Source organism: Fibrella aquatica, from assembly GCF_041321135.1.
In the GTDB taxonomy this organism is placed as follows: domain Bacteria; phylum Bacteroidota; class Bacteroidia; order Cytophagales; family Spirosomataceae; genus Fibrella; species Fibrella aquatica.
Map to the genome: position 1 here is coordinate 634,387 of NZ_JBGGWF010000003.1, position 57,671 is coordinate 692,057.

The following is a 57,671-nucleotide window of genomic DNA, read 5'->3' on the forward strand; positions in this document are numbered from 1 at the left end:
TTAAAAATTGGCCCGACGCTTGGCGTCAGCGGCCACACTTTTGGTCTTATCTGCCGCCGTTTCGACGTACTCACTGTACTGTTTACGGATACTTTCCAGGCCATCCTGTAATTGATCCTGCAAATCGCTGAAAAAATTATCGGTATCAGAGGCAAGACCCTCACGGGTTTCTTTACCACTCTTGGGTGCCAGAAGCACACCAACAATAACCCCTGCTGCAATGCCAAGTAATATTCCGGGTAGTGATTTCATGAGTATATGTGTTAAGTGAAATGGGTCATGTAGACGGTATGCTTATTGAAAAAAGCGTACCAACATAGGTGTCGATAGCGATAATATAATACTAAGATGCTGTATAACAACTGGTTGTGTCGTGCCAATAAGTATATACTCAAACTGTTGATTATCTTGTCGGCGGGGAACAAGTTCCACAAAGTGGTTACTGCATCCCCCAATCACCTTCTCGAAAACTATTGATCATGCTCAAAACATGCCTCTCCTGGCTGCTACTGGCTGGTGGCCTGACCAGTTGTTCGCCAACGGCTACCGTTTACGTGGTTCGTCATGCCGAACGGGCCAACGATTCAGATACAACAAGCCTGTCGGCCGAAGGATTACGACGGGCCGATAAGTTGGCCCGACGCCTGGCCAAGGTAAAGCTCGATACCATCTATGTGACGCCCTACACACGTACCCAGCAAACGGCCCGGCCAACCGCACAGTCAAAGGGACTACCGTTAACACAATACCCAACAAGCCCCGTTACAAAACTGACTCAGCGTATACGTACTTTTCAGCATCGGTCAGCGCTGGTAGTGGGTCATAGCAACACCATTCTGGAGATTACCCGTGACCTAGGGGCGACCCCAAAAAGGCAGAAGATTGAACACGGCGATTTCTCTGATCTGTTTATCGTTACCCTGCGCCGGTCTGGTGCTGGTTGGCGGGCCACCATCCGCGAAGAGATGTACTAAACCCAACGCGTAGGACATTGGATGGTGGACGCTGGATATTGAATAAAAAGCAGGCCTATGCAAGGGCTTTTTTATCCAACATCCAGTGTCCGCTATCCAATACTCCTTACTAATCCATTTTCACCCACCGTCCACTCTATGCGACTTCGTTTTCTTACCCTTGTTCTGTTCAGTACCCTGCCCGCTGCCGTGCTGGCTCAGGCACCTACGGTGGCCGATCCCAATTCGCTGACGAAGAAACCGGCTACAAAAACCGATAAAACGCCCGCTCTGGTTATGCGGGCTAAGAAAACATCGGCTTCCCGCGAAATTCCCGATACCTACAAAGGCCGAGTGCTGACGGTAGGCTCGGGCGGTGGCGTAACCGGTAAAGAAAAGAGTTACTCGCTCCTCGACGATGGGCGCTTGTTCAGCCGGAAAGCGGGGCAGAAAACATACACGTTTGTGGGTAAACAGACCGCAGCCAATACCAAAAAGGTATTCTGGTCGGTAGAAGATCGATGTGCTATTCGGAAAACCACCTACAACAAGCCGGGCAACATCTACCGGTTTGTGAGCTGGCGCAAAGGCACCGAACTCCGCAAAGTGGCCTGGGCACCGGGCGATAAACAGCTACCCGCCAACTACGAGCAGGTGTATACAGGCTTTATAGGCATGATTCCACCCGCTTATCAGTAACCATGCACTCCTAAACCTCCCCACCATGAAACTACTCTACGCTTGCTTATTCCTGTCGATCAGTGCGCTGGCTCAGCCTGTTGTTCCCGATAACCGGTCATTGCTCGGTGGTCGGACGTCGGGTGGCGGCCGGGGATTCTCGGTGAAGCAGAAAACCGGCCGCGCCGACCTGGATCTGGCCCGCCGCCTCAACGCTACCGAAGCCGCTTTACCGACCGACCAACGTGCCCGGCAAACGTTGCTGGCGACCGGCACCGCACCACTTTCGATGCCTCCACTCACGCTGAAAATCGTTCGTGATCCATCCACGGGTTTGCCGGTCTATATTGAAAATCAGTCGGCTGGTCGTCAGCTAAGTAGCGGTCGGCTTCGGCGGTCGGCGCAGGCAACGACTTTCCTGTTTCTGAGTCAGGTACGTAGTGTGTTGACCCTTACGGATACCGATCAGTCCTTTGCGATTAAGCAAACCACGACTGATGAACTGGGCCAAACCCATCATCGGCTCCGGCAAAAGCACCGGGGCGTACCGGTCTATGGCGCTGAACTGACGGTTCACCAGGCCAACGGTGAGGTGATGCTTATGACCGGACACTACCGGGTTATTCCGGCTACGCTGGCTGTTCAGCCTACTCTGTCGCTGGCGCAGGCTGGTAAAGCAGCCCTTCAGCATGTGGGCCGATCAGCTCCGGTGCAGATGTTTGGGCAGGGACTGTTGAAGCTGGAGCCGATATCGGGCGAGCTGTGCGTATATGCGGGTGGTGTGGATGAACAGGCTACTCCTCGGCTGGCCTACGACCTCACCATTCGGCCCAACCTGCTCGAACGATGGCAGTTTGTTATCGATGCTGAAACGGGGAATGTGCTGCGTAAATTCAATAATACCTGTAGTATAGACGGCCCCAGAGATGCATCGGCCCGTGACCTGAACGGCGTATCGCGTTCCTTTAAAACGTATCAGCTGGGAAATTCCTTTGTGTTGATGGATGCTACCCGCGCTATGTACAGCGCCACCAAATCGAAGCTGCCCGATAGCCCGATTGGCGCTTTGTGGACAATTGATGCGGGCAATACCTACGGCGATAAGTTGTCGGTGAAGCAGGTAACCTCAACAACTAATGCCAACTGGACGCCCTCGGCGGCATCGGCTCAGTATAATGGCGGACTGGCTTACGAGTATTTTCTAAAAACATTCAAACGCAATTCTATCAACGGTAGCGGCGGCACGGTGGTCTCGATCATCAACGTAAACGATCCGGAAACCGGTAAGGGTATGGACAATGCGTACTGGAACGGCGAGTACATGTTTTACGGAAACGGAGATGTGGGGTTCAAACCACTGGCGGGTTCGCTCGACGTGGCGGGGCATGAAATGAGCCACGGCGTGATTCAGAACTCAGCCAATCTGATCTATGAAGGGCAGGCCGGGGCCATCAACGAATCATATGCCGACGTATTCGGTGTGCTTATCGACCGCGACGACTGGACAATTGGCGAAGAGGTCGTACTGGCGCGGTATTTTCCGTCGGGTGCGTTGCGGAGCATGGCGAATCCTAATCAGGGTGGCAAGTCAGATAACGGTTATCAGCCCAAAACCATGGCGCAGTATGTGAGTACCACCGAAGACAATGGCGGTGTGCATATCAACAGCGGCATTCCCAACTTCGCTTTTTATCAGGTGGCCACCACAACGGGAAAAGACAAGGCTGAGCAGATTTATTACCGCGCCCTGACCACGTACCTGACCCGTTCGTCGAAATTTCTGGATCTGCGGCTGGCGCTCATCAGAGCCGCTACTGATTTACACGGAGCGGGGAGTGCCGAAGTAACGGCCGTGAAAACAGCTTTCGACAATGTGGGTATTCTGGAAAGCAGCGCCCCCACCGACCAGAAAACGCCCATTCCCACCTCGACCGGGCAGGATTTTATTGCGCTGGTTGGTACTGATGGTAATAAGTTGTTCAGCACGCCTTACCCCAATGCCGCCTTCACCGCGCGTAGTTTGTCGGCCCTGAAACGTCGCCCCAGCCTTACCGACGATGGGAGCGTGGCCGTATTCGTAGGCGACGACGGCCGGATTCGCGCCTCGAGCATGACCCGTCCGGCGTCTGAAACCGTCATTTCGCAGGAAGCGGGCTGGGCTAACGTAGTTGTGTCGAAAGACGGGACAAAACTGGCTGCGCTGACGGATAAACAGGACGGAAAAATGTGGGTGTATAGCTTCGACCTGGCCCAATGGAAAACGTTTACCCTCTATAATCCAACGTCGGCGCAGGGTGTAAAAACGGGTGAAGTTGCCTATGCCGATTCGTTTGAGTGGGATTATTCGGGCGAAAACATCATCTACGACGCTTATAATAAACTCACCAATGCCAGCGGACAGGCGGTCGATTATTGGGATGTGGGCATCATCAACGTGTGGAATGGGTCGACGAAACGGTTTTCTGATGTAGGCCGAATCGATAAGCTATTTACCGATCTCGATGAAGGAATAAGCATTGGTAACCCCTCGTTTTCAAAGACCTCACCCGACCTGATTGCCTTTGATTATTTCGATGAAACCGACGATACATACTATGTACTGGCGGCCAATATCGAGCGGGGCGACGTAGAGATCGTCTACGAAAACAACGACCTTGGTTTCCCCAGCTATTCGCGCACCGATAACGCTGTTGTTTTTGGTACCATCGATAAGGCGGGGAAAGAAAGTGTGGCCCTGATGAGCCTGAATGCTGACAAATTGACGCCGAGAGGAGCCGTTGTAGCCCTATACACCGGTGCCAAATGGCCCGTCTGGTACACCAACGTAGCGCGGGTTATTCCCACGAAAGTGAACCAGACCATCACCTTCAATGCCATTGCCGAACAGCTACAGACGGCCGGAAGCGTAGCCCTTCAGGCAACCTCATCGGCGGGATTGGCGGTTGCTTTTTCCGTACAGGCTGGCCCCGCCGAACTGGTAGGTAATCAGCTCCGATTTACCGGCGTAGGCTCGGTAACGGTACGCGCTTTCCAGGAAGGCAACAGTCAGACCTACGCCGCCACACCCGTTGACCGTACGTTTTTGATCAAAGCCGCCCCGGTTGTGCTGGCGGTCGAACCTACCTGGGCGGCCGAGGTGCGGGTATACCCCAACCCCAGCCGGAGCCGGGTCACCGTTGAGTTGCCCACCGGCATTACCTGGCAATCGGCTGATCTGGTGAGTGCAGCGGGTGCTGTTGTGCAACAACGCCGAAACCTGGGTACGTTGACAAGCTCATTATCGGTTGAGCTGGGTACGTTGCCGTCGGGACTGTATGTGGTCAGTATTGAAACCAATCAGGGACGGGTACAACGCAAAGTGCTGCGCGAGTGACCGTCTGCTTTAGCGCATGGAAAACGAAAAGCAACGGAAGCGAGTTAGTTGTCTATGGCAAAAACGTCGTTTGTTGCATTACTGGCCCGTGTTGGGCTCGATTGGTTTATTCTGGCTCTACTGGGCATGATTGGGCTGGCCAAACTTTGGCCCGAACCCGGTTTGCAGGAAGGTCCACTGTCGCTGTCGGCGCTGACCAACTACGGCGTATCGTTGATCTTCTTCTTCTATGGGCTAAAGCTGAACATCGATCAGCTGAAGACTGGCCTGCGCAATTACCGGCTGCACCTGCTGATTCACCTTACCACGTTTGTGGTTTTTCCAGCGTTGGTGCTGGGCGCGCGGGCTCTGCTGATGTCGCAGGAGACGATGTTGCTCTGGACGGGTATTTTCTACGTAGCTGCGTTACCGTCTACCGTTTCATCGTCGGTGGTGATGGTATCTATTGCGAATGGGAACATGCCCGCCGCCATTTTCAACGCCAGCATCTCCAGCCTGATCGGTGTCTTCATTACGCCCATATGGATGAGTGTTCTGCTTTCATCCAGCAGCGGGCAGTTCGATTTGCAGGGCATTATTCTGAAACTGTCGTTGCAGGTTATCGTTCCGGTCATTTTGGGCTTGTTGCTGAACAAAAAGCTGGGCTGGTTCTCCGAAAAGAACAAAACGGCTCTCCGTTATTTCGATCAGATCACCATTCTGCTGATTGTCTACACCGCCTTCTGCGAATCATTCGAGCTGAACCTGTTCCGCGACTATTCTGCCCTCGATCTGCTGTTGCTGGCCGCGGGAATGCTGGCGCTCTTTTTTGCGGTGTTTGGCTTTGTGATGCTGGTCAGCCGGTGGTTGCACTTCAGTCGCGAAGACCGGATTACGGCCCTGTTCTGCGGCTCTAAAAAGTCGCTGGTGCAGGGAAGTGTTATGGTTAAGGTACTGTTTCCGCCCACGGCCGTTGGGGTGGTTTTACTGCCCATCATGATCTATCACGCACTGCAATTGATCGTGGCTAGTATATTGGCAAAAGCCATGGTGAACTGGCAACCTGCGCCAGTACCGGTGAAGACGAAGCGTACTGAATTGAGGCAATAACGCACCCAGCTATTGAATTGGCTCAATGTTAGTTGCAGGCTTCTTCGTAGTGATAAAAATGACTCCGTTTTTAGCCAGATCACCATACTTTTTAATCCATTTTTCATCACGCGACGCCTCTATATTCTCAATGGTAGATGGGTTTAATGAGCGTGCCCCTTTTAGAGTAGATTGTTTGCCATCTACCAGGACAATCGGCTGATCTTCAGGCTTGGTGGGGCCACACCCGCAACTAAGATGTATGTCGGTTGGTGGTGCCTGCACTGTCACAGGGATGGCCACACGAGTTTTTATGCGTTCCTGTAGCAGATCGGGCGGGGTGTAGGTAGCTTGCGCCTGTACTGCCGTTGAGATGAACAGATAACAAGAACCGAGAAGCGGGGCGATCTTTAGCATGGTTTTTTTGAGTAAGAAGGGAAGACGAATCAATCAAGGTTACCATCCAGCCTGAACTTAATAATTTGGTTACATCGTACTGCAACAGGGGCTCCACTTTGCGAACCGGGGGTAAACTTGGGCATCGCTTTTACCAGCCGGATCGCTTCTTCGTCACAACCCGCTCCAATGCCCTTTATAACGATTGGCTGCACAATAGAGCCATCTTTTCTAACGATGTAATTCACAAAGACATCGCCTTCCACTTTCTGCTTTCTGGCTTCTTCTGGGTAACGGATATTCTTCGCCAGAAAAGCGTTGAGGTTCTTGTCTCCACCTGGAAATTCAGGCGCTTGCTCAGCAACCGTGTACACTTCGTCTGACTCGGCAGCCTTTGCATTACCAACCAGTCTGAACTTGATCCTCTGATTCCAAGCTACTGCAACGGGGTCTCCCTGCTGAGCGCCGGGCTTATACTTTGGCAGGGCTTTTACAAGCCGAATGGCTTCTTCATCACAACCCGCGCCAAGGCCTTTTAAAATCTCAGGATTTGCAATAGAGCCGTTTTTCCTGATAATGTACTTTACATATACATCGCCAGCAATCCCTTTCTTTTTCGCCTCTTCCGGGTAGCGGAGATTATTCGCTATGAACGCGTTGAACGCCTGCTCGCCACCCGGAAACTCAGGATTTTTCTCTACAATGGTAAACACCTCTCCTATGTAGTCTGAGCTGGGCTCTGCACCGCCGTTTAGGTAGAATGCAATTTTCTGGTTCACTTTTACGGCTACCGGGGTTTCCCCCTGATAGCCAGGCTTGAACTTAGGCATGGTTTTGACCATTCGAATCACTTCTTCATCGCAACCCGCACCGATGCCTTTTAAAATTTCAGGGTTTGCAATGGAACCGTTGCTTCTGATGATGTAGGCAACGTAGACGTCACCTTCTACTTTCTGTTGATAAGCCTTTTCCGGAAAGCGAAGGTTGGCCGCTAAAAAGGCTTTCATACCCGCTTCGCCGCCCGGAAACTCAGGGTTTTTCTCCACAACGGTGTAAACTTCTCCTATATACTCAGAGGCTGGCTCCGTCGCAGAGGTAGGCGCGCTGATTGCCGCAAGGGTAGATTGCGCAACTACTGAATTGAGCGTTGATGTAGCCCTTGTCGACATGGCCATCAAGGTGGTTGCGCTGAGCAACAGAAGGACGTAGGTACTGGTTTGTCGGCTGAACATCTCTACATCATTGACGTAGTTTATCTGTCACATCAATGAGGTAGACAATATATGCTATTTTGTTGATGCAATCCAACCACCAACGGTTCGTTGAGTAGGTTTGTCTAAACAAGGCTTACTGGTAGAAACACAGATCATTACCAGAGAAATCTGTTATGAACAGAAAACGTACACCCTTGTTGCTGGTTATCATTTTTGCGATTTTATCCGTATTGCAAATCGGTAGCCTCACCGCTTTTGCGCAGGGGCCAGGTCCTGGTCAGCGGCTACCGCTCCCGCCCATACCTATAAAAGGCGATACAACGCACACGCTTTCCAGGCACTTTACGCCGGCTGCTGCCGGTAAAAAACGACCGGATGCCAAGGGCTTTATTCAGCGTTGGCTTGTGCTGGAACCTGTAAAAAAAGACATTACCAGGAATAATATATTCACTGACAACTACCTCAGAACCACTTTTTCGGCCGATAATTTTTCCACCGATTATACCGCCGTTCCCCGCAATGGCGAAACGGTAAACGTGGGAAACCAGGCACTGAAGTGGCATGCGTTGGACAGCAAGGCATTCAACGTCAATCTGTACCATTTCACCTACGCTATCAATAAACCAAAATACGGCATACTGGTCTGGCTTGTTACGGTCGTTGATTGTCCTGAAGAAGTTCAGAACGTCAGGCTGGCGGCTGGTTGCAATTCTGGAAGTATGTGGTGGTTGAATGGTCAGGAGGCTTTAATGCTTTCCGGCGACAGGGATATGATTGCCGATAATGGCACCTCCGCTCGTTTAACGCTCAGGAAGGGGAGAAACATTATCCGTGGGGCAGTCATAAACGGACCCGGTATGGCTAATTTCTGCGTTCGTTTTTTAGATGAAAACGGAATGCCTGTAAACAACCTCAGTATCAGTTATGAATAATGGGTAGTAGGCTATTTGAGCTACTTAACACGACTTAGTACATGAAACGAATGAACGTACCCGGCCTGATAACCTTGTTCGCCTTTTTAGTAACCCAAACCGCAGTAGCCCAAATTGGAAGACCCTTTATCCATGATCCTTCAACGATCGCTGAATGTGAGGGTAAGTATTACACATTTGGCACAGGCGGTGGCGGGTTAATTTCCGAAGATGGCTGGACATGGTATGGGGGCGGGGTGCGACCGGGTGGTGGAGCGGCACCTGACGTGCTCAAAATTGGGGATCGTTACCTTGTTGCCTATGGAGCAACCGGCGGTTCACCCAGCCACAAAGGAGCCATCCTGACCATGTGGAACAAGACTCTGGACCCCAAATCACCTGATTTTAAGTATTCTGAACCAGTTGTTGTGGCTACGTCAGATGGCTATGAAGAAAACGATGCCATCGACCCCGGTCTGATGCTGGACCCCACTACCGGACGCCTTTGGCTCACCTATGGCACCTATTTTGGATTCACCCGCCTGATCGAATTAGACCCTAAAACAGGGAAACTCAAGGCAGGTAATAAACCCGTAGACGTAGCCATCGTTTGTGAAGCTAGCACGTTAGTCTATCGCGATGGTTGGTACTACCTGTTGGCTACGCATGGCAGTTGTTGCGATGGTGCCAACTCTACCTACAATGTGGTGGTGGGGCGTTCAAAGAAAATAACAGGCCCTTACCTCGACAACGTAGGCAGAAGTATGTTGGAAGGGGGTGGGAAACTGGTGATGGCTACCCGCGGAGGGCTAATAGGACCCGGACATTTTGGACACCTCATTCTTGAAAAAGGCGTTGAAAAGATGTCTATTCACTATGAAGCCGATTTAGAGCAGGGTGGGCGAAGTGTGTTAGGCATCCTTCCGGTGGTTTGGAAAGATGGCTGGCCCGTTGCCGGCGAAAAGTTTAAAGAAGGTACGTATGAAATTGAGTCTGTACGAAGAGGATATGGGTTAGAGTTGGCCGTGGATTTTACAAGAATGCCCATTAGCCCACGGGGCCAACCCAACAATGACCCAATAAAGCCCGTAGCGGCTCAGCAACTGGCCGATGTAATGAAAAACTGGCCAACAGGGACCATTCCTGTGCGAATAGGCGACTACATGTCTCGGCCCCATCAAAAATGGACGATTACCGACGCGCCTGATACGACTGGCTATCTAGGCGGTCCCTATTACAAAATTGTGTTGGCAGGAACAGATCGGGCCTTAGCCGCAACTACGGATGCAGAAGTAATAACGGTACCGGCATTTACCGGTGCGCCCGAACAGTTATGGCGCATTGATCAATTGACCGATGGCACTTTCCGAATAATGCCTAAGGTTGTTCCCAATTCAGGAAAGAAGTTAGCGCTGGTGTCTTCAGGAGATAGCACGCCGACATTAGCAGAATTTAAGTTTAACAGCGATGATTCTAAATGGAATTTCAGAACTCACTGAGGAAATCACCACTCCTACGTAGGCACTCACAGGTACGTTCGGTTTGACTTGCTAGACGAACGTACCTGTGGGAACCGACTAATTCTTTTTCTTCGCGGCTTCGGCGGCTTTTCTAGTCGTAATTCGTATCACGCCATTTTTCCCTTTCAACCCATAAGTGGCTGTAGCAGAAGCATCTTTCAAAACTTCCATTGATTGAATGACATTTGGGTCCAGAACATCCTTCAAGTCTTCCTGTGATGTCTCCTCGCCATCTACCAAATATAGCGGTGCATTGTCTTTGCTTAAAAAACGAACCATATCAACTGCCACTATCGGTTTGTTGTGATAAACCTTCGGGCTGTTTTTGACTAAAACATCGATCCGTGAATCAGGTAACTTCATAACTGGTTGTTGCCTAGAACCGACCTTGTCGACCTTCTTTGTTTTGATAAGGATGACGCCGTTCTTGCCCTTCAAGCCGTAGATTGATGTCGCAGAAACATCTTTGAGCACATCAATTGACTGAATTTTATTGAGGTCTATCGCCTCCATAACATCCTGCGAGATCTCTGCACCGTCCAGGAAAATAAGAGGAGGATTGGCTCGACTGTTTACTCTGGTCGGCAACTTGGTAGGCGCATAAAGCGTTACTGAGCCGCCTTTGTGAACGTCTATACTGTCTTTCGCTGCATAGCCGAAACGTTTGTCAGGTTCTGTCGTTTGGTTCATTCCCACTTTCTTTTCCCCCAGCGAAAACGAAATTGGCAGGTTATACATCACCGCCACCGGGCGGCCACTCTGCGTGCCGGGTTTCCACTTTGGCATGATCGATACCACCCGAACAGCTTCCTCGTCACACCCTCTGCCAATTCCTTTCAAAATCTGAATTCGGTCGATAGAACCATCGGTGTTAACGACAAAACTGACAAATACTTTTCCCTGTATTTTCTGTTCCTGTGCCTGCTTAGGATAGCGAATATTCGCACTTAAAAACTGATACATCGCTTTTGTCCCTCCCGGAAAAGTGGGTTGTTTCTCAACTACAGAGAAGACTTCGTTAGTTGCTTTTGCCGGAACGGTTTGCGATGCTGTTGGAGCCGTTGTCGGCAGAGTGGCTACATCAACGCCCTGTTGCTTCAATTTGAATGAAAGCACGATGTTTTCGCCCTTAGCAGGCACAACCACCGACTCTGTGCTAAACCCAACAAAACTGGCTACTAATTCGGTACCCCTGGCTACATCGATTGAAAACGTTCCATTCATATCGGTTGTTGTGCCTTGATTACCCTTACGCACCACTATAGTTGCGCCCGGTAGTGGGCCTGACTGGTTAGATACCCTGCCCGTCACGCGAATTGTCGTTGTTGAATCGGCAACTGGTGGCTCAGCCGCTAACTCGGTTTCAGGCTCGGTTGTCATGGCCAACAAGATTGTGGCCAGGGGTAAAACCAGCGCGTATTTCCAGAGGGCGCGGCGGCGGGTGTGTTGTTGGTAGAGCATCTGAATACGTTGTTTAAGGGTAGGCGAATCGGGCCGATCGGGGCCGAAGGAATGAACCAAACTGTCGTGGACTGACGTGTCGGCTGGGAGATGAAAGGCGTAGCTGACCAGAAAGCGGGCGTAAGCGTCGCGGTCATCTGTTGTTTGGGGCGTGGCGTCGCGGTCGGCGAGGTATTCGTGTACTTGCCGGATGGCCTGTCGGTAGCCGAACAGCACCGGGTTTAGCCAGCACAGGGCGTGAATCACTTCCAGCAAGAGCACATCAAGGCTGTGTTTCTGACGGATATGAACCAACTCATGCTGCCGAACGGCGTCGGCCTGTGCGTCGTCGGGATTCAATACCAGATAGCGAAAAAACGAAAAGGTCGGCGTTTGCGCTTTGTCGGGCAGTACCAGCGTGTGGTCTTCCAGCGGTTGGGCGGGCCACTGCCGAATGAGCCGAAGCAACGAGGTTGTGCGCCAAACCGTCCTGATGAGCAAGCCCGTTGCCATCAGCGCGAAAGCCCATAAGGCCAGCGTTGGCCAATCGGGCAGGAGGGGAGCTTCTGCTTCGGTAGCTACACCAGCAACACTGAACGACTCAACCGAAATAGCTGTGTATTCAGGTACGTTGGTTGTTTCCCAGGGCCAGGGAAAAGCAAGGCCTGGAATATGCACAAGGGGTAACACGAACGCCAGCATCAGCGAGCCCATCAGGTACGTTCGATTGAGCGTCAGAAACGTATGTCGACGCAGGAGCAGGGCGTAGCACCCGTAGAAGAGTACCAGAAAGAGGTTGGCTTTCAGCCAGTAATCGACAAGCGGTGTCATGGCTTCTCGCGGTTTAACAGTTGTATAATTTCGTCGGCTTCATTCAGGCTTACATTTCGCTCTTTCACGAAGAACGAGACCAGCTTTTGTAACGACCCATCGAAGTAGTTGGTCATCAGTTGCTCGGTCTGGAAACGGCGGTAGGCATCTTCCGAAATGAGGGGATAGTACTCGTGCGTTTTACCATAAGCCGTGTAGCCCACCACACCTTTTTTCTCCAGAATCCGAATAATGGTCGATACGGTGTTGTAAGCTGGTTTTTCGCCAGTTGAATCAAGCGGAGGTAACTCAGCCAGAATGTCTTTGACAAACGCTTTTTCGAGCCGCCACAGAACTCGCATCACGTCTTCTTCGGCATTGGTTAATTCTCTCATCATGGTGGTTCGTAATTGATGTGTAGGTTGTGGTACGTCAAACGTAACACTAATTATTTAGTTTCACAACTAGATTATTAGTTATAAGGTTCAATAAAAAAGACCTCACCCCCAGCCCCTCTCCGTCAGAGAGGGGAGCCGCTTTGGCGTAGCTCTGCACAATAGCGAAGCTGCGGTAGTGCGGCTCCCCTCTCTGACGGAGAGGGGCTGGGGGTGAGGTCTTTTTTTCTAGATCAGATACTTCAACTTCACCACTTCTTTAGGTTCCAGGAAGCGCCATTTGCCGCGTGGCAATTCTTTCTTGGTTAGGCCGGCAAAAACGGTGCGGTCAAGTTTCGTTACTTCATAACCCAGTGATTCGAACATGCGACGAACGATGCGGTTACGGCCTGAGTGAATTTCCACGCCAACTACCTGAGCATCAGGTGTGACAATGGCAAGGTCATCGGGCTTGATATGGCCGTCTTCCAGATCCATACCATTGCGAATCTGTTCGAAGTGCTCTTCCGAAATCGGCTTATCCAGTTCAACCTGATACACCTTTTTCACGTTGTTGGACGGGTGCGTGAGCTTTCCGGCCAATTCGCCATCATTTGTGAGCAGGAGCAAACCGGTAGTGTTGCGGTCGAGGCGGCCAACGGGGTACAGGCGGAACGGACCTGCATCGGCCACGAGGTCGAGCACAGTAGCGCGCTCTTCGGGATCTTCGGTCGTCGTGATAATGTCGCGGGGTTTGTTCAGCAACACGTACACCATTTTCTCGGGGTTCAGCACCTTGTTGCCGTATTTCACTACGTCATTAGGCTTCACGCGGTAACCCATTTCGGTCACTACGTTACCGTTCACCTGCACATCGCCTTTGGCAATGAGTTCGTCGGCCTCGCGGCGTGAACAAACACCAGCGTTGGCGATGTAGCGGTTCAACCGGATTGAGTTCGGGTCGGTTTCGCGTTCGCGGTCGAGGTTCTTGGCTACTTTCCGTGAGCGAGGCAGGTTATCCCGCATGGCACCCAGGTTGTAGTTCGGCGCTTTTTCGTAGCGACCCGTGCGACGGTCGATCGCTTTCTCGTCACCGTCATCGGTATCCTTACTGTAGGGCTTACGGTCGCCGGTAGTCCGTGGACGGGGTGGTCCATTAGGGTCACGTCGATCGAACTGCTTGCGCTCGGGCCGTTCGGTAGGGGCATCGCTTCCTTCCTGCCGACGGTCGAAGCGGGGGCGATCATCACCCTGATTCTCTTCCCGATCACGCGTGAATGGCTTACGCTCAAACGGACGTTCTTCGGCTCCCTCGGCGCGGTCGCGGCGATCGAAACGAGCGCTGTCTCCTTCACGTGGTCCTGAAGGGCGCTCATCCCGGCGGTCACCACCATCCCGGTTGAATGGTTTGCGTTCCGGACGGTCGCCATAGACTGGCCGATCACCATCGCGCTTAAACGGCTTACGCGGTCCGTCGTTACGGTCGCCGTATGCCGGACGGTCTGATCCGCCGTCCCGGTTAAATGGCTTGCGTTCTGGACGATCACCGTATGCCGGGCGATCGCCACCTTCGCGATTAAATGGCTTACGTGGTTCGGCATTCCGATCTCCGTAGGCTGGCCGGTCTGATCCACCATCCCGGTTGAATGGTTTGCGCGGTCCGTCGTTACGGTCGCCGTAGGCTGGGCGATCGCCACCTTCGCGACGGTCTCCGCCTGAAAAAGGCTTGCGGTCTCCATAAGCCGGACGGTCACCGCCTTCGCGATTGAATGGTTTCTTGTCTCCGTAGGCTGGACGATCTGATCCACCTTCTCGATTGAATGGTTTGCGCGGTCCGTCGTTACGATCTCCGTAGGCTGGACGATCCGATCCGCCATCACGGCTGAATGGCTTCTTATCGCCATAGGCTGGACGATCACCATCGCGCTTAAACGGTTTTTTATCGCCGTAAGCTGGGCGGTCACCACCTTCGCGATTGAATGGCTTGCGCGGTCCGTCGTTACGGTCACCGTAAGCTGGGCGGTCACCGCCTTCTCTGCGTTCACCGCCAGCAAATGGCTTCCGATCTCCGTAGGCCGGACGATCACCGCCCTCTCGATTGAATGGTTTTTTGTCACCGTAGGCTGGGCGGTCTGATCCGCCGGCACGTGGGCCACCAAATGATGGGCGGCTGCCCCCTTTATTAAATCCACCCCGGGCGTCATCCCGACGGCCTTCTGGACGACCTTTACCATCCCGGCGGTCGTTACTATCTTTATCTCGTTTCATTGAAAAGTGCAGTCCGTATCGACTGCCTGTTTGTGCTTAATCCCGCTGAGCATCAGCATATAAATTGGCGCCTGCCTTTTTGCGGGGACGCAAAGATACAGGTTTTTGTCCAATCTACCGGTATTCCGACTCTCTTCGATTTATAGTACTGGACATTGGATAGTGGACGCTGGATATTGGATAAGAAACAAGCCTGTACGGAAGACTTCTCTTATCCAATATTTAGCGTCCACTATCCAATGTCCACTATGCCGCCTTTCTACACACTGGTGAATTTGCTATTTAGTGAAACGAATGACCATATAATCAATGGTTGCCAGATATGCCGTTGAATTAAAGTAAGTTGACCCACCAAGGGAAGTGCTCATTTGTTTCACCTTTGGTCTATCTGCAAAACCATGAAAACATTGCTGCTTATGGCGCTCCTGATGGGGCTAGCACGTTTTTTGCCTTTGTCTGTTGTGGAACCTGCTGCGCCAATAAACTGCCTGATGAGCAACGGACAACCGCGCCCGTACCCTTGCGAATTCAGGATAGTAGCTATCAACCTGATGGGCAAGAATAACGAAGTGCTGGGTACGCTTACTCCCGGTAACACTACGCTGAAGCTTCCCAAAAGCAAGGCCGTCAGCTACACGACGTCGATCAGCGGACAGAGTTTTGCGTACAACGCCTCACTTGATTTTCGGCGCATAAACACGGCTAGTTTTCCAGCTAAACCGGTGCCAAAGAGCTTTCCCAATCTGGGCTTTTACCAGATCAGTACGTCATGGGTAACGAGCCCGATTACGCCCAGCGAACTGACGCTCATCAAGCGGGTAGACGTGGCCCCGAACGTACCTGGACCTCTTATCCGGCCGAACCGGGTTGCGTTCACCCTTCAACTGAACTACTCAACCGGAAGTAACGCCACCATTGTTGCGCCTGTCCGCTACATTCAGATTGCTAATCCAATCACGTTTAAGAAACCATTTCCGGCCCCCATCAATCAGTTTCGCGACAAAGCCGAAGCGTTTATGGAATTTTTGGTGACGGTTGATATGACAAAGTAGACGCTGTTTTCGAGTAGAACCTGAGCGAGAACGTCTACTAATCAGACAGAACAATCAAGCTGTTTCTATGCTTCCTTACCCGAATTACGCCCGCACCACCTGGTTTTTTAAGTGCTTTACATGCGCGTTGGCTGGCGTTGCAGTGCTTAACATACTCATGATGACGCTGGAGTTGCTACCCCGGCTGGTTCTGGAGCAGTATGGTCAATATCTTCAGTATATCTTTTCAGGTATTGTGGTCATACCAGTAATGGTGGCCGTGGGATATAGCTGGATCTGGCATCGACGCGAGCGAGCGGGGCAGGCAAACAGCGCCGGTCTGCATGCCTGGATGCAGGGTATTATTCGTTATTGGCTGGCTATGTCAATTGCTACCTATGGCTTTGCTAAAATTCTGAAGACACAGTTTCAAACACCTGATTATCGGTTAGATACGCCATTGGGTGAGATCAACGGCTTTGGCCTGACGTGGTACTACTTTGGATACTCCTATACGCTGGCCGTAATTATTGGGCTCATTCAGGTGGGTGGCGCCATATTGCTGCTATACCGGCGAACCACGCTGCTCGGCGTCATGATTCTACTGCCGGTCATGGTCAACATTGTGCTTATTAACCTTTTTTATCAGATTGCTCCAGGTGCTTTTCTTAACTCGGTCCTATTCACTATTGGTCTGATATTTCTGCTGTTGCTTGATATTGACAAGTTGAAAGCAGCATTCTGGGATCTGGTCGATTATCTGCCAACTGTAACACTGGGTCGTCATTGGGTAAAGCATGTACTTCGAATTGTTCCTATTGTTCTTGCTTTCGCGTTTATCGCCCAGTTTTGGGTCAACGATAAAAGCGACACGCTGCTGAAAGGAACCTGGAAAGTCGACAGAATGACCCGTAACGGACAATTGGTGCCTGCCTCGGCCTGGTTAACGGATACTACAGCCTGGAACCGACTTTATTTTGCGGGCTGGCAGGGCTGTGCGTTTAGTCCGAATCCATTTCGCTACAAGGCCGACGAAAGCTTGCGAGGCACGTATGAGTTCGATAGCCTGACGAATAAGCTGAACGTGATAAAGTATAAGAAGAGCGCTTCAACTGCTACATCCGATGATACGCTCAAGGTCACTGTGAGCGAGCGTACATCCAAATCGATGCGGTTGGCGGGTATTATCGCGGGTGATACGGTTAACATCAAGCTAAGCCGATTGAGGTAAGGCTTCACGTTTAATAAATAATGAAACATTTTTTAGGCTTTATTACTTAAAAATATACTCAACTGAAAAGTAAGTAACTACCTTTCAGCATGAAAATGAGCTTGTTACTGCCCATGCTTCTCAGCGGGGCTTTTTTTGTGCCAGCCTTGGCGCAAAAGGCGTCGCCTTCACCGTCGGGCGCGTTGCTCGATGTGGGTATCCGGCTTCAGAAATCCATTAATCTGTATGCAGAGAATGGAATCACGGCGCAATACACGAACGACAAACTGGCGCATCAACGGCTGTATTTCGGGCTAAGCTACGTGACCTCCCGGCTTGGTACTGCCCTCAATTCCAACGCTATTAAACAGGACAATGTGTTGCTATCGGCATCGTATTATTTCTGGATGAAGCGGAAAATCCGTCCGGTCATCAAAGCCAATATTGGCTACTTCGCCGCCGATTATGGCAGCGAACTCTTCGCCGACCTGCCCAAAACATCGCCGCTGGCTGCGCCCGAACTTGGCTTTTCCTACTGCCCCAATTTTCCGCTGAAGATCAACGCGTCGATTGGCTTTAACCTGCTGACCGGCGATGGCGTAACGGGGCCAGGTACGTTATACCCGGTTTTTGTGCAGACAAGTGTTACCTGGAATGTGCTTAACAAACGCTAGACCCGCTATGAAATCCATGCTCGCCTTTCTGGTCATTGCGGCCATGACCGTTGCCTGTTCGTCAGAACCCGCTATCACGACTGATATGCTTGATGGAGGCACGATTTTTGATCCATCTGTTTATAAACCAGAACGTTATCTGGTGTCGAAGGCTGTTCCTGCACCCACAACTGCACAGATGCAGCGACCGGTCATTATTGCCTGTCACGGGTATTCGGCCACGACCTTTGAGTGGGACGAACTACGTACCTGGGCCAACGGGCGAACCGATTTCGCGCTCTCGCAGGTGCTACTTGGCGGGCATGGGCGGAGTTATGAAGACTTTAAAAAATCGACCTGGCACGACTGGCAGTCGGTTATCATAGCCGAATACGACGCGTTGCAAAAGGCTGGTTATACCAATATCAGTCTGCTTGGCTCATCGACGAGTGGGCCATTGCTACTGGAATTGGTAGCCTCGGGTTACTTTGCCAGCCGCCCGGCCCCGCGCAATATTCTACTGGTTGACCCGATCGTGATTCCGTCCGACAAAACGCTGTCATTGATTGGCATAGTTGGGCCTATGCTGGGCTATATCGATTCTGGGCAACCCGCGGTAGAAGACAAGGTGTATTACCATTTCCGGCCTCAGGAAACCCTGCAACAGTTACAGAGCCTGCTGACCGTAGTACGTAAAGACCTGGAAAAAGGGATAACCCTGCCCGCCAACTGTACGCTGAAGGTGTATAAGTCGAAGAAAGACCCAACTGCCGACCCCGTCAGCGCGGTGCTGATTTACCAGGGTACTAAAACCGCCGACGGAAAACCAGTTACGGTTGACCTGATCGACTCGGAACTGCACGTCTACACGCGGCTAGCCCTGCGCGATAAGGTATCGGCCACCGACAAAGCCAATCAAACAGCCACCTTCACCGATATTGTGACACAGGTGCGGCGATGAGTACCTGAAGTTGTACAGAATGCACGAGTCTTTAAAGACGGACGTCAACGAGCTGCCGCCGTTGGTAGGCGAGGATCAATGGGGTACGACTGAATAGACAGCACACGGCATTGATTGTGTTGGCTATGTAGCGGATCTATCAACACATTGTGCGAGGGCGAAAGCGGAACTACGGCTGAAGGTAAGGCAAGACACAGTGTCTTATGCTGCTCAAACTGGCGGGCTGCAAAATCGGGCAGACTGGCTGGTGTAGTATAAGGATTATCCCAGCCATCGGGTAGTTCATCCCGGGTCAGAAACGTGATGGAGTTGTCAGGTACACTAATCGCACACAGAATGAGGGGCGGTAATTCGGATAAGGGAGTCCCTTCCAAATGAACCATGTATTCCAGAAAACACAACTCGGGAGTAGTAGCCGCATAGACCATTGGTCGTCCTTTTGCATTCCAGCGACCGCCGTGCCGTTGTGCGCCAATTCCCTCCAGAATTGTGTCTCGGTGACTGTCGGTTTGAATACGGTAGAGGGTAATGGCCATTAGCTGAAAACGCCGTAATCAATACGCCCCAGGACGTCTTCTACTAATTGAACACCAGTTGGGCTATCCAGAAGGGCCAGGGGTGTTTGCTCACCGAGCAGGCGTAGGGGGCGGCGTAGCCAGCGGGTAAACTTACCCTGATCCTGAAAGACGGTGGTGCCGTAATTGGCTAGTTGCGCTAGCAGTAAGAGCCTTTCTGAGGTGGCGGCATCAAGCCGGTCGGTTTTAGCCTGTCTGTGAAATGTAGCGATGGATTGATTGAGCAGCGGGGCCATCTCCTTATCCGACACGCCCAGTAATCCGGCAATCCGGCCCGCTTCGCTACCAACCAGCCCCTGACGAGACCTGCCGATGAGCTGAAGAGGTGTAAGAGGGGGCGAAAAAAGGAGTGTCTCTGTGGTCATTGCCTGTCGGGAATCAATGGTAGTTACCATCACAATTGATGAGAAGCCAAGCTATCAAAAGAATCAATTGATTGTATGTAAACGATCTAATGATTCTTTTGGTTCGCCAGATTTACTGTTCGTCAAAAGCTACTCAATGTCAATGTTATATTTTACCAGTAAACCGGCCACGCCCGACAGCGAGAATTTGGCGTGGCTAAGCCGGTTCAGTTCAGGGTCGAGCGAATAATTATAGGCGGTTCTTAAGTCGGCTTTTTCCAGAATCGTGTTCTCGAAGGCAGCTCGGCGCAGGTCACTTTCGTCGAAATCGGCTCCGGTGAGGTCGGCACCCATAAAATCAACTTCGTGCAGAATTGACTTTTTGAAGCTCGTGTTTTTGATCTTCTGCTTATAGAACGACGACTTGGTCAGTACACAACTGTCGAAGCTGACGGCAAACAGAAAGTCGTTGCAATGCTCGAAATGAAGCCCTTCAGCTTTGCAATCCCGAAAGCGAACGTCCCGGAACGCCGTTTTTGTCAGCTTAACGCCACTGAGTTGACAGTCAATGAATTCGCAGTCGTAAAAAACGCTTCCCGCGAGGCTGGATTTTGTGAAATCACAACCGATAAAGCGGCAAAGTTCGTATTCGCCCGTTGGTAGTGGGATTTTGGTGTAATTGATCTGTTCGAACTGTTCATTAATCAAAAATACGTCGGCCATTAATTGGAATTGGTTGTGGTAAGTTATTTTGTTTGCAAGTAGTGAATCCATTAACGTTAAAGTAGAGCTATCAACGCGTTTCCACGAACGTACCCAATGCCATTATTCTGCGATAAATAAATAAACGTGTCTTTGTCTAAAATTTCAATTTTAGAGACGTTCATTGGTGAACCCACGGCATCGGGTTGGCCCGATTGCCAATCTAGTTCTGGCTTTATAACTAACTCCCAGTTTTTTATGTCGGAAAGGTCTTTTGATTTATTTCCGCGAAAGAAACCGTTTTGAGAGTAAAAATAGATGGAGTTCGTAAAAGAGTTATAGGTAGCGGGACCAATGTATTCTCCGGCTACCATTTGCTGCCCTTTTTTACCTGATATAGGATTGATTTCCGGCTCTCCCCAATGTGATTGGCTATTTAGTAAACGCCTGGCATCGAACTTGTTGAATTTGCTGATCGAACCACCGGTCAGTATATGCTGAGTACTGGAGGTGAAATAGACAGAGGCAGAATCTTCAAAAAACGATTTAATCCCTTGTAGATAAGCGAATTGATTGGTCGAGTCTGCATAGAACGTAGGGATGACAAACGCTTTGTTTTTTGTATCGAAAATGAAGATGTCGCCGCCCCATTCGCCATAGCCGAAGCCTACCCATAGGTTGTTTTGCCGGTCCATATAGTGGCAAGAGGGTAACCGCCATTTATCAGGATGTTTGACCTGATTATTTACGCTTTTTTCCAGGTAATAAAACGTATGTGACTGTACATCTTCAATACCTTTTTCTGTTATGGCAAAGCATTTATTTGTATTTGTAAAAGCCAATCCGAAGACAGCGGCCTTATACGTGGCGATACGTTTCCACGTATTTTTTTTCTCATCATACTCTTTAATAGCTTTATCGCTATCGGCAATGACTACCCTGCCTGTTTTGTCTTTTGTAATGGCTACAATCGGTGAGGAATTAGCTACCTCTTTTTTAGCCGGACTCCCATCTGTTTTATCAAATAATTTAAGGGTGCCATCTTTGGCTAATACCCAGATAAAATTGCCCGATACAACAAAGTCTTTGTACTGAGCTGTTGCGTTGCTTTGGATGCTGGCGATCAGGACGCAGATAAATAGTATGATCAGTTTATTCATGATCTAGTTTGCTCGAGGTAAGTTTCAGTATGGTTGAGAGTAAGTCAATGAAGCAACTAAGATACGTATCTACATGAGCTACCAATGCTTGTTTAATAAGAATATAGCCGGTTACGAAATAGGTTGAATCTTGCTTTGGAAATCAAGGGTATGTTTGATCTCCACACAGTTAAACCGGTCATTGCCATGTCTTTAGTAAGTCCTTCGCTTGACGTAGTTAGTCCCGACAGAGGACTTTTTCGCTTTAGCGCAAAGCCCTATTTTTTATGGTTTTTTACACTACTGCTGATCGTTGGTGGCATCGTTCGGTCCAATTGGGCCACGCGCCTCGATAGCTATACGTTCGACGAGGCTTACCACATTATGGCGGGGGCTTCTTATGTGAAAACAGATTCGTTTCGCATCAATCCCGAACACCCGCCGCTGACCAAACTATGGGTCGGAAAAGTGGTGCTGATGAATGGCTACAAGGTATCGCCGTTCCGGCCATTGCAGGACAAGATCGATGAGCGCAAGTTTGCCGAAGAAGATGTGTACCTGAAGAACAATCCTGATCTGGTTCAGCAACATGCTCGCTTGGCCATGTTTGCGCTTAACGGGTTGTTGCTATTGGCGTTCGCCCTCATGGCTCGCCGGGTGCTTGGCCCCACGGTCGCGCTGTTTTCGCTGGCGTATCTGGTCATCGACCCAACGGTGGCGGCTCATCTGCCGGTGGTGATGACTGATCTGCCGGTGGCGCTTTTGTCAGGTACGTCGATGTTGGCCGCCGCGGCCGCGTTTCGATCGTGGCGGGCGCTCGATCTCATTGTGGTTGCGGTCTTTCTCGGGCTCACGCTGGCGGCCAAGCATTCGGCAATTATCACGGTGATGGCCGTTGGTTTGTTTGGCGTGGTCATGGCCTTTGTTAACTCAAGAGCATCCACTCCGGGAGCCTCCACTCCGGGAGTCTCCACTCGGGGTACGTTGCCAGGCCGGTTACGTCGGCTTGGGTTGGTAACGCTGGTGCTGCTGGGGGCACTGGTTGTGCTCTGGAACTTTTACGGATTTCGTTACCAGGATAGCGTAGAGGCCGGCGAGTTTTTCAACCGTCCGCTGCTGGCTAAGATCGATGATATACGGTCGCCGCTGTTTAAAACGCTGTTACATGGCATGGTCGACTGGCACCTGGCTCCGGCCTCGTATGTATGGGGACTTGCCGACACGATCAGGGCTGGGGTCGAGGGGCGTGTTGGGTCTGCCTTTGCCTTTGGTCAACTGGGGTTCAATCGGGCACCGTTCTATTACGCGCCGGGCATCTGGGGAGCTAAACTCCCCCTTGGCCTACTGGTGCTGACACTAGCTGGTATGGTCTTGGTTTGTCTGCGTCGGTTACCCAACTCTACCCGACTGCCGCTGGCGGCATTGGCGTTGCTGGCCGGGTTATTCTGGTTGGCCCTGGCCCGAGGGTCTACCTACGGGGGCGTCAGGCACGCCTTGTCTATGCTGCCCCTGCTAGCCGTCCTGGGCGCACTGGTCATTAAGTATGCTATTGACAATCAGTCGCTGCTTTTACGAGGCGGGGTGCTTGTTGCCGGTTTGGCTGCTTTGGTGTCGGCTTTGCCTGTGGTTCGTCCCTGGGAATACTTTAACGAGTTGGCGGGCGGGTCGGCCAACAGTTACCGCTATTTCAATGATGAAGGGGTAGACCTGTTCCAGCGGTCGAAAGAGTTGACGCAGTATTACAAAAAACACATTCAGCCAACGACCGAAACGCCGTTTATCTGGTATAGTATCTCCCGCGCCGAAAAGCAACGGTACCACATGCGTTGGATTGGCGAAAAGCCGAATCAGGATAGTATCATTTTCCAGTCAGACCGAATTACGGGTACAATTTTCACGTCGACGCAATCGCTGGCACCAAGCCTCTACCACGACGATCATCTGGTTTTTCAGAAGGCTAAGCCAATTGCCCGGATGGGGAATCTGCTCGTGTTTCGGGGTACGTTCCGGTTACCTAACCTCCGCGCGTCGTGGCTGTCGGGAGAAGGATATAAAGCGCTGTTTGTCGAGAGCAAACCCGATACCGCCAAAGCGATTCGGTATATAGATGAAGCTGTTGCGTTGAATCCGAAGGTCTTCTTCATCGATTGGGAACTGGGCAATCTGTATGCCAGTCGTGGCGACAGAGCAAAGGCGTTGAAGGCATATCGATTGGCTCACCAATTTTGCCCCGACGATGCGCTGAAGGCCCAACTGGCAGACCATCTAAACACGCTGTCGACAACAACGGCCCGCCGGTTGCCCACGTTGCGAAACCCGGCGCTGGAGTAATAAGTTGGTAACCGTACATACTGGATACTGAACCCGGTTCGCCGATTTTGCGGTTAGTCAATAGGGTATTCGTACTTTTGCCTAACCGATTTTATACAACCTATGCAACGCGTTTATCTCGACAATGCCGCTACCACCCGGCTCGATCCTGCTGTTCTGGAGGCTATGCTTCCGCTAATGCAGGACAATTTTGGGAACCCTTCGTCTATTCACGGGCATGGCCGCGTAGTGCGTTCTGCCATTGAAAAAGCACGTAAAACGGTGGCGTCATTGCTCAACGCAGCGCCCGCCGAAATCTTCTTCACGTCGGGCGGCACCGAAGCTGATAACACCGCTATTTGTGGTAGCATCGATACCTACGGCATTACCCACGCCATTACCTCGCCGCTGGAACACCATGCTGTGTTACATACCCTGGAATATCTGGCCAAAACGGGAAAGATTAAGCTGAGTATGCTGTCGGTCGATGAGCGCGGTCGGCTGGATTATGATCAGTTGGGTACGTTGCTGAAAGCCAATCCGAATTCGCTCGTGTCGTTGATGCAGGGAAATAATGAGATTGGGAACCTGCTGGATATGAATTTAGTAGGGGAGTTGTGTCAGGAGTACGGCGCGGTCTGGCACTCTGATACGGTACAGACCATGGGCCATTATCAGCATGATGTACAATCATTAAAGCCCGATTTCCTGGTTGGCGCGGCGCATAAATTCCACGGCCCCAAAGGCGTTGGTTTTTTGTATGCCCGCCCAACAGAACGTCCGTCTATTCACCCGTTCATTCACGGTGGTTCGCAGGAGCGCAACCGGCGCGGCGGCACTGAAAACGTATACGGCATTGTGGGTCTGGCCAAAGCGCTGGAGATTGCCTACGCCGAAATGGCGGCCCATCGCCAGCATATCGAGTTCCTGAAACAGCGGATGATCGATCAACTTCGCGCCTCTATTGAAGATGTTCGTTTCAACGGAGACTCTGCCGATCTGGATAAGAGTTTGTACACGGTGCTGAGTGTCAGCCTGCCCGCTACGGATATGAGCGATATGCTGTTGTTCAACCTCGACATTGCCGGTATTTCGGTGTCGGGTGGTTCGGCCTGTTCCAGCGGTTCTGACGTTGGCTCTCACGTATTGGGGGCTTTACCCGGCCTTGATCCCAACCGGGGCAACATTCGTTTCTCGTTTGGTAAATACAACACCGCCGACGAAATCGATTTCGCCGTGGTGAAGGTGGCGGAAACAGTTCGTGGTTTGTAGTCTGTGGTTTGTCGTTGCGCTGCTAGTTCACGTTTTGGTGACTAGCAGCGCAACGACAAACCACAGACTACAAACCACAAATTATAAAACCTCCTCAGCTACGCCGTGCCACCGTTGGGCGACGGTCAGCGTGTAGTCGACGAAGGCGCGGGCGGTGCGGTCATAGACTTCGTTTCCGATAAATTGACCGTCGGCGTCCAGATTCTTATCCGTTTCGTGCGATTCGTACAGCTTCGGCGAGATGATCGAAAAGTTGTTGGTGAAACTGATGACTTTGTTCAGCACCGTAGTCATATCCAGGGCGGGCTGACGACCGCCGCGACCATTGGAGATACCCGCCATGGCAAACACTTTATTGTCGAACAACGGTTTGAAAGCCGGTCCTCCCAGCGCGTGAAACGCATTTAGGATTTGCGGGGTGGCTGTCCAGTTATATTCGGGAGACGCGAAGAAGACAAGATCGGCTTCACCCCAGGCCGTAAGAAATTCCTGCTGGAAGGGCGAAAGAACGTCGGGTTTCATCCAGACAGTACCTACGAAAGGCAGGTCGTAAGCGGCAAAGTCGATTATAGTTATTTCGTGTTGACTATTCTCCTGCAGTACTTGCTGAACGAATTTGCAAAAACGAAGGGTATTGCTGTTGGCACGCGGAGAAGTGGAAATTATCGCAATTTTCATGGTTGACTGATGTTCGAAAGGCCCCCGGAAAAGCCGGGTGCTACGGTTTGAAAACCACGGCGTCATACAGATAGTTTACCTGATTACACGTCAACACGATATTCATTATGGCTGCATCACGCCTCTGCGTTATTACCGGAGCAAACTCGGGAATTGGTAAAATCACGGCGCAGGAACTGGCCCGCAAAGGATTCGATATCCTGATGCTATGCCGTAATCTCGACAAGGCCCGCCCGGTTCAACTAGCTATTCAGGCTGCTAATCCAACGGCCAAAATAGATTTGATCCAGTGCGATGTGGCCAGCATTATGTCGGTACGCGCTGCCGCTAAACAGATACACGACCAATACGACCACATCGATGTACTGCTCAATAATGCCGGTTTGTACATTGCCAAGGAACAGTATTCGCCCGATGGCTATGAACTTACGTTTGCCACCAATCACCTCGGCGCGTTTTTACTCACCAACCTGCTACTCGATCTGCTGCGTAAGGGAACGGATGCCCGCGTAGTTACGGTGTCATCGGAAGCACATCGCTTCGGTGGTACGTTCATGTTGAATGAACTGGCCCGGCCAAAATCGTACAGTGCCATAAAGGCTTACGGCAAATCGAAACTCTGCAATATCCTGTTTGCCAAAGAGTTGTCTAACCGGCTCATGGACGATGGTATAACGTCGAACAGCCTGCATCCCGGAACGGTTAGTACTAACTTCGGAGCAGATACCGGCCCTGTTTTTGGCGCTATCCTGAATCTGGCCCGACCCTTTCTGAAGACACCCGAACAGGGAGCGGCTACCAGTATTTTCCTGGCCTCATCACCGCAGGTCGACCACGTGACCGGCTTATATTTCGACGATAGTAAGCCAAAGACACCCACCAAAGAGGCGCAGAATAGTTTCTACGCCAAACGATTGTGGGACATGAGCGCTGAACTGGTTGCCTTATAACACCACGCAAAGGGTAGAAAAAGGCTGGTAAAAGTCACTGGTACAGGACGGGCCTGATCGGTAAAATCCGTATATTGAGATTCCTGTTGGGAGCGTCCAACGTCCAGTGCTTTGAGCCCCTTTATTGATTTTACTTTTTGAAACGAATGGCCTGTTCAGCGCAACGAATAACGAGTCTATGCCTTCTGTTTATCAGTTTGTTGGCCCATGTTGCCATTGCGCAAGTTGTAGCTGGTAAAACAGATTTTTCGTCGATAGAATACAAAGATTACGGTAAATACTACGAGCGGATCACCTACATCGGCAAGCGGAAAAATCATTTCATCGTCGATACCTATCTGAAAGATAGCACCCTGTATCGCACCGATAATTACCGGGTGATCGATCAGGGAAATAACATCGGCATTTTCGCGCTCAGGCATGGCCCGAGTAAAGTATTGTACGACGATGGACGGCTCTACTTTACGTGCGATTATAACATGAACGAGCTGAACGGGCCGTTCATCGTGTATTACAACGACGGGTCAATCAAGCGGAAAGAACTGTACCGGAGCGGCCGACTGAAAAAGAGTACCTGTTACGATACCGAAGGCCACGAACAACCCTGCGACGCTTTTTTTCAGCAGGTTCAATTCATGGGGGATCCGGCAGAACTGAAGACGTACCTGGAAAAAAATCTGAAAACCCTCCTCGCTGACAACCAAACAATGGGCGTTAGTTTCAGGCTGATCATTAACGAAATTGGTCAGATCATCGATGTGAAAGTAGACGCGGGACGAAGCAACGCCCGGATGCTCTATGAGTTGAGAAAACTGGTAATGGATATGCCCCGCTGGCGGGAAAACGAATCGAACTGGCGCCCCGCTTCTATAGATGGTATTGCCATTCCAAGCAGTTGGAGCATGCAGGCCTACCGCGACCGAACAATCTGGCGCGTCTCGCTGCCTTGATGTAGATGGTTTGTTTAGCGGGAACGTACCTATGCAGGTACGTTCCCGCTAATTGATCTACGATTCCAACTCAAACATAGCTTCAATTTCTACCGAAATATTGCCGGGAAGTGATCCCATGCCAACGGCACTGCGTACACCAACGCCGTTTTCCTCACCCCATATTTGGGCAAACAATTCACTACAGCCATTAATGACTTTGGGGTGTTCTTCAAAACTATCCACGGCGTTTACCATACCGAGCACTTTAATCACGCGTTTCACCCGATTTAAACTGCCGAGTGCAGCCTTCAGCGTTGATAAAATGGCAAGGCCGGTCTGTTGCGCAGCAGCCTTCGCAAAGTCCATATCTACTTCCGAACCCACGCGCCCTGTCATCAGCGTATCGTCGGGGCAGTAAGGGCCGTGGCCCGAAACGTAGATGAAATTGCCAACAATCAACGCGGGTTTATACACACCTTTGGGTGCAGGGGCGGGGGGGAGTTCAAGGTGAAGCGCAGCAAAGTTTTCGTCAGGAGTTGTCATGTTGTAAGAAAAATAAGAGGGATGAATGCACTAAAAAAATGAAGACGCTGTGCGTAGTTTCGTACGCTTAACGTCGGCGTTAAGGTAATACCTTTCAGCTAAACTGCTTTTCTTCTCTTTTTAACCCTATATGTCAACTTCCCCCGATCCTGCGCCCATTACCCGTCAACTACGGGCTATGTTTGGTTCTCGTTTGCTACTGGCTGCTGTTCATCACCTCAATGTCTTCGAGGAACTCACTGACGGACCGCTCCCGGTTACCGAACTGAGTCATCGACTTGCCCTCGCTGAACGCCCTGCCATGGTTCTTTTTCCGGCCCTTTGCGCGATGGAATTGCTCCAGTATGATGAGCAGGGTCGGTTGTCTATCACGGCGTTGGGGCGTTTCCTGACTCAGCATCAGCAGCCAAATTTAACAGGGTATACCGGTCTGGAAAAAGACGATCCGGGCGTAATTGATATGGCGCAGCGGCTTCGCCATGATGGCCCGGTCGAATCGCCGCAGGGCATCTCGTTTGTGAAAGAAGGCGATGAACCGTCGCCCATGGACGATCCTGAATTAGCGCGCAAATTTACCCTGGGTCTGGCTGGTCGCGCCCGTTATCTGTCGCCCATAGTAGCGGTTAACCTGCCGAAGCACGAAGGGCATTTGCTCGATGTGGCGGGAGGTACGGGATTTTACACCTACGAATGGCTGCTCAGTAACCCCAACGCAACGGCTACCCTCTTCGACCGACCCGCCGTGTTGGCGGTAGCGGCTGAACTGCTCGACGAGTTTAAACAAAGCGGCCGACCGGGCACTGACACGCTGAAAGACCGGGTAACGTTGATGCCCGGTGATATGCTGACCGACGATCTGCCGCGAACGGATCTGTTGCTGGCTGCCAGCCTTTTCCACGACTGGCCTACGCCGACCTGTCGGCAACTGGCTCATCGTTTTTCCGATGCCCTTCGTCCCGGTGGCGAAATCTGGGTACATGATACCTTTCTGGACGATACGCTGGATGGTCCACTGGCCGCCACCGATTATTCTGCTCAGCTTTTTTGGGCCACCAAAGGCCGATGCTACAGTCGCGCCGAGTACCAAAGTTGGTTTGCCGATGCGGGACTTGTTCCCATGCCCGACCGTATTCCCACCCAAATGGACTACAGATTGATCTACGCCCGCAAGCGCTGACAGGTTACAGGATAGGGCTTTCTAACCGTTGGCCTGTTAATCAGGTTACGCAGCTATGAAAAACGCTCCCGATTATTCTATTCTGCCCTTGACCGCCCGTGTTGCCAACCGCTACACGCTGGCGTTGCTATCCTGTCTGTTGACTTTATCAGCTGCCTGCACCCGCAATGGCGCTACCGGCGGTCAAAAACTTCGGCTTATGGTAGGCGATATTAAGGAAGTGAGTGTGCCGACGCGTTCAGACACCACCTGGCAATTAAACGCCACGTCTGATAATCAGGAAGTGGTGGACGTATCGCGTAAACAAACGATCGCTACCGTTGGGAGTGCAGCGAGTTCATCCCCGGCAGCGGAAGTCGTTTTCCTGATCAAAGGCGTTACTGCGGGCACGGCAAGCATAGTCTTTTCAGAGAAGCAGCCAGGAGCAGACGGGGCCGGAACAGTTAAGAAGAGGTATCGGGTTACGGTAGTTAATCAATGAACAGTGTAGAGAGCTTTATTATATAGGAGCGTGATTAAGCGAATAATGCTTATTCAAATTAGAGCGTTACATAATCTGATAATTGTATACTTTTGAAAAGTTCTACAATGATATTTTCGTTAAATATGGCGATACTTGGTACCTTTGTGTATTAAGTCTTCTCCTATGCTTGAAAAACTGTTAGACATAGCCCAAGTTCAGTTTGGGTACTATGATACGCCCTCTGAGCATGGCGAAGTGTATTATTTGCAGGCAAAGCATTTTGATGATTCCGGCGAATTTAACCGCTTTGATGACTCATTCATTCCGCTGGATGAAAAAAGCCAAAAGCATATTTTACAACCCGGTGATATTCTATTAGCTGGCAAAGGATATCGCCTCTTTGCCTGGCAGTATGAGGGCCAACCCAGCCCAGCTGTTGCGTCGACGCTTTTCTTCGTCATCAATGTGAAAAACGAAAATCAGGTGTTACCAACGTACCTGACTACGTTTTTGAACCTGCCCAAAACACAAGCCTATCTGAAGCAATTGGGAGCAGGAACCAGCATTCCTTCCATTCGGAAAAATGAACTCGGCGACCTGTCTGTACCTGTTCCGAGTCTACCCATGCAGCAGAACGTGGTGCATGTTCAGGTACTTCATCAACGCCAGATCAAACTACTCACTAGCCTTATCAGTGAAAAACAACTTCTTGTCGAAAACCTTATCAATCAATTAATTCATGCTCCCTCTGAAGAGACTACTTAGCCGCGAAGAAATCGCCGCCGTTGTTTGGCGCGGTTGCGATACCCTGCGTGGTGCCGTAGACCCAACTCAATATAAAGATTACGTCCTGACGATGCTGTTCGTGAAGTATCTCTCCGATGTCTGGAAAGACAAGGTGCAGCAGTATCAGGAAAAGTATGCCGGTGATGTCGAGCGGATTGAACGGGCGCTTCGTCGCGAACGGTTCTACGTGCCTGATGAATGTACCTTCGACTACCTCTACCAAAACCGGGGACATGATGATATTGGTGGATTGATCGATGTGGCACTGATGGCCCTTGAAGAGGCAAACCGGGCTAAGTTGGAAAATGTATTCCGGGCGGTGTCGTTCAATTCGGAGGCGCAGTTGGGGCAAACCGTTGAGCGTAACCGGCGCTTGAAAAACCTGCTGGTCGATTTTTCAGCCCTTGACCTGCAACCTTCGCACCTGCTCAATACCGATGTTATTGGTGATGCCTACGAATACCTGATCGGTGAATTTGCGGGCAAGGCAGGCAAGAAAGCCGGTGAGTTTTACACCCCCGCAGAGGTATCGTCGCTGCTCGCCAAATTGGTAGACCCTCGCCCCGGTGATCGGATCTGTGACCCTACCTGTGGGTCGGGCTCGCTGTTGATCAAAGTGGCAAAGGAAGTAGGCACCGATAATTTTTCGCTCTACGGGCAGGAAAACAACGGCAGTACCTGGGCGCTGTGCCGCATGAACATGTTTCTGCACAGCATGGACCGCGCCCGCATTGAATGGGGCGATACGCTCAACAACCCGAAGCTGATCGAGAACGACGAATTGATGCGCTTCAACGTGGTGGTAGCTAATCCGCCGTTTTCGCTCGATAAATGGGGAAGCGAAAAAGCCCTGGGCGATCCGTATAACCGCTATCATCGTGGCGTGCCGCCCAAATCGAAAGCCGATTTTGCGTTTATCAGCCACATGATCGAAACGACCTACGAAACCGACGGGCGGGTAGGCGTGATCGTGCCCAACGGCGTTTTGTTTCGCGGTAGTTCGGAGGGTACGATCCGGCAACGGCTGGTGGAGGAAAACCTGCTGGAGGCGGTCATTGGCCTGCCTGCCAACCTGTTTTTCGGAACCGGTATTCCGGCGGCTATTCTGCTGTTTAACCGCGCCAAAGCCGCCAATACCGACGTTTTGTTTATCGACATGAGCCGCGAATTCGATAACGGGAAGAACCAGAATCGCCTGCGCGAGAGCCATATGACCCACGCGCTCGAAACGGTGCGGCAATTCAGGGCCAGTTTGGCGAGCAACGTACCCAGCCCAGACGGCGCGGGACAGGTTTTGGAAGCCAAATATGCTTACCGCGCTACGCTCGACGAAATCAGGGCCAACGACTTTAACCTGAACCTGCCGCGCTACGTAGATACCTTCGAGGAAGAAGAAACGATTGATATTGCCGCCACGAAACTGAAGATCGAACAACTCCGTACCGATCTGGCTGAGACCGAGCGGCAAATGGCAACGTACCTGGCCGAATTAGGTTTCTAACTCGTTTCCATATTCCATTGCTTTCTGACCCGCCGATGACCCCTATACCTGATTTTTCGGAAGTAGTAACGCTTATTCAGCAAGCCCGACAGCGGGCTATTGCCAGCGTAAATCGCGAACTGATTGACCTCTACTGGAACGTGGGGGCCTACATCAGCAAGAAGGTAGAAGCCAGCGAATGGGGAGATAGTGTAATCATGCAATTAGCAGACTATATACAGAGACAACAGTCAGATTTAAAGGGGTTTAGTTATCGGGGCTTGTATCGAATGAAGAGTTTCTACGAGGCCTATCGTGACGCTCCCGAATTTTTGACGGCACTGCTGTCAAAAATTAACTGGACAAATCACCTGACTATACTTTCACAGTGCAAAACAAGCCAGGAGCGGGAGTTTTACCTTCGGCTTGTGATTCAGGAGCGATATAGTACACGTGAATTAGAGCGGCAAATCGCGGCCGGTGTCTACGAACGGGTGATGCTGTCGCCGAATGTGTCGGCAGTGCGGACACAATTAAAGCAACAGGGACGCGACCCGTTTAGCGAGGGTATTTTTCGGGATCAATACGTATTCGAGTTTCTGGACCTGCCCGAACGGCATTCTGAGCGGGACCTGCAACGCGCGCTGATTGAGCAGATGAAAGCGTTTTTGCTGGAGTTGGGCCGCGATTTCACGTTCGTGGGTGCCGAATATCGTGTGCAGGTCGGGATGCGCGATTTCTGGATCGACCTGCTGTTTTTCCATAGGGATCTCCGCTGTCTGATCGCCTTTGAACTGAAAACCGTACCCTTTGAGCCGGAACATCTGGGCAAACTCAACTTTTACCTGGAAGCCCTTGACCGCGACGTACGGAAACCGCACGAGAACCCCAGCATCGGTGTGTTGCTCTGTGCCAGCAGCGATCAGGCTGTGGTAGAGTACGCCCTTAGCCGCACCCTATCGCCAACACTTGTTGCCGATTACACCCGCCTGATGCCCGATAAACACCTGCTCGAAGCCAAGCTGACCGAGTTTTACCAACTCAACCAGCCCGGTACAGACTGATTCTCACGGCAAACGATTCGCTGTGACCAACATGCAAACGAAAATTTATTGACTACCAATTAGTTAACCTGTCTGTCGTTTGCATTCCCGTTTGCAAAAGTGCCAACTTAACCCAAACCCCACTCAACATGAAACCACAAAACCACCACACCCTGCCCGATGGATGGGAAATGAAGCGACTTGGGGAGGTGATTGCAGAACTAGAATCTGGATCCAGCTTAAATTCGTTCGACAGGAAAATTCAGCATGGAGAAATTGGGATATTGAAAGTGAGTGCAGTTTCAGGATGTAAATTCACACCCTCAGAGCATAAAACTATACTTCCCAAAGAGTCGCATTTAGCTCGCATCAACCCAAGAAAAGATAGTATAATCATATCAAGAAGTAATACCCCTGAGTTGGTTGGTCACAGTGCTTATATACATCAGGATCACCCCAATCTGTATCTGCCTGATAAACTTTGGCAGACGGTCCTGCGCAAGGGCGCGGAGGTGAATTCTATGTGGTTATCTCAGTCTCTTGCTTCTGAAGAAATGTTACGACGCATTAGCACTATAGCAACTGGCAGCAGTAACAGTATGAAGAACATTTCGAAAGAGAAATTTCTGAAATTCGAGATTTGCTTTCCCCCTCTCGCTGAGCAAAAGCAAATTGCCGCCGTGCTGGGTACGTGGGACCGGGCTATTGAGCAAAGCGCCGAGCTACTAAAAACGCTGCGCATCCGTCACCGGGGCCTGATGTACCGCCTGCTAACCGGTCAGGTACGTTTACCTGGGTACGTTGGCGAATGGCGGCATATTGAGATCAATGAAATAGCACGTGAGGTAAGCATTCGTAACCGGCATGATCTACCACTTAAAGTATTGTCATGTACGAAGTACGATGGATTGGTTGATTCGCTTAGTTATTTTGGTCGTAAAATTTACAGTGATGATTTGACCACTTATAAGATTGTATCGAAAGGGCAATTCGCCTATGCTACAAATCATATTGAAGAAGGTTCTATTGGTTACCAGTCCAGATATGAAGCGGCATTGATCAGCCCGATGTATACTGTATTTAGTACTGACTCGTCCGTCGAGGATACATATCTGTACTATCTCTTAAAAACCGATCGGTACATTCAGGAATATAGGAGAAACATGGTAGGATCAATTGATCGGCGTGGCGGATTGCGTTGGGGTGACTTCTCAAAGATTGTTGTCAGTCTGCCAACCGTTGACGAGCAACGGGCAATTGCCAACGTGCTCGACGCGTCGTTGCGGGAAATTCGCCAACACGAAGCTAAACTGGAAGCCCTGCGCGAGCAGAAACGCGGGCTGATGCAATGCCTGCTTACCGGTCAGGTACGTGTGCCGACAGAGGCCACCGCCTAGTTTGTACCGAGTTTTGGGAATAAAGAGCAGTCTGTTGGCTGCTCTTCTCGTTTATTTAAATTAAAGTTTGTACAACTCTGCAAAAAGCTAATCAGATGATGAACTTTGTCTTTTGTAGCGTGTTTCAAATATAGAAGGCTATTCCTCCTTCCTTTTCTATGAATACACTGATACAACCCACAGTCATCGAAATTGGCCAGTCGGACTTGCTCGACTACGCACTGACCACCGGCACCGCACAACAGCGACTTGTTCGCGAGATTAAATACCGGCCCGATTACGATCCCCGCAATGACTATTGGAAACGCCTTCGTGATCGCATCGCCAAGATGCATCAACAGGCTGAACCCCTCTCTGTGCTCGATGATCTGTGTAAGGCGGTGCCCACCAAAAAGCAGCCCAACTACCAGAAAGCCGTAGCTGTCTACAAACGGTTTATGCGCAACAAAACAATTGACTGGTTCAAGCCTGTCAAACGTACCTGGAAACACGACGATCTACTGGTCAGTATCAATCCCGAGTTGGGACTCGTCATAAATGGTACGCCGCACGTGATCAAGCTTTATTTTCGGGAGCAACCCTTAATGAAAGATAAAACCGTTGGTATCATTCAGTTGATGGAATCGACCCTGAGCACGTACCATCCTGCCGAAACGGTCTATAGTATTCTCGACGTACCCAGAAATAAGTTGCTGACGGCAACGAACGCCAAACAGAACATGATCCTGACTATGGAGGCGCAGGCATTGGCCTTTATCTACCTTTACAACCGACTCTAGACCAACCTCATGGAAACGCCCTCGCTACGCGAAAATGACGCCAGCAAAATTCCCGCCCTGCATCTGCTGGTGCAGATGGGGTACGTTCCGCTCACGCCCACGCAGGCCCTGACTGCACGGGGTGGGCGTAGCAGTGCCGTGCTGCTCGAAGATATTCTGCTGGCACAGCTACAGCGGATAAACAGCATCAGCTACCGGGGACGCGACTATGCCTTTTCAGACACCAACCTCAACGCCGCCCTGTTGGCCCTGCGTGACCTGCCCGTGCAGGATGGTTTCACCGCCGCCACCAAAACCGTTTACGACCTTATCACCCTGGGCAAAAGCTTCGAACAGGTTATTGAAGGCGACCGCAAAAGCTACTCGCTCAGGTACGTTGACTGGGAGCATCCCGAAAACAACGTGTATCACGTGGTGCCGGAGTTCAGCGTGCTACGTACCCAACGATCAGACGCCTATCGTCCCGATCTGGTCTTGTTTGTCAACGGCATTCCGATGGGGGTGATCGAGTGTAAAAGTTCGGCCATTAAAAAGAATCCGGTACAGCAGGCTATCCGGCAGCAACTCGATTACCAGAAGTCAGACGGTATCAGAACGCTGTACCACTACTCGAACCTGCTGCTGGCGCTGGGCGTAAACGAGGCTCGCTATGGTACCACCAACACGCCCGAAGAATTCTGGTCGGCCTGGCGCGAACAAACAGCCGACGATGTGCGAAAGGCCGATGAAAACCGGCTTAGTCAGTTGGTTAACAGTCTGGTAGCTGTTGAGCGTGAAGCAACGGTATTGGCCTGTATGAATGAGTCATCGCAGCAGGTGTACCGCGATCTGCGCCGCGAGCCGGTCAGCGTTACTGAACAAGACCGCCTACTCTACAGCCTTTGCCGCCCCGAGCGCCTGCTCGATCTGGTATTTAATTACATTCTCTTCGATGACAACGTAAAGAAGATTGCCCGCTACCAGCAATACTTCACCATCGGGCAAACCCTGCGGCGCGTCAGTCGGATCGATGAGGCCACGGGGCGGCGTATGGGCGGGGTAATCTGGCATACGCAGGGGAGTGGTAAGTCGCTCACGATGGTGATGCTGGCGCAGATGCTGGCCCGCCACCCGGATATTCCGAACCCTAAAATTCTGCTCGTCACCGACCGCGTTGACCTGGACGATCAACTGACAGAGACATTCAGAAAGTGCAAACGCGACGTAGTGCAGGCAACAACGGGGGCTTCGGAGAAGATACGGAAAAAGCTGGCGGGCGTTGAGGAAGAAGAAACTAACGAAACCGACAAGCAGAAGAATAAGAAGCCCGTCCGTGACACAAGCTTGTTGGCTTTACTGCACGAACAGTCAGACGATATTGTCACCACGGTTGTCAACAAGTTCGATACGGCCTTGAAAAGCAGTGCCGAACCCATCGCCACACCCAACCTGTTTATTCTGGTCGATGAAGCGCACCGCACGCAGTACGGCAATTTCCATGTGAGCATGCGGCGGTTATTTCCGAACGCCTGTTTCATTGCTTTCACAGGGACGCCGTTGATGAAGGCCGAAAAAAATACGGCCGCGCAATTTGGAGGCTTGATTGAACCCGCCTACACGATCATTGATGCCGTAACCGACGGGGCCGTGGTGCCGCTGTTATACGAAGGCAGGCATCATCAGTTATCGCTTAATCAGTCGGCCATGAACCGGGATTTCAACCGGGTGGCCGAACCACTCAGCGAGTACGGACAGGCAAAGCTGAAGCAGAAATACAGCGGCCTGAAAACGCTCAACGAAGCCGATCAGGTGATCTACGAACGTGCGCACGATATTGTGACGCATTACATAAACAACTTTCAGTTAATGTCCTTGAAAGGACAGATTGTGGTTAGCAAGAAGTGGCAGGCTGTCAAATACAAAAAATACATCGATTTAATTGGATCGACCGACGAGGCCAAGCGCGTAACCTGCGAAGTAGTTATTTCGCCGCCCGACGTGCGGGAGGGTGACGATGACGAAGAAGACGGCTATGATGGTGACGTACGTGCTTTCTGGAAGCGGCAGATGGATAAGTACGGCAATCCCGAACGGTACGAAAAAACAATCATCAATGCCTTCAAAAAGCACGAAGTACCCGAACTGATCATCGTGGTGCGGAAACTGACTACCGGTTTCGATGCGCCGCGTAACAGCGTGTTATACCTGATAAGCTCACTGAAGGAACACGAACTACTGCAAACAGTAGCGCGGGTAAACCGGGTATACCCCGGTAAAGACTACGGTCTCATTGTCGATTATGTGGGTAACCTTGGTAACCTCGATCAGGCACTGAACCTGTATGCAGGGCTAAAGGAATTTGACGTTAAAGACCTGGATGGGGCGCTAAACAGTATCGATACTGAAGTTAGTAAGCTGCCACAGGCACACGCCGACGTATGGGCTATATTCAGTGAGATCAGGAACAAACGCGACCAGAAGGCCTACGAAGAGTTACTTTTTGACGACGAAAAGCGAGACGATTTCAGTAAGAAAGTATCGCTGATGGCCAGGTTGCTAAAACTGGCCCTGTCGAGTATCGCATTTGTAGATAATACGCCGGTGCAGGAAGTAGAGACGTATAAAAACGACGCAAAATTTTTTCTGGATTTGCGGGCATCCGTAAAACACCGCTACTCCGATGAACCCGATTATGCTGCCTATGAGCCACAAATACGTAAGCTCATTGACAAGCACATCAGCGTGGAAGGTGATACGCTGGTTGTAAACCCCATGTTTGCGTTATTGGATGTTGAGCAGCGGCAAACCGAAGTGGCCAAACTCGTAGGCAAAGCCGCTCAGGCTGACCATATTGCCAGTAGAACACTGAAGGCCATTGAGGTACGTGCCAACGATGACCCTGCGCTGTACCGGCAATTAGCCGAGTTAATTCAGGAAACAATAGACGCTTACCATGCGCAACGGCTTTCAGAAGGCGATTATTTGCGAAGGGCGTTGGAATTGGAAGAAGCGTTCAACAAGGGCCGGTTAGAGGGTACACCAAATTCATTGCAGGAAAACCCGGTAGCAGGGGCTTTTCATGGCCTGGCAAAAACCTTGTTTACGAGAATAGACAATCGGCCAGTCGATGACGCTTTGGTACATTTAGCGCTGGGTATTGATGAGCAAATCAGGTCAGCGATTATGGAAAATGGTCGGCCTTTTGTCGACTGGCAAAACAACCTCGATTTGGGTGGTCGAATACGCATCGATCTTGATGATTACATCTATGAGCAAACCACTGGCCTGGCCACTGCGCTGCCGCTCGATCTGGTCGATCAGTTGATTGAGGGTTGTCTGGCAATAGCGAAGCAGCGGTACGTATGAGTGAGTTTGAACAGACAGTGTCGTACGGTCAGCGCCTGATTACGTTTCAATTGAGTCGAAGAGCGCGGAAAACAGTGCGTGTGCAAGTGCACCCAGACGGTGCTGTGCGGGTTATTGCGCCGCTAGACTATCCTGCGGATGAGGTGAGTAAAGTGGTTCGTAGAAAAGCAGCATGGATCGTGAAGCAACTCCGCTTTTTTGAGCAGTTTCGTCCATTAACGCCACCTCGTCAATATCGTTCGGGAGAAACCCACCGTTACTTAGGCCGACAATACCGACTTAAGCTAACGGTGGGTGACAAACGAATTCGCCTTATGGCCGGATTTATTGAAATCTCTGAACCAGACTTAGATCAAGAAGGTATCAGGAATTCTTTGGACACTTGGTATCGACAGAAAGCCACGATCTATTTTCAACGCATGCTGACCGCTTCACTAGCTCGGTTTGAATCCTACGGCTTAGCGATACCACAACTGAAACTACGGCATATGCCTACCCGCTGGGGAAGCTGCACACCATCAGGCGTAATCTATTTGAACCCTGATTTGATAAGAGCACCAGGTAGTTGTATTGAGTATGTAGTGATTCACGAAATCTGCCACTTGATAAACCGCAACCATGACCAAACTTTTTATCAACTGCTAGAACGCATTTTGCCAGATTGGCAAAAACGAAAACAGACTTTAGAACGTATCATGGCTTGAGTACACAATACATAAACCTTACTCCAGCGCCCGTCTCAGATCGAAAATCAGGTCGTCGGCGTGTTCCAGACCGATCGACATGCGGAGCAGGTTAGGCGGTGTTTGGCTGTTGGGACCTTCTACACTGGCGCGGTGTTCGATCAGGCTTTCTACACCGCCCAGGCTTGTGGCTCGGGTGAAAATCTGCACTTTAGCGGCGGCTCGTATGGCTTCTTCTGCGCCACCACGTACCTGAATAGAGAGCATGGCCCCAAAGCCGGTCATTTGTTTCTTCGCCAGTTCGTGACCAGGATCAGTAGCCAGTCCAGGATAGTGAACGGCTTCCACATTGGGGTGCGTGGCCAGAAATTCGGCCACTTTTCCTGCCGTTTCCGTTTGCATACGTACCCGGGCGGCCAGGGTTTTTATGCCCCGTAATACCAGCCAGCACTCAAACGGCGAAGGCACCGCGCCTCCTACCGATTGCAGTCGCCGAATGCGCTGATATAATGTGCCGTCTTCCTTGAAAACCAGTGCGCCGCCCAGCACATCCGAATGACCGCCGAAGTACTTGGTGGTGGCATGCATCACCACATCGCAGCCCAGATCGAGGGGGCGTTGCAGGATGGGCGTTGCCCAGGTATTGTCACACACACAGATGGCTCCGCCCGCATGGGCAATAGCGGCCAGGGCACGGATATCAACTATTTTTAATAATGGATTCGAGGGGGTTTCCAGCCAGATAACCCGAGTATTCTCGTGCATAGATGCCTGTACCTGAGCCAAGTCAGTCATATCTACCCGGGTGTAGGTGAGGCCCCAGGGGTGCATCAGTTCTTCGAGCAGGGTAGGTGTACCGTAATACGCGTCTGTCGGAATTAACACATGATCGCCTGGGGCAAGGGCCAGGAACAGGTTCATGGTAGCGGCCTGACCCGAAGCATAGGTAGTAGTAGCAAAACCACCTTCGAGGGCGGTGAGACTGCGTTCAAGGGCGTCGCGGTTTGGGTTGGCATTCCGGGCATACAGGTAGCCATGTTTGTAGCTACCGTCGGCATCGCGCTCATAGGTGGTCGATAGGTAAATAGGCGGGGCCAACGCGCCGGCGTTACGGTCGTAATAATGCGTTGAGAGCAGGGCAATGGTTTCAGGCTTCATAGGTGCAAACTAACAGAAAAACCGTTACCCGGCCAGAATGGTCATTACAAGTAAACAAGTTATGCCGTTCAATCAATATGGGGTTTGCACTTGCTGGTAGTCTGAGTGCCGTGTGGTAGTATTAGGAAAAAAGATACATAGATGATTAATGCCATATATTTTTATGTTGCAGGCTCATTATGCTTGTTGCTCTTAATGGTGTGGCTGGTATGGGTACTCTGGCGCACCAACCAGAAGCTCTAGCACAAAAAGAGCCCCGACGTTGGCCGGGGCTCCACCAAACCTTATAGGTTTTTGAAACCTATAAGGTTTAGAAGGTCAATTACTTGTTGGCAGCCAGTTTCATGTCAACGGTGAAGTCGTCATAAATGGCTTTGTCGCCGATGTTTTCGAAGAACGATTTCGAGCCGTAACGGATGTCGTATTTCGTACGATCGAGGGTAGCTTTTCCGGTTGCCACAATCTGGTTGCCCGTCATTTTTACCGTAGCCGGGAAAGAAACGGCGTTGGTGATGCCCTTGATAACCATGTTGCCAGCAATCGTGTACTGATCACCACCTTTTGGCGTCACTTTCGTGATCTGAAACGTCGATGTTGGGTATTTAGCCGTGTTGAAGAAATCTTCCGACTTCATGTGGCCGATAAATTTACCGTTATACTCGGCGTCGGTCAGGTCGGTGCAGGTAATGCTGTTCATGTCGAACGTGAATTTGCCGCCCGTTACTTTGTTGCCGTCAACTACAAAAGCACCATCTTTCACTTTAATGTTGCCTGTGTGCTCGCCGGTTACTTTTTTACCATTCCAGGTCAGCGTGCTTTTAGCGGCGTCTACTTTGTAGGTGGTCGCTTTGGGGGCAACAGGTTTAGTTGCTTTGTCGGGACCGGTGAACGCAGTGGTTGCAGTGAGTGCCAGGGCAGCAAAGCCAGCCAGAATCAGGTTGTTTTTCATTGTAATCGGTTATTATATAGTGAATAAAAAAAGTAATTACTCGTCGGTGGCTACGCTGCGGAAATCATTCAGCAGTGCATTCAATTCATCAGCTTTGAGCCCCTCATAGGCTTTGAACTGAGCTTCCCAGTTGTCTTGCTCCTCGTCAATTTTCTTAAGTAGTGCCAGGCCTTTTTCACCGATCAGTACATCCACAGCGCGACGGTCGCTCGGGCATTCGGTGCGGATAACCAGCTTCTTACTAACCAGTTTGTCGACCAGCCGCGAGGCGTTCGACATTTTGTCCATCATGCGTTCGGTGATGTCGTTGATGCGAACCGGTTGCGGAAACTGCCCCCGCAAAATGCGCAACACATTATACTGTGGTACGGTGAGGCCAAACGGCTTAAGAAGACGCATCTGACTGTCGCACAGCCAGTTGTTGGTGTACATTAAGTTCACAATCAACCGGTGAAGGGGCGATTTGAACTGAGCCTGCTTTATTTCTTCTTCAATTTTCATTGGCGTAGGTATCGCTTACGTAAGGGTGGAACCAACTGGTTGTACAAACCAACTGTTTGTCTAAAACCTGTCTGTAAATATAATGTCGATACATTAATTACAATCGTAATTTAGAGTATAAAGTTCATACTGCTCAAAAAAAGGGAATTATTGGAATGTGCTTACCTGCGGCGAGTTAATGTCGAAGTCGCGGAGGCGAAGCACAGGTACGCCCTCGAAGGCGTAACGCAATGCAGCGGCATTGTTGGGCAAGTTGGGATAATACGTAAAGCGAATTTGCAGGCTGTTGAAGGTCAGGTTCTCATTTCTGAGCCGGAACCCCAGGCCATAACCCTGATAGAGCGGCCCGGCCAATAACGACCGCTCGGGATAACTAACCAGTCCCAGGTTGGCGAAGGTGAGAAACGCCACCCGGAACCCGGCAATATTGACTCGCGAAAACAACAGGTTTTCGTAATCGACAATCAGACGTTTGGTGCCAAACAGTCCCGCGCCTCCGGCTCCAAAAATGTTGTTGCTGTTGAGGTTGATGACTTCGTTGTTGAACCGGTCGGCGCCCACGGTCATGGTAGTGTTGATGAAATGACGCATCTGCCCCCACTTAATGCGGTGCAGCGGGCTGAAATAATTGGTCTCCAGATTGATGACCGACTGTTCGCGTCGTCCGCTTCGGAAATAAGAACCCGTGTTGAGCAGGCCATATACGTACCCAATCTTACGCAGATACTGACCCCGTGAAAAGCTTAAACCCACGTAATTGCGCAAGCCTAACTCGGCTTCTTCCACGCCAGCCACTACCGACATCAGACTGCCGTAGGGTACGTCTTCCGTGCGGCCAAAACCGTAGATCAACACGTCGCGAACGTACCTGCGCTGCGAGTAGCCCAGACTGAAAATGTAGCTTCGTCGATTTTGATAGAGTTGATTACTGTCTGCCGTGACTTCCGGGCGGCGGGTATAATCGTAGGCGGTGAGGCGGCCGGCCAGCACGATGCGGGCGCGGTCTTCGGGGTTTTTTACCAGAAAGGGAGAGGGGAAAGAGCGGCCAATCCAGACGTCACTGTAGTAGTAATTGAGGGGAAAACTAAGAATACTATCCCGGCGGTCGGTAACCCTATTATTGGTCCAGTAACGCCCCAGTTCCAGTTGCCCGGCCCATTTAGTGTCGGGGTTTAGAAAGGGGCGAAACACTTTGGCCGACACGAATTTGTTATCCCGAAGCAATACGACATCGGCCCGTCCGGTCAGAAATGTTTTACCGATATACGGAATCACGTATCGACCCTGATACTCGGTTTTTTGGCCGGGTCTTGTTGAGTTGTAGCCGATGCGGTTGAATACCTGATGGCCCAACCCCCGAAAATTTCGCTGATCGAGCCCAACCTGAAAATTATTGAACCCGCTAAATCCGCCGTCTGGCAACAGCGACCATACATCCTGGGTGATGACATACACATCCACAAACTGCCGGCTATTGGGGCGGGGAATCACCAGAATGCGGACGTCGATGAAAAGCCCCACGTTACGCAGCAGCCGTTCATTGTCGCGCAACACCGTTGGGTTCAGTATGTCCCCTTCCTGAAATTGCAGGTACGACCGCCGAATCACGTTTTCGCGGGTGTTGACGTGTAATTTGTTGGCCACTTTTTCTACCCAGTTGGCAGCGTTTCGGGTAGTATCGTACACGCTAGCCCCAAACACACCGAGTCGTTTAATGAAAATAGTGCCAATGACCCGCCCCTCATACGTTTTGTACGGGTTGACCTCGATCTGATTCACCTCGCCCGACGGTCGGCTATTATACACGTCACGAAACAACGCGTTGTACAACTCCCGCGTCAGCTTGCCTTTCGACATGCGTTGTTTCAAACGGGTATAGCGCACACTGTCGCGTACCCGTTCGGCGCTGTCGGCCAGCATCAGGCCATAGGGCGTAATGAGGGAATCAATCGGCGTTTGGCGCGCTTTTTTGGCGGTCGTAGAAACGGGAGCCGTCACCGCGGTTGAATCGCTTTTTTGCTGCGCCCATCCACAGGTCGTTCCAGCGAGCCAAAGGAATAGGCCGCTGATCAGAAAGGGACGTGAAAAGACGAAGCGTAACAATGGATCTATAAAAAAGCAGACGTTGACAGAAATAGCTATGTATAGACAGCTAACCGGGGGTATCGTTTAATTTAGAGGGCCTTCCAGAGCCAAAGGTCACGCTGCCGTTCGCCGCCGAAGGTAAACACGTGCCATCCGAACCGGGTAAAGCCCATCTTTTTATAAAAAACAAGCGCGGGCGCATTGTGTTCCCAAACACCCAGCCAAACCGCTTGATAGCCTTGTTGTCGGGCGTAGTCAAGGGCGTACTGCATCAGTTGCCGACCGTATCCCCGGCCCGTGTAGTCATCGAGCAAATAAAGGCGAACGATCTCCAGCGCATGGCGAACGGGCATTCGGCGGGGCGGCGCGTGGTGGCGTAGTTTCAGAAAGCCAATGGCCACACCCTGCTCATTTTCGGCCAGCCAGAACGTAGCCCGGCGGTCAGTAAACTCCTGCTGATAGTGCGGGATGGTTACGGCCTCGTCGAGGTATTGCTGAACGGGGTTACCGGGGTATTTTTCAGGACTAAACGCGTCGTAGATACTTTTTCGGGCTACCGAAACAAGCGTCTCAAGATCAGAAAGGGTTGCCTGGCGAATGGTCATAGGTAAGGAAAAAGAGCATCTAATGTACAAAATTTGGCCCGTCTAAAACCTATCGGGTCGTTACCAACTTATAGGGTAGCGCGTTCTTACTTCAACCGATCCCGATTATGTCTCTTGTTTCGCCCACCACCGTATACCGCTTTTCGGACGGTACGATTACTGAAACTCCTGATTTGCTGGCTGTTGAAGAGCCGCTGGAGATCAGGCTCGGTTACGGTCCCGCCACCGACCGGCAGCAGCGGGCCATTGCGGTTACCATGCGTACGCCCGGCCACGATGTAGAACTGGCGCTGGGCTTTTTATTTACCGAAGGCGTCATCAGTCGGCGCGAACACGTATTGTCGGCCCGGCACTGCTCGCGCGAAGAGGCCGAGAAAGGCAACGTTATTCGAGTTGAACTTCAGCCCGACCTGCTGCTCGACTGGGCAATGCTCGATCGGCACGGCATCACGGCATCGAACTGTGGCGTGTGCGGAAAAACCTCCATCGATGCCATTCGCACCTCGTGCCCGGCCCCCGTGTCAGGTACGTTCCACCTCGATTCGGCCACGCTGATGACCCTACCCGATCAGCTTCGTACCCGGCAGCGGGCTTTTGCGCACACCGGCGGGTTACACGCTGCCGCTCTCGTTGGCCCCGACGGACAACTCGGGGCCGTGCGCGAAGACATTGGCCGTCATAATGCGCTCGATAAACTCCTGGGAATCACGTTCTGGAATAATAGCATCGGCGTGGAGGCGGAACGGGACACGGCTGTACAGCAAGCGGTGCTGGTGAGCGGCCGTATTGGTTTTGAACTGGTTCAGAAAAGCTGGATGGCGGGCATACCGATGCTGATTGCGCTGGGTGCCCCCTCAAGCCTGGCCGTTGACCTCGCCCGCGAAGCCGGTATCACGCTGGTCGGTTTCCTGAAAGCCGACCGCTACACGCTGTACACGTACCCAGAACGCGTATTTGGTGCGGAACTGGTAACCAGCTAATTGGGTGGATGTAGCTAAGCAGTTTGTTTGTCAAGAGACAGAGATGATGGATTAAATCGAAAGTGGGATGATAAGAAGATAAATATGAATGATCTTTTGACGTACTCAAATCTCCTTACTTAAGTCGCTCAATGTGGTCAATGTAAATAAACCGTTCTGGTTCCCTTCCTGTGACTGTTACGTTTGTCCCCGGTGTATATACGTTCCCAAACCCGGTAGTCTGGTTTGAAAGTGGTATCTCTGGCAATAACGACTGGTGATATGGGTAGCTCTTTTACCTTGTCATCACACAGGTCACAGATCATGGCAACTCTATTGCGGAACGGTTTGACGCTCCTGCTCGGCACCCCCCTGCCAAGCACAACTGATAGCCCGCAAGTTAGGCGGATAGAGCTAAGCACTGCTGAGTAATGCATATTCCTACCTTTGTCAAATGGCAAACCCACAACTATTTGATATTGAAATTGACAAGCTAACCCGCTCGATTGAGAATGCTATCTCAGGCGACAGGTTTAAAACAGATATTCTTGAGTTGGCCTCAGATGACCTAAAGCGGTTGAAGAAATCAGAGTGGCTGTTTGACTGGAAATACGAAGCTAAACAAGCGGACAAAACTGTTTACAAACTTGTTATTGAGGGAAATCGCCTTATTATTCAGGGGCTTATAAGAATTCAAGATAGAGGTGACCATATTTTTATGGCTCTTATCGAGAGTAGTAAATTTAATCGCGGTGCTGACAAACTTTATTTTGGCGTGCCAGGAAACCTTGTTGCCTTTGCTTGTAGGCTTTCCTTTGAGAAGGGCTATGCTGGTTATGTCTCGTTTGAAAGTAAGACAAAATTGAAGGAACACTATCAGAAAACATTGGGAGCTCATGTGTTGTTCGGTGGCATAATGGCTATTGATACCAAAGCCGCACACAAACTTGTCAGTCGATATTTTTCAGAAAATTCATAATTTACTTATATGATAAAGGAACCGAAGGATATCGATTTCTACACGTCGGGTAGGCAATTGTCGAATCAGGAGTTCGCTTCGATCAGCCAATGGATTGCCACAGACAAGAAAAAGCAAGTAGTAAAGCCTGTGAAAGGCTTGAAAAAAGGCCAGGCAAAGCTTGCTCAGCCAAAGCCCATTGAGAATGACTAATAGCGGACAGATTCGGTTTCCTGAAAGCCGACCGCTTCAGGTTGTACACGTACCCCGTCAATTATTCATGTAAATCTTTCACAGCGCAAAGGATTTACATAAATAACTTATTAGGTCAGAAGCAGAAGGCCGACTCAATAGGTAATGCCGCTACAAATGCCTATTTCACCCGATCTGCCGTAATCAGTAGGCAGGGTACAGACGGGCAGTCGCAAAAGCTGGTGGGCTGCAACAGTACCGTTCTCTCTGAATAGCAGGTTGCAGTACCGTTGTACACCCGAATTCGGTAATTGACGGGGGCGGAGGGCGTGGTTAATCCGATGAGTGAACCCTCGCCGGCAATCAATGAAGTGGCGGTGGCATACCCGGCCGGTGCCTGTCCATCCGGTACAATGCTATACCGGTCACCACCGGTTGCGGTGAAGCTAACGGCAGCATCGGCCTGAATAACCTGATTCACACACGATGCCTGACGGGTAACGAACAACCCAATAACGGGACTGGTGCATGAACATGAAACCGGAGCCGTGTAGGTCGTGGTGGCCGTTCCGCACGAGGCGCTACTGACTGAAATCGTATGCGAAACCCCATCGGCCGTTAGTCCACTCAGGCTAAAGGGCACCGTTGTTGTACCCGCCGCATAACTCACCGACTGTATCGGCGAGGCATCGGTAGACACAGACAATACCCCCGCCGAACTGGCGTTGGCTACGCTCACTGTTCCGCTCACGGTGTATGTATTGGTTGGCTGATTACAGGCTGATGCCTCTGCCGATACACTCAGCGAACAGGGCTGCAATACACCGGCCTGATTAAGACCGGTATATTGTCCCTCGCCAATTTGAGCCGAGCCATTATTGCCCGGCAGGGTATTGAAACTGGTAAAGGCAGCGTTGAACAACAAACCCGGATTACCCGCCGGGTTGCGCACTGTGAACGTAAGGGTGCCCATGCTAACCCAGTCTGCATTACCAATAACGGGGCAACTCACCGTGGTGCTGTTCAGATTCAGGGTGAGGTTAAACAAGCCCGGAGTCGAGGCATCGAAACTGTGCGTATCCCACAGGAACTGACCGTTACACGATGTAGTGTTGTCGAAACCAAGCGATTGATAACCAACAAACGATAACGACGCCGGATTGTAAGACAAGAAAACAGAGGATGTACCGATCGAGAACGAAGTAGCATCGGAAGCCCGAATCTGAATGGTGGCCGAAAATTGGCCGTTTGTTCCTGAAAGTTGAGGTACAAGCCTCAGATCTGCCGTTTGGGCATTTACTATACCAACCAACCCCAGGCAGAGCAGGCACAGACTTACTACGTAGCGAATTGAAATCATGGCTGTTTTTTTAGAAATTAAAGATCTGGGGTACCTATTTTAGACCGGTTGTTGGTCCACCGGTTGTAATCTCTGTTGTTGATGATGCCGTTACCATCGCTATCGACCGGCAGGTAATTCCCGATGGTAGAGGCGTTGGTACGCCACATATTGTAGTCAGCATTGTTAATCACGTTGTTGCCGTTGTAATCACCTACATATAGGGTCAGCCACGAGCCTACCTGCTTCAACTGGCTGTTTCCCTTCACGATCTGTGAAGAGGTAGTCAGATCGACCAACTGACCGCTGGTAACGGTATTGCTGGTGATCACGGCCAAATGGCTCCGGTGGTGGATAGAGACGCAGATAGGCTCGCTGGTAGGAGGGAGCAGAATACCTTCCGAGCCATCGGTACTCAGTAGCATACCATCGTTACGGATAAATCCCGCTTTTCGGACCAACACCTCACCCTGCGCAGTACGGCCCATAATCAGAATCCAGTCGGTGACGTTGGCGGGGATGGTTGTTACTGATTCAGTACCCGTATACGACCAGGGTAGCGCTGAATAAGGCTGTTGAGTGGGAAACCATGGGCTTAACGTAAGGGTCGTATTCATTAGCCCTGTAGCCGGATCGGTAAAGCCTTCCAGCAACACTTTTGCTTTTGCTAAAACCGATTCGGTACAGCTGACCATCGTCACCAACGTACCTGCAACACTGGTGCAGCCCGCTGCACTTGTGGTAGTTACAGAATACGTACCTGAGGTGAATACCTGCAAACTGGCACCGGTTTGTCCCGTATTCCAGAGGTAAGCACTGCCCCCGCTGGCGGTGAGTGTCACTGACTGACCAGTGCAAGACGTTGCGTTGGTGGGCGAGAGGCTGACCGGGTTTGGGTTGGGTGCGGGCTGGCCAATGGTAATGGTTAAACTGCTGCTGCAACCGCCGGTAGCCGCGGCAGCCGTGGCGGTATAACTGCCCGGTGGCAGGTTGGTAAACAAGCCGGTTGTATTGCTTTGGTTAGCTAGCGAATACGAAAACGGACCGCCGCCGCCAGAAACCACCAATCCCACCCGACCATCCTGCCCATTGGCACAACTGACGGCGGTGGTCGATGCCGACAGGCTGAAACAGGGTGCCTGAACGGATGCCATAATCAACAGGGTGTAATCTTCTGTTTCGCCGTAATTGTAAGCTGCGCACGGATTGGTTACCACACCGTCGGCTGCGTACTGACTGCGTAGGCGAAGACGTATAAGCCCCGTCGTTACAGTAGACGGGATGACAATAGTACTCGAAATAGCCGGGCTCATTAACTGACCGGCCGACGAACTGAACAACGCTTCGGTACTGCTGAAAACACCGTCGCGGTTACTGTCGAGCCAAATGGTCAGGTGCTGAAAAACGTAACTGCCCGAGTTTCCCGTAATGGCGCTGGCCGTAAACGAATAGGTCTGCCCCGGTAACACGGAGTGTGCCGTGCCGGTAAAGTCGGAGTAGCCCGCCGAACCCGCGCCGGTAGCCACCGAGTTTAGCGTAGACTGGCCGCCGCTTTTCAGCATGAAATCGTCAATCTTCGGAAAAAAATTGGCGATTGGAAACGTATAGGTCGGTCTGCAGTAGAACAAACCTGTATTTACTGATTGCTCGGTACTATACTGAGTAGTAGCATTTGACGCTTTTACGCGGTACGTATACATTGTGTTGGAAACCACGCTTCCGTCAACAAACGAGAACGAAGCAGGCGGTAAACTCCCAACCACCGTGAAGCTTCCGGTAGTGCCAATGGCTCGTTCGATCAGGAAACCCGCTGCATCGGTGGCCGTGTACAAAAACTGCACCAAAGCACCGGTACTCTGCATGGTGACGGATAAATCTGTGGGAGCCGCTATAGCAATAGTAGCACAGTCTAAGTTGTATTCGTTTCCCGGATCGAGCCGATACAGCAGGCCTGTTTCTATCCGTGCATACTGGCCGGGCGTAAACTGGTTGCCGCACGCATAATACGACATGATGTTGCTGGTGTGGGGAGTGAACGGGTCGCCGTTGGCGTCGATAACAGTTCCAGTATAGGTACAGCCAGAAGTAGTGGCTCCCGGAATACCGTAGGGGTCTGAAGGCGTATCGCACACAAAGTCGCCGGTAAGTTCACAGTTGGCTGCAAAGGGGCGTGTACCCTGCGGCGTACCTGGCCTGAGCACCAGTTCCCGGTTAGTAACGGTACTGCTCCTGTTATTCTGAAACGTATGATACAGGTCGAAATAATGTCCCATCTCATGCGCCATACTGTATCCCGTTACCTGACTGGCTTCCAGAAAAATCCGGTTGGCAATGGCTAATGATGATGGATAGTACGCATAACCAGACACCTGACTACCGTTATAAATGATGGTATTGGTCAGGTAAATGTTGATGGCATTGAACACGTCATTTCCATCGGCCAGAGATGCCTCTTCCTCTTTGTCGAAATCAAAAAAAGTGGTGTTATCGATGTAGTGCGGCTGGGAACCACACTGATAGAACGCGATGCCGGCTGGTTGATATAGTTGATTCAACAAAACAATGGCCTGGTTCAGGCTGCTGACACTAGCGCCGCCGGTTCCATTATCCCGACGTAGGACATGAAATCGAATCGGAATGTACTGCATTGTGGTAGACTGCCGCGCCGACCTGAACAATGTTTTCGACCGGATGATTTTTTCGCGCCCCATCATCTCCGCATCCGTTAAATGAGGAGTTCCGCAGACATGTTGGGCCACACTGATTCCACCTGTGAGCAACACCAAAAGGCATTGCAAAACCACGGAAGTCAGACGAATAGTCAACATGGGTGAGCGGATAGAAAACGCAAGAGTTCCTGAATCGTATTTTTATAAATAATAGCGAATTATTCTGGTTGCAAACTCTATGCCAATAGGTATTTATACGGTATAGTTGCTTGTGTGTCAGCGTCATAATGTGGGTTTCCTGACAATGAGTGGCCTTATTTTTTTTTATAAAGCAGAACAGCCCGTCTGGTTAAGGCGGGCTGTTCTGTTGCAGGATAAACACAAATAGGAAAGGCTTATCTCAGACGTCGAACTGTAATCGGAACACAGACTGGTACGGCAGGGCAATTGCACAGCGCGGGCGGGATGGTTACCGTGGTGTCGGCGAAACAACCATCAGCCGTGTAAACCCGAATGGTGTAAACATCGCCCGGAGCCGAAGCCGGATTGGCCAGTCCGGTTGCCAGCACTCCGCCTGTAACAGCGCTCAGCAACTGGTTGGTAACAAACAATGGCGTAGCGGCCGTAAAGCTGTTTCCTTTGGTAATGTTGTAGCTCACGGCATTGGTCGACGTACCTACCAGTGATATCCTGGCATCATTGAGGGGTGTGCTACCGGTGCAGCTTGCAGCCGTAGATACCGCCGTTAGGCTAGGTAATGGGCCATATGCTTCAATGATAAAGGGGCAACACGAGCCATCGGCGCAACTACCCGAACCTGTCGACGTGACGCTATACTCACCCAATGCCGTTACCGACAGGGTGTTGGTGGTAGCACCGGTGATTGGCTGCCCGTCTTTTAGCCATTGGTAACCGGTCTGCCCCGGAGCAGTAGCGATGGTAAACTCGAAGGCCGAAGACGCGCATACCCGAATGGGCACAGTGGTGCATACCCTGGCTGTCTGGCCATCGGGTGCTGTCACGGTGTTATAGGTAATGCCCTCCTGATTCAACTGCACGTTAACCCTTAGCGTAGCTACCTGACCAGCGGCCAGCGAAGCAATGCTCCAGCTGCCCGAATTAGCTCCCGGCAGGAACGTACCCACCGAAGCCGTAGCGCTGCCGATGAAGGTGACAGCCGTGTTGCTCAACTGATCGGTGATCACCAGGTTAGTGCCCGTGGCGTTGCCCGTGTTGGTCAGCGAAACCGTATAAGTCACGATGCCCCCCTTGATCGTGCGGCTGAGGTCAACGGTTTTGGCGATGGCGTAGGCGGGTGAGCCGTCGGTACAAGAAGCCGGTTCTGTATAGATTGTGTTGGCGGTCAACGTACCCAAACTGGCGCTGACCAGATGCGTGGCGGGGCCGTTGCTGATACCTGTCAGGCTGAAGCTGGCCGATGGCTGGCTCGCCGTGACGGTGATCACCGCTACACTGGTGCCGTTATCGGTGATGGTCAGCGAACCGGCGGGGCTGTTGGTGAGCGAGACCATGCCTGTAGCGGTATACGTGTTGGTGGCCGAGTTACAGACCGGCGCGTTGACCACGATGTTCATGACAGGTGTTGAATTGGGATCGATCTGGAAGACCGACAGGGGTAGTCGCACCACGCATCCCTGGGCATCGGTGACCACGATGGTGGTGGGGAAGGTGCCGCTAGTGGTTGGCGTACCCGATACAACACCGGTGGTTGGGTTCAAGGTAAGTCCGGCTGGCAACGTACCTGCGGCCACGGAGAAGGCATACGGTGTTGTCCCGCCACTGACCGTGATGGTCTGGCTATAGGCTCTGCCAACTTCACCAATGGGTAGGCTGGTCGTAACAAGGCTCAGGCTACACACCGTCTGGCAGGTTGGGCGAGCAATATCGAGCTGACGGAAACAACCGGCTGCTGAGGTCGCGGTGATCGTATACAACGCAACGGTCGATGGAGCCGTCAGCACGTTTCCATTGATGGTCACACCGAACTGACTCGCATTAGTGGTTAGGCTAGCGGCGTTGGTGCTGATCACGGCTGTATACGACTGGTTGTCGGAAAGACAACCGACATCGACCAGACTCAGGATTGGTTTGGCGTTGACCGTCACGACCTTGGTAACTGGGGTAGACACGCAACCGCTGGCATTGGTGTATAAGAGGGTATACGTACCTGAATTGGCCGTGGTCGCATTCGTCAGCGTCACCGTGCCACTGCTCACCGTAGTGTTGGCAGGTGTTGTCCAGTAAGCCGTAGCGCCCGCCGCCGGGTTGATCGAGAACGTGACACTTTCGCCTTCGCAGATGGTTGAAGCGGTGAATGGCGTAATGGGTGTTTTGGCATTGATTGTCACCGTTACCACCGCCGAACAGTTGCTGACCGAAGTAGACGCCAACCGGAATTTATAGATACCCGGCAGGGTCAGTCCCGAAACCGTAACGGGGCTACCCGCCTGATTAATAATTGGCGATGTTCCTGCTACCTGTTGCATCACGCTCCACTGCTCACCGGCTCCGGCACTGACCAGCGTCGCGGTGGTGGGCCCTTCACAGAAAGTTTGATCAGGTCCGGCGTTGGGTGCTGTCGTACAAGTTGTGCCGCAAGCCGGGGCCGTAATAGGCAAGGTGGCTACGCAACCCGCCGCCGACGTAGCTGACACCGCAAACGAGGCGACAGTGATAGGTGCCGTAATCAGGTTGCCGCTGATGGTCACCCCAAACTGACTGGCGTTGGTGCTGATCGTGCTGGCGTTGGTGGTCAATAGCACGGTATACGACTGATTACCCGACACGCATCCGATACCGTTACTGGCCAGGGTCAGTGTTGGTTCAGCGTTGATAGTAACGAGTTTGGTGGTCGACGAAACGCAGCCCAACTCATTGGTGTAGAACAAGGTGTACGTACCTGAATTGGCCACTGTGGCATTGGTAATCGTTACCGTACTGCTGCTAATGGTCGTGTTGGTGGGTGTTGTCCAGTAAGCCGAAGCGCCAACCGGCGGTGTAATGGAGAAGGTAGCCGAGCCGCCTTCACAAATCACCGTTGGTTGATAGACCGGAAGCGTCGTAGCCGGATTGACCTGTACACTAACCGTAGCGGTGGTGAAACAAGTTGGCGAGTTGCTCACAGTTACGGTAAAGGTGTACAGGCCCGCCGTCGATGCCGAAGCAATGGCTGTTGCCGTGTTGGCTCCGGTCAGGGTTACGCCCGCCGGGGCACTCCATACGTAGGTGTAGCTACTGGTAGGGGCAACTTGAGCGGTCAGGGTAACAGGCAGACCACTACAGACCGATTGGCTACTGGCCGAAGCCGTGGCGGTTAGACTACAAACGAGCTTTACTAAGCCAAAGTCGTAGGTATGGTTGATATCGCCCGGCCCGCCCGTTGTCAGCTTGATGCAAGGCTTACCGGTATCCACAATCGCGTCATTATTGATGGTCGACGTACCTGAGTTGATTGCGGCCGGGCCGCTCTCTCCCGGCGTAATGGTCACGTCGGCCAACGACAGACCATTGGCGGCCGTGCCAGTACCCAGATTTGTAATCACCAGGGCATAGGTAGTATTGAATGTCAGCGCCGTAGTAGCTACCGACGAGGTGCTGTTACCCGTGGTGATGGTGGTACTTGAGAAGTAGTATTCGCCGGCTGCGTTGGTGGTTACGCTGGCTAATTCGGTTGTTTTAGCGGCATTGTAAAGCTTCACAACAGCCCCAACAATGGGCGGCTCGCAAGGGTCCTGAATACCATTCTGATTGTCGTCGCGCCACACCCGGTTACCAATCTGAATGGGAGCGAGATCGCACATGACTACGATGCCACCCCAGTTGTTGGCTTTCGTGAAGTTGACATTGCCAAAGCCTGTACTCGTATAATCACTCAGAAGTCGAATATCTCTGGAACGTTCACCCGTCGTCCGGTTCAGCCAGGTAATGCCCGATGTACCACTGTAAAATACGTTATCCATCGCCGGGGCAATAATCTCCGGTCGCCCAGGTAGGTAATCTAACGTACCTGCCATCATGGCTCCTTCGGCCCCTACATATTTAAAGAACCGGTTCGTTAAACCCGTATTTCCACCCGCGTAACCTGGTTGATTCAGGGTCCAGTTTACTGTAGATACCTGATCGCCTGCTACTGCGTTAGATTCCAGTTTCCAGCTCGGTGAGGCATCGCTGCCTGTGTTAGCTACCCGATGCAACACCCCGCCAGTTACGTAAAACGAACCATTGATGATGTCATCGTATCGGTTGCGCGTACCGACCAGCATACCGTATTCACCATTTGGTTGACGGTCAAATTCAATCTCAGCCAGCCAGGGTTGCGTATTCTGCGTAACCGTTGTGTTCCCGTTTGTATAGAACGTTGTGTTAGGGGTAACCACTTCCCAGGGATGCACCACCTGGTCGTACCAGTTGGCAATATTCGGGTTTGTAACGGGTATGGTGATGTTGAGCGGAATCGTAGTTTCTAATGAAAAATCAGAAGATGCTGGCGACGAATCGGAGGGGTCGAAAGAATAAACGAGACCTTTCAGATCCGCTAGCGTAGGTCCGGTGCAGGTAACGGTAGCATAGACTCTCTTTGTGACAGGATGCACGCCGAGACCTAAAACCGCCTGATATGGTCGTCCGTCTGACCAGCTACCGGTTGGGCAACCGTCGGTAGGTAGTGGGAATCGTTTTATCTGGGCAGTTGCTGGCGTACCCGTAGCATCGATCGGAATAACCAGCACTTCCAGCTTGTTCAGGTTTACTGCATATAACTCGCTATCATCCAGTGCCATGCGCATTGACCCCAAGCCCGTGTAGCCAATTTTAGCCGGGTTGCTGTTAGTTCGCCCATATACGTTAGAACCAGGATATGTTGCATCGGCCACGAACGTACCTGACACGCCATTGCTGAGCACTGTTTCCAGATCAAGCCAGGTGGTTGGCGCGGCGGCAGTACCACTGGCATAGCTCATTTTATAGATAACACCTTCACCAAAACCATCCGCGTTGGCTTTCATTGGGGCAAACGCCCGCATATACGCGCCAGAAAGCAGTTGTTTGTGCGTTTTGTCCCAGGCCAGACCAAACGTAGTTCCTGTTTCGCTGACCTCGGCTGCCACACCTTTGGAGGCTAATGGTACCGCGCCATCAGCATAGTGTGACCAGTTTCTGTTAACATCAGTCAGTTGGCCTCCGTTAGGAGCGAAAGGCGTTCCGGCGGCGTAGTTAATGTCAATAATTACAGGTTCTGTGGCCGCATCGTTATTACGGGCAAAACAGACAACCGCCACCTTTACATCGGTCTGACAATAGTCATCAGGGTCACTCAGCCCCAGGCTTACTCCGCAGCTGGGTGACCGTATAAACTGCACCGATGTGCCGCTATTTGTGCCCCGCGCCGATTGCTCGAACTGGACAGGTACGTTGCTGAACTCAACCCGGTAGGTAACGCCATCGGTCAAGCCGCTAAAGAAATAATTGCCTACGAAATCAGTTGTCGTAGTGCCGGCGAGCGTGCTGTTACCACTGGCGTCGCAGGCGTAAATGGTAACGGTAACACCCGACATGCCGAGTTCTGAGACGGCCTGCACCCCGTTGGCATCGAAGTCATTGTAGACCGTACCGCCAACCCGGCCCGCACCCGCCACGCAGGAGGTACACGCCACGCCCGTCACCGTAAACATGGCCGGATCAGATACGCAACCATCAACGCTGGTCAGTGTAGCCGAATAAACAGCCGAGGTCGTGGTGGCACTAATGGCCGGGGTAATCTGCCGGGTTGTGGCCCCGGTCGACCAGCGGTACGACAAGCCAGGTGGCAGTGTTAGGGTAGTTGATGTACCCTGACAAACCGTTGTCGATCCGCCAATTATGGCAACAGGCTTGGGGCTTACCCGCAGAATAAAGCTGTCAGACGGTTTACAAACACCATCGGCCGATTCCAAAAGGGCATACACATAAAACGCCTGGGTTTCGGCCGTAGCATTGGCGGGGACAGGCGTATTCAACGTTAGCGTTTTGTTGCCGGTTGCCGATGTAGAAACCACCGTGCCCAATACCGTGCCGCCTGTATACATAGCCGTTCCCGACTGTGGGCTGGTGAAATACACAAACTGAACGGCATCCGGTGCAACGGCATTGGTGGTTGCGCTTAGAGTAATGGTGGTGTTGGCACACTGCGTAACGGTAGCGATTGTAGGTGCCGAAATCGAGACGGTTTGCGTTGGCTTGATGGTCAGGCTCACAAAAGCCGTTTCAGAACAGACAGTGGTACCGCTGTAGGCCGTGATGGCATAGTATTTTGTGCCACCCGTCGACGTTGGCAAGTTGGTACCCGTTGGTGTAAACGTCAGGCTGGTAGCTCCAGAGATGGTAGTGAATGCTGTGCCAGCCGCGTTCGTGATAGACCATTGATAGCCTGTGGCCGTACCGCTGGTAACGCTGGCCGACAAGGGCAACGCGAACGAACTTCCCTGACAGATGCTCTGCGATGGAATAGCCGATAGACCCGGTTTCTCGCAGGGTATCTCGGTAAGGCCCACATCGAAGGTGTGATTGGCCCCGGCATTGGGTGTGGTTAGGCAAATGGTTGGAAAGCCGTTTGTCGCTGTTACGCTGTTTCCGGTAGAAATAGTGGCATCCGAATCGGTTTGGTCATTACCTGCGTTGGCGGTGGTGAGGCGGTAATTTGCGCTGCCCAGACCAAACGCGTTAAGAACTGTACTGAATTGAGGCGTTGAGCCATCGTTCCCAAACACAATACAATATTGGGTGTTGGCGGCTGGGCCCGTA

46 protein-coding genes (1 of these 46 running past the window's edge) are annotated in these 57,671 nt (G+C 51.5%); 26 read left to right on the forward strand and 20 right to left on the reverse strand.

The window, feature by feature from the left end; all coding sequences use genetic code 11:
* Nucleotides 1–252 carry a YtxH domain-containing protein gene (locus tag ACAW87_RS10325; protein ID WP_370723299.1) on the reverse strand — a complete coding sequence of 84 codons (252 nt, stop codon included), beginning with the start codon at nt 250–252 and terminating at the stop codon, nt 1–3.
* A gap of 227 nt (nt 253–479) precedes the next feature.
* On the opposite strand from ACAW87_RS10325, the gene ACAW87_RS10330 reads away from it, so the two are divergent.
* From ACAW87_RS10330 to ACAW87_RS10345, 4 genes are all read left to right on the forward strand, one after another.
* Nucleotides 480–974 carry a SixA phosphatase family protein gene (locus tag ACAW87_RS10330; RefSeq protein ID WP_370723300.1) on the forward strand — a complete coding sequence of 165 codons (495 nt, stop codon included), beginning with the start codon at nt 480–482 and terminating at the stop codon, nt 972–974.
* 138 nt (nt 975–1,112) lie between these two features.
* Nucleotides 1,113–1,652, forward strand: coding sequence for an FAD-binding oxidoreductase (locus ACAW87_RS10335; RefSeq protein WP_370723301.1), 540 nt, complete (start codon nt 1,113–1,115; stop codon nt 1,650–1,652).
* A 25-nt stretch (nt 1,653–1,677) separates the two neighbouring features.
* Complete coding sequence (locus ACAW87_RS10340; protein ID WP_370723302.1) at nt 1,678–5,004, forward strand: M4 family metallopeptidase; 3,327 nt, start codon at nt 1,678–1,680, stop codon at nt 5,002–5,004.
* A gap of 54 nt (nt 5,005–5,058) precedes the next feature.
* Entirely contained in the window at nt 5,059–6,093 is a 1,035-nt protein-coding gene (locus ACAW87_RS10345) for a bile acid:sodium symporter family protein (RefSeq protein ID WP_370723303.1), read from the forward strand.
* Between the two features lie 9 nt (nt 6,094–6,102).
* Here the strand turns inward: ACAW87_RS10345 and ACAW87_RS10350 are convergent, their stop codons facing one another.
* Together ACAW87_RS10350 and ACAW87_RS10355 are read right to left on the reverse strand one after the other, a co-directional pair.
* Entirely contained in the window at nt 6,103–6,489 is a 387-nt protein-coding gene (locus ACAW87_RS10350) for a hypothetical protein (protein WP_370723304.1), read from the reverse strand.
* A gap of 29 nt (nt 6,490–6,518) precedes the next feature.
* A complete protein-coding gene (locus ACAW87_RS10355; RefSeq protein ID WP_370723305.1) occupies nt 6,519–7,475 on the reverse strand; it encodes an energy transducer TonB in 957 nt (318 codons plus the stop codon).
* A 380-nt stretch (nt 7,476–7,855) separates the two neighbouring features.
* Between ACAW87_RS10355 and ACAW87_RS10360 the strand changes: the two genes are divergently transcribed.
* Nucleotides 7,856–8,614, forward strand: a complete 759-nt coding sequence (locus ACAW87_RS10360) for an acetylxylan esterase (RefSeq protein ID WP_370723306.1) — start codon at nt 7,856–7,858, stop codon at nt 8,612–8,614.
* Between the two features lie 41 nt (nt 8,615–8,655).
* A complete protein-coding gene (locus ACAW87_RS10365; RefSeq protein WP_370723307.1) occupies nt 8,656–10,092 on the forward strand; it encodes a family 43 glycosylhydrolase in 1,437 nt (478 codons plus the stop codon).
* 78 nt (nt 10,093–10,170) lie between these two features.
* Here ACAW87_RS10365 and ACAW87_RS10370 read toward each other — a convergent pair whose 3' ends face one another.
* From ACAW87_RS10370 to ACAW87_RS10380, 3 genes are all read right to left on the reverse strand, one after another.
* Complete coding sequence (locus tag ACAW87_RS10370; RefSeq protein WP_370723308.1) at nt 10,171–12,384, reverse strand: TonB family protein; 2,214 nt, start codon at nt 12,382–12,384, stop codon at nt 10,171–10,173.
* Nucleotides 12,381–12,758 carry a BlaI/MecI/CopY family transcriptional regulator gene (locus tag ACAW87_RS10375; RefSeq protein ID WP_370723419.1) on the reverse strand — a complete coding sequence of 126 codons (378 nt, stop codon included), beginning with the start codon at nt 12,756–12,758 and terminating at the stop codon, nt 12,381–12,383. Before ACAW87_RS10375 ends, ACAW87_RS10370 begins: the two co-directional genes overlap by 4 nt.
* Nucleotides 12,759–12,986: 228 nt before the next feature.
* The gene (locus ACAW87_RS10380; RefSeq protein ID WP_370723309.1) at nt 12,987–15,005 is read right to left on the reverse strand and encodes a pseudouridine synthase; all 2,019 of its coding nucleotides are present in this window, start codon (nt 15,003–15,005) and stop codon (nt 12,987–12,989) included.
* A gap of 398 nt (nt 15,006–15,403) precedes the next feature.
* Between ACAW87_RS10380 and ACAW87_RS10385 the strand changes: the two genes are divergently transcribed.
* The 4 genes from ACAW87_RS10385 (at nt 15,404) to ACAW87_RS10400 (ending at nt 18,860) form a co-directional block, all read left to right on the forward strand.
* The gene (locus tag ACAW87_RS10385) at nt 15,404–16,057 is read left to right on the forward strand and encodes a hypothetical protein (protein WP_370723310.1); all 654 of its coding nucleotides are present in this window, start codon (nt 15,404–15,406) and stop codon (nt 16,055–16,057) included.
* A gap of 67 nt (nt 16,058–16,124) precedes the next feature.
* Nucleotides 16,125–17,267, forward strand: coding sequence for a hypothetical protein (locus ACAW87_RS10390; RefSeq protein ID WP_370723311.1), 1,143 nt, complete (start codon nt 16,125–16,127; stop codon nt 17,265–17,267).
* A gap of 95 nt (nt 17,268–17,362) precedes the next feature.
* The gene (locus tag ACAW87_RS10395) at nt 17,363–17,920 is read left to right on the forward strand and encodes a hypothetical protein (protein WP_370723312.1); all 558 of its coding nucleotides are present in this window, start codon (nt 17,363–17,365) and stop codon (nt 17,918–17,920) included.
* Between the two features lie 7 nt (nt 17,921–17,927).
* Nucleotides 17,928–18,860: an alpha/beta hydrolase gene (locus ACAW87_RS10400; protein ID WP_370723313.1), complete on the forward strand. Its 933-nt coding sequence runs from the start codon at nt 17,928–17,930 to the stop codon at nt 18,858–18,860.
* A 44-nt stretch (nt 18,861–18,904) separates the two neighbouring features.
* Here the strand turns inward: ACAW87_RS10400 and ACAW87_RS10405 are convergent, their stop codons facing one another.
* From ACAW87_RS10405 to ACAW87_RS10420, 4 genes are all read right to left on the reverse strand, one after another.
* On the reverse strand, nt 18,905–19,396 hold the full coding sequence (locus tag ACAW87_RS10405; protein ID WP_370723314.1) for an RES family NAD+ phosphorylase: 492 nt from the start codon (nt 19,394–19,396) through the stop codon (nt 18,905–18,907).
* The gene (locus ACAW87_RS10410) at nt 19,396–19,830 is read right to left on the reverse strand and encodes an Xre family toxin-antitoxin system antitoxin (RefSeq protein WP_370723315.1); all 435 of its coding nucleotides are present in this window, start codon (nt 19,828–19,830) and stop codon (nt 19,396–19,398) included. Before ACAW87_RS10410 ends, ACAW87_RS10405 begins: the two co-directional genes overlap by 1 nt.
* Nucleotides 19,831–19,929: 99 nt before the next feature.
* Nucleotides 19,930–20,502 carry a pentapeptide repeat-containing protein gene (locus ACAW87_RS10415; protein WP_370723316.1) on the reverse strand — a complete coding sequence of 191 codons (573 nt, stop codon included), beginning with the start codon at nt 20,500–20,502 and terminating at the stop codon, nt 19,930–19,932.
* A 56-nt stretch (nt 20,503–20,558) separates the two neighbouring features.
* Nucleotides 20,559–21,641, reverse strand: coding sequence for a WD40 repeat domain-containing protein (locus ACAW87_RS10420; protein ID WP_370723317.1), 1,083 nt, complete (start codon nt 21,639–21,641; stop codon nt 20,559–20,561).
* Nucleotides 21,642–21,827: 186 nt separating this feature from the next.
* Here ACAW87_RS10420 and ACAW87_RS10425 point away from each other — a divergent pair, with 186 nt between their 5' ends.
* Both ACAW87_RS10425 and ACAW87_RS10430 read left to right on the forward strand, forming a co-directional pair.
* Entirely contained in the window at nt 21,828–23,951 is a 2,124-nt protein-coding gene (locus ACAW87_RS10425) for a hypothetical protein (RefSeq protein ID WP_370723318.1), read from the forward strand.
* A gap of 102 nt (nt 23,952–24,053) precedes the next feature.
* Complete coding sequence (locus ACAW87_RS10430) at nt 24,054–25,202, forward strand: cysteine desulfurase family protein (protein WP_370723319.1); 1,149 nt, start codon at nt 24,054–24,056, stop codon at nt 25,200–25,202.
* Nucleotides 25,203–25,283: 81 nt separating this feature from the next.
* Here the strand turns inward: ACAW87_RS10430 and ACAW87_RS10435 are convergent, their stop codons facing one another.
* Complete coding sequence (locus ACAW87_RS10435; RefSeq protein ID WP_370723320.1) at nt 25,284–25,880, reverse strand: NAD(P)H-dependent oxidoreductase; 597 nt, start codon at nt 25,878–25,880, stop codon at nt 25,284–25,286.
* A 107-nt stretch (nt 25,881–25,987) separates the two neighbouring features.
* On the opposite strand from ACAW87_RS10435, the gene ACAW87_RS10440 reads away from it, so the two are divergent.
* Both ACAW87_RS10440 and ACAW87_RS10445 read left to right on the forward strand, forming a co-directional pair.
* On the forward strand, nt 25,988–26,830 hold the full coding sequence (locus ACAW87_RS10440; RefSeq protein WP_370723321.1) for an SDR family oxidoreductase: 843 nt from the start codon (nt 25,988–25,990) through the stop codon (nt 26,828–26,830).
* A gap of 137 nt (nt 26,831–26,967) precedes the next feature.
* On the forward strand, nt 26,968–27,780 hold the full coding sequence (locus ACAW87_RS10445; RefSeq protein ID WP_370723322.1) for a toxin-antitoxin system YwqK family antitoxin: 813 nt from the start codon (nt 26,968–26,970) through the stop codon (nt 27,778–27,780).
* Nucleotides 27,781–27,837: 57 nt separating this feature from the next.
* Here ACAW87_RS10445 and ACAW87_RS10450 read toward each other — a convergent pair whose 3' ends face one another.
* On the reverse strand, nt 27,838–28,305 hold the full coding sequence (locus ACAW87_RS10450) for a RidA family protein (RefSeq protein ID WP_370723323.1): 468 nt from the start codon (nt 28,303–28,305) through the stop codon (nt 27,838–27,840).
* Nucleotides 28,306–28,435: 130 nt separating this feature from the next.
* On the opposite strand from ACAW87_RS10450, the gene ACAW87_RS10455 reads away from it, so the two are divergent.
* From ACAW87_RS10455 to ACAW87_RS10495, 9 genes are all read left to right on the forward strand, one after another.
* Nucleotides 28,436–29,482 (forward strand): methyltransferase, encoded by a 1,047-nt coding sequence (locus ACAW87_RS10455; RefSeq protein ID WP_370723324.1) that lies wholly within the window; start codon nt 28,436–28,438, stop codon nt 29,480–29,482.
* A gap of 55 nt (nt 29,483–29,537) precedes the next feature.
* Entirely contained in the window at nt 29,538–29,963 is a 426-nt protein-coding gene (locus tag ACAW87_RS10460; RefSeq protein ID WP_370723325.1) for a hypothetical protein, read from the forward strand.
* A 165-nt stretch (nt 29,964–30,128) separates the two neighbouring features.
* On the forward strand, nt 30,129–30,710 hold the full coding sequence (locus tag ACAW87_RS10465) for a restriction endonuclease subunit S (protein ID WP_370723326.1): 582 nt from the start codon (nt 30,129–30,131) through the stop codon (nt 30,708–30,710).
* Complete coding sequence (locus tag ACAW87_RS10470) at nt 30,685–32,232, forward strand: type I restriction-modification system subunit M (RefSeq protein WP_370723327.1); 1,548 nt, start codon at nt 30,685–30,687, stop codon at nt 32,230–32,232. Before ACAW87_RS10465 ends, ACAW87_RS10470 begins: the two co-directional genes overlap by 26 nt.
* 35 nt (nt 32,233–32,267) lie before the next feature.
* Complete coding sequence (locus tag ACAW87_RS10475) at nt 32,268–33,275, forward strand: PDDEXK nuclease domain-containing protein (RefSeq protein ID WP_370723328.1); 1,008 nt, start codon at nt 32,268–32,270, stop codon at nt 33,273–33,275.
* 128 nt (nt 33,276–33,403) lie between these two features.
* Nucleotides 33,404–34,651, forward strand: coding sequence for a restriction endonuclease subunit S (locus tag ACAW87_RS10480; RefSeq protein ID WP_370723329.1), 1,248 nt, complete (start codon nt 33,404–33,406; stop codon nt 34,649–34,651).
* 158 nt (nt 34,652–34,809) lie between these two features.
* Nucleotides 34,810–35,430, forward strand: a complete 621-nt coding sequence (locus tag ACAW87_RS10485; protein ID WP_370723330.1) for a hypothetical protein — start codon at nt 34,810–34,812, stop codon at nt 35,428–35,430.
* A 9-nt stretch (nt 35,431–35,439) separates the two neighbouring features.
* Entirely contained in the window at nt 35,440–38,775 is a 3,336-nt protein-coding gene (locus ACAW87_RS10490) for a type I restriction endonuclease subunit R (protein ID WP_370723331.1), read from the forward strand.
* Nucleotides 38,772–39,479 (forward strand): M48 family metallopeptidase, encoded by a 708-nt coding sequence (locus ACAW87_RS10495; protein ID WP_370723332.1) that lies wholly within the window; start codon nt 38,772–38,774, stop codon nt 39,477–39,479. The genes ACAW87_RS10490 and ACAW87_RS10495 overlap by 4 nt, the downstream gene beginning before the upstream one ends.
* A gap of 18 nt (nt 39,480–39,497) precedes the next feature.
* Here the strand turns inward: ACAW87_RS10495 and ACAW87_RS10500 are convergent, their stop codons facing one another.
* The 5 genes from ACAW87_RS10500 to ACAW87_RS10520 all read right to left on the reverse strand — a co-directional run bounded on the left by ACAW87_RS10500 (nt 39,498) and on the right by ACAW87_RS10520 (nt 44,756).
* Nucleotides 39,498–40,616 (reverse strand): trans-sulfuration enzyme family protein, encoded by a 1,119-nt coding sequence (locus ACAW87_RS10500; RefSeq protein WP_370723333.1) that lies wholly within the window; start codon nt 40,614–40,616, stop codon nt 39,498–39,500.
* 322 nt (nt 40,617–40,938) lie between these two features.
* A complete protein-coding gene (locus tag ACAW87_RS10505; protein WP_370723334.1) occupies nt 40,939–41,565 on the reverse strand; it encodes a YceI family protein in 627 nt (208 codons plus the stop codon).
* Between the two features lie 36 nt (nt 41,566–41,601).
* A complete protein-coding gene (locus tag ACAW87_RS10510) occupies nt 41,602–42,066 on the reverse strand; it encodes a MarR family winged helix-turn-helix transcriptional regulator (protein ID WP_370723335.1) in 465 nt (154 codons plus the stop codon).
* 147 nt (nt 42,067–42,213) lie between these two features.
* On the reverse strand, nt 42,214–44,169 hold the full coding sequence (locus ACAW87_RS10515; RefSeq protein WP_370723336.1) for a BamA/TamA family outer membrane protein: 1,956 nt from the start codon (nt 44,167–44,169) through the stop codon (nt 42,214–42,216).
* Nucleotides 44,170–44,240: 71 nt separating this feature from the next.
* The gene (locus ACAW87_RS10520) at nt 44,241–44,756 is read right to left on the reverse strand and encodes a GNAT family N-acetyltransferase (RefSeq protein ID WP_370723337.1); all 516 of its coding nucleotides are present in this window, start codon (nt 44,754–44,756) and stop codon (nt 44,241–44,243) included.
* A 107-nt stretch (nt 44,757–44,863) separates the two neighbouring features.
* On the opposite strand from ACAW87_RS10520, the gene ACAW87_RS10525 reads away from it, so the two are divergent.
* The 3 genes from ACAW87_RS10525 to ACAW87_RS10535 all read left to right on the forward strand — a co-directional run bounded on the left by ACAW87_RS10525 (nt 44,864) and on the right by ACAW87_RS10535 (nt 46,886).
* A complete protein-coding gene (locus ACAW87_RS10525) occupies nt 44,864–45,736 on the forward strand; it encodes a formate dehydrogenase accessory sulfurtransferase FdhD (RefSeq protein WP_370723338.1) in 873 nt (290 codons plus the stop codon).
* Between the two features lie 433 nt (nt 45,737–46,169).
* Nucleotides 46,170–46,694, forward strand: coding sequence for a hypothetical protein (locus tag ACAW87_RS10530; RefSeq protein ID WP_370723339.1), 525 nt, complete (start codon nt 46,170–46,172; stop codon nt 46,692–46,694).
* Between the two features lie 9 nt (nt 46,695–46,703).
* Nucleotides 46,704–46,886 carry a hypothetical protein gene (locus tag ACAW87_RS10535; RefSeq protein WP_370723340.1) on the forward strand — a complete coding sequence of 61 codons (183 nt, stop codon included), beginning with the start codon at nt 46,704–46,706 and terminating at the stop codon, nt 46,884–46,886.
* Nucleotides 46,887–47,046: 160 nt separating this feature from the next.
* Here the strand turns inward: ACAW87_RS10535 and ACAW87_RS10540 are convergent, their stop codons facing one another.
* The 3 genes from ACAW87_RS10540 to ACAW87_RS10550 form a co-directional block, all read right to left on the reverse strand.
* Entirely contained in the window at nt 47,047–48,225 is a 1,179-nt protein-coding gene (locus ACAW87_RS10540) for a hypothetical protein (protein WP_370723341.1), read from the reverse strand.
* 17 nt (nt 48,226–48,242) lie between these two features.
* Nucleotides 48,243–51,032 carry a GEVED domain-containing protein gene (locus tag ACAW87_RS10545; protein WP_370723342.1) on the reverse strand — a complete coding sequence of 930 codons (2,790 nt, stop codon included), beginning with the start codon at nt 51,030–51,032 and terminating at the stop codon, nt 48,243–48,245.
* Nucleotides 51,033–51,268: 236 nt separating this feature from the next.
* Nucleotides 51,269–57,671 carry the 3' portion of an SdrD B-like domain-containing protein gene (locus tag ACAW87_RS10550; RefSeq protein WP_370723343.1) on the reverse strand. Its footprint extends 2,357 nt past the window's final position, so only the last 6,403 of its 8,760 coding nucleotides appear in the window; its start codon lies off the right edge, out of view — the gene reads right to left on this strand; it ends in the stop codon at nt 51,269–51,271.

Excerpts from the sequence above, each read along its gene's own strand:
- ACAW87_RS10325 (WP_370723299.1), bottom strand. The coding sequence starts at position 252 with ATGAAATCACTACCCGGAATATTACTTGGCATTGCAGCAGGGGTTATT.
- ACAW87_RS10330 (WP_370723300.1), top strand. The coding sequence starts at position 480 with ATGCTCAAAACATGCCTCTCCTGGCTGCTACTGGCTGGTGGCCTGACC.
- ACAW87_RS10335 (WP_370723301.1), top strand. The coding sequence starts at position 1,113 with ATGCGACTTCGTTTTCTTACCCTTGTTCTGTTCAGTACCCTGCCCGCT.
- ACAW87_RS10340 (WP_370723302.1), top strand. The coding sequence starts at position 1,678 with ATGAAACTACTCTACGCTTGCTTATTCCTGTCGATCAGTGCGCTGGCT.
- ACAW87_RS10345 (WP_370723303.1), top strand. The coding sequence starts at position 5,059 with ATGGCAAAAACGTCGTTTGTTGCATTACTGGCCCGTGTTGGGCTCGAT.
- ACAW87_RS10350 (WP_370723304.1), bottom strand. The coding sequence starts at position 6,489 with ATGCTAAAGATCGCCCCGCTTCTCGGTTCTTGTTATCTGTTCATCTCA.
- ACAW87_RS10355 (WP_370723305.1), bottom strand. The coding sequence starts at position 7,475 with ATGAAAGCCTTTTTAGCGGCCAACCTTCGCTTTCCGGAAAAGGCTTAT.
- ACAW87_RS10360 (WP_370723306.1), top strand. The coding sequence starts at position 7,856 with ATGAACAGAAAACGTACACCCTTGTTGCTGGTTATCATTTTTGCGATT.
- ACAW87_RS10365 (WP_370723307.1), top strand. The coding sequence starts at position 8,656 with ATGAAACGAATGAACGTACCCGGCCTGATAACCTTGTTCGCCTTTTTA.
- ACAW87_RS10370 (WP_370723308.1), bottom strand. The coding sequence starts at position 12,384 with ATGACACCGCTTGTCGATTACTGGCTGAAAGCCAACCTCTTTCTGGTA.
- ACAW87_RS10375 (WP_370723419.1), bottom strand. The coding sequence starts at position 12,758 with ATGAGAGAATTAACCAATGCCGAAGAAGACGTGATGCGAGTTCTGTGG.
- ACAW87_RS10380 (WP_370723309.1), bottom strand. The coding sequence starts at position 15,005 with ATGAAACGAGATAAAGATAGTAACGACCGCCGGGATGGTAAAGGTCGT.
- ACAW87_RS10385 (WP_370723310.1), top strand. The coding sequence starts at position 15,404 with ATGAAAACATTGCTGCTTATGGCGCTCCTGATGGGGCTAGCACGTTTT.
- ACAW87_RS10390 (WP_370723311.1), top strand. The coding sequence starts at position 16,125 with ATGCTTCCTTACCCGAATTACGCCCGCACCACCTGGTTTTTTAAGTGC.
- ACAW87_RS10395 (WP_370723312.1), top strand. The coding sequence starts at position 17,363 with ATGAGCTTGTTACTGCCCATGCTTCTCAGCGGGGCTTTTTTTGTGCCA.
- ACAW87_RS10400 (WP_370723313.1), top strand. The coding sequence starts at position 17,928 with ATGAAATCCATGCTCGCCTTTCTGGTCATTGCGGCCATGACCGTTGCC.
- ACAW87_RS10405 (WP_370723314.1), bottom strand. The coding sequence starts at position 19,396 with ATGGCCATTACCCTCTACCGTATTCAAACCGACAGTCACCGAGACACA.
- ACAW87_RS10410 (WP_370723315.1), bottom strand. The coding sequence starts at position 19,830 with ATGGTAACTACCATTGATTCCCGACAGGCAATGACCACAGAGACACTC.
- ACAW87_RS10415 (WP_370723316.1), bottom strand. The coding sequence starts at position 20,502 with ATGGCCGACGTATTTTTGATTAATGAACAGTTCGAACAGATCAATTAC.
- ACAW87_RS10420 (WP_370723317.1), bottom strand. The coding sequence starts at position 21,641 with ATGAATAAACTGATCATACTATTTATCTGCGTCCTGATCGCCAGCATC.
- ACAW87_RS10425 (WP_370723318.1), top strand. The coding sequence starts at position 21,828 with ATGTCTTTAGTAAGTCCTTCGCTTGACGTAGTTAGTCCCGACAGAGGA.
- ACAW87_RS10430 (WP_370723319.1), top strand. The coding sequence starts at position 24,054 with ATGCAACGCGTTTATCTCGACAATGCCGCTACCACCCGGCTCGATCCT.
- ACAW87_RS10435 (WP_370723320.1), bottom strand. The coding sequence starts at position 25,880 with ATGAAAATTGCGATAATTTCCACTTCTCCGCGTGCCAACAGCAATACC.
- ACAW87_RS10440 (WP_370723321.1), top strand. The coding sequence starts at position 25,988 with ATGGCTGCATCACGCCTCTGCGTTATTACCGGAGCAAACTCGGGAATT.
- ACAW87_RS10450 (WP_370723323.1), bottom strand. The coding sequence starts at position 28,305 with ATGACAACTCCTGACGAAAACTTTGCTGCGCTTCACCTTGAACTCCCC.
- ACAW87_RS10455 (WP_370723324.1), top strand. The coding sequence starts at position 28,436 with ATGTCAACTTCCCCCGATCCTGCGCCCATTACCCGTCAACTACGGGCT.
- ACAW87_RS10460 (WP_370723325.1), top strand. The coding sequence starts at position 29,538 with ATGAAAAACGCTCCCGATTATTCTATTCTGCCCTTGACCGCCCGTGTT.
- ACAW87_RS10465 (WP_370723326.1), top strand. The coding sequence starts at position 30,129 with ATGCTTGAAAAACTGTTAGACATAGCCCAAGTTCAGTTTGGGTACTAT.
- ACAW87_RS10470 (WP_370723327.1), top strand. The coding sequence starts at position 30,685 with ATGCTCCCTCTGAAGAGACTACTTAGCCGCGAAGAAATCGCCGCCGTT.
- ACAW87_RS10475 (WP_370723328.1), top strand. The coding sequence starts at position 32,268 with ATGACCCCTATACCTGATTTTTCGGAAGTAGTAACGCTTATTCAGCAA.
- ACAW87_RS10480 (WP_370723329.1), top strand. The coding sequence starts at position 33,404 with ATGAAACCACAAAACCACCACACCCTGCCCGATGGATGGGAAATGAAG.
- ACAW87_RS10485 (WP_370723330.1), top strand. The coding sequence starts at position 34,810 with ATGAATACACTGATACAACCCACAGTCATCGAAATTGGCCAGTCGGAC.
- ACAW87_RS10490 (WP_370723331.1), top strand. The coding sequence starts at position 35,440 with ATGGAAACGCCCTCGCTACGCGAAAATGACGCCAGCAAAATTCCCGCC.
- ACAW87_RS10495 (WP_370723332.1), top strand. The coding sequence starts at position 38,772 with ATGAGTGAGTTTGAACAGACAGTGTCGTACGGTCAGCGCCTGATTACG.
- ACAW87_RS10500 (WP_370723333.1), bottom strand. The coding sequence starts at position 40,616 with ATGAAGCCTGAAACCATTGCCCTGCTCTCAACGCATTATTACGACCGT.
- ACAW87_RS10505 (WP_370723334.1), bottom strand. The coding sequence starts at position 41,565 with ATGAAAAACAACCTGATTCTGGCTGGCTTTGCTGCCCTGGCACTCACT.
- ACAW87_RS10510 (WP_370723335.1), bottom strand. The coding sequence starts at position 42,066 with ATGAAAATTGAAGAAGAAATAAAGCAGGCTCAGTTCAAATCGCCCCTT.
- ACAW87_RS10520 (WP_370723337.1), bottom strand. The coding sequence starts at position 44,756 with ATGACCATTCGCCAGGCAACCCTTTCTGATCTTGAGACGCTTGTTTCG.
- ACAW87_RS10525 (WP_370723338.1), top strand. The coding sequence starts at position 44,864 with ATGTCTCTTGTTTCGCCCACCACCGTATACCGCTTTTCGGACGGTACG.
- ACAW87_RS10530 (WP_370723339.1), top strand. The coding sequence starts at position 46,170 with ATGGCAAACCCACAACTATTTGATATTGAAATTGACAAGCTAACCCGC.
- ACAW87_RS10535 (WP_370723340.1), top strand. The coding sequence starts at position 46,704 with ATGATAAAGGAACCGAAGGATATCGATTTCTACACGTCGGGTAGGCAA.
- ACAW87_RS10540 (WP_370723341.1), bottom strand. The coding sequence starts at position 48,225 with ATGATTTCAATTCGCTACGTAGTAAGTCTGTGCCTGCTCTGCCTGGGG.
- ACAW87_RS10545 (WP_370723342.1), bottom strand. The coding sequence starts at position 51,032 with ATGTTGACTATTCGTCTGACTTCCGTGGTTTTGCAATGCCTTTTGGTG.